The sequence below is a fragment of the Actinoplanes auranticolor genome (assembly GCF_018332655.1).
Taxonomy (GTDB): Bacteria; Actinomycetota; Actinomycetes; order Mycobacteriales; family Micromonosporaceae; genus Actinoplanes; species Actinoplanes auranticolor.
On the sequence record NZ_BOQL01000044.1, the window covers coordinates 56781 to 112527 of the forward strand.

Sequence of the window (55747 nt, forward strand, 5' to 3'; positions counted from 1 at the left end):
TCACCGGAGGCTTCGCGCTCGGACTGCACGTCGCCAACCTGCACAACGGCCTCATCGCGGCGTCGTTCACCGCGGTCGGGCTGTTCGTGGTGCTGCGGCGCCCGGGCAACCGGGAGGGGTGGCTGTTCGTCGCGACCGGCGCCGCCCACGCGGTGATGTTCGCCGGACGGCAGTACGCCCTGCACACCGGGCCGCTGCCGGGAGCGTCGTGGGCCGGCTGGCTCGGGGTCTGGCCGCTGCCGATCGTGCTGGTCATCGCCGGCGTCACCATCATGAGCTTCCCCACCGGACGGCTGCCGTCGCGCGGATGGCGGCCGGTCACCGGTGTCCTGGCCGGCGTCGGCGTCCTTCTCGCCGTGGTGTCGGCGCTGTGGCCGGTCGAGTACACCCGTACCGCGCTGGTCGCCGCCCATCCGCTCAGCCTGCCGGGTTTCGCCGCCGCCGACGCGTTCTACCGGATCGCCCGGCCCGCCGGTTACCTGCTGTTCCAGCTGACCTGGGTGGCCTGCGTGGTGATCCGGCTGCGGCAGGCGCGGGGTGACGAGGCGCGGCAGCTGCGCTGGTTCGTGTACGCCGTCACGGTCTCCGCCGCCGTGATGGTGCTCGGGCTGGCGGTGTGGCGCTCCCCCGTGCCCGGCACCCTGACGATGCCCGTGGTCGCCGTCGCCGCCGGAGCGGCGATCCTCAAGTACCGGCTCTACGACATCGACCCGGTGATCAACAAGTCGCTGGTGTTCGGCGCGATGGCCACGATCGTGACGCTCGGGTACGTGGCCGTGGTCGCCGGCGCCGGCCGCCTCGTCGACGGCAACCGTACGGTCCTCTCCCTGGTGGCCACGGCGGTGGTGGCCGTCGCCTTCGAGCCGTTGCGCCGGCGGGTCCAGCGGCTGGCCGACCGGCTCGTGCACGGTCACCGGGTCGGGCCGTACGAGTCGCTCGCCCGGCTGTCCGCCCACCTGGCCGCACCGGCCGGCGGTCTGCTCGACGGCATCTGCCGGACCGTAGCCGACGGCGTCGGCGCGCAGGAGGTGCTGCTCTTCACCGGTCCGCCCGGCGAGCTGCGGGCGGTGTCCGTCTGGCCGGACACCGGGCCGCTGCCGCCGGGGGTACGGACATGGCCCGATCAGCACAGCGGCGCGGCCCTCGGCGCGACGGTGACAGTGCCGGTGATGCACGACGGGCGCTTCCGGGGTGTGATCGCCGTCCGCAAGGGTGACCCCCTGTCGGCTGCCGAGAAGCAGCTGGTCGGCGACCTGGCCGCGCAGGCCGGGCTGGTGCTGGAGCTGCGGGCGACAGCCCAGCGTCTGGTCACGGCCGGGGACGCCGCCCGTCGCCGGCTCGAACGCGACCTGCACGACGGGGTGCAGCAGCGGCTGGTCACCGTGGCGATGGAGCTGGGCACCGTCGTCCGGCTCGCCTCGGCCGCCGGGTCGGCCGAGGTCGCCGAGCGGGCCGCGGCGGTCCGGGCCCGGCTGCTGGAAGCCACCGCGGAGCTGCGCGAGATGGCCCGGGGCCTGCACCCGGCCGTGCTCACCCAGGACGGGCTCGAGGCGGCGCTGGGGTTCCTGGCCGACCGGTCCGCGGTGCCGGTCCGGCTCGGCGTGGCGGTCGACCGCCGGCTGCGCCCGGAGGTCGAGGCGACGGCGTACTTCATGGTCAGCGAGGGCCTGACCAACACCGCCAAGCACGCCGGCGCCGCCCTCGCCTCGGTGCGCGCCGAGCTCACCGGGGCCGGACTCATCGTCGAAGTGGCTGACGACGGGTCCGGTGGCGCCACCATGGTTGCCGGCAGCGGTCTGGAAGGGCTGGCGGACCGGCTGGCGACCCTCGGCGCCCGGCTGACGGTCGACAGCGGTCCGGTCGGCACCCGGCTGGCGACGGTGATCCCGTGCGGGTGATGCTGGCCGACGACGCGGTCCTGTTCCGCGAGGGCCTGGCCCGGATCCTGACCGACGTCGGGTTCACCGTCACCGGCCGGGCCGGCGACGGCGCGGAACTGCTCGATCTGGTCCGCGCCGATCCGCCCGACGTCGCGGTGATCGACCTGCGGATGCCACCGGGGTACGCCGCCGAGGGCATCGACACAGCGGCGGCGGTCCGCGCCGCGGCGCCCGGGGTCGGCCTGATGCTCCTGTCGCAGTACGTCGAGGTGCACCACGCGCTCAGGCTGATGACCGACTTCGACGGCGGCGTCGGTTACCTGCTCAAGGACCGGGTCTCCGACCTCGGTGCGTTCGGCGCCGACGTGCGCAAGGTGGCCCGGGGCGAGACGGTCATCGACCCGGAGCTGGTGACCCGCCTGGTGGCCCGCCGCCGGGAACGGGACCCGCTGCGGGCCCTGACCGCCCGTGAACGCGCCGTGCTGGCGCTGATGGCCCAGGGGCTGTCCAACGCCGCGGTGGCCGGTGACCTGCACCTGGCCGTCAAGACGGTCGAGGCCCACGTGACCGCCATCTTCACCAAGCTGGGCCTGATCCCCGACGATCGCGAGCACCGGCGCGTCCTGGCCGTGCTGACCTTCCTGCGGGCCTGAACCCCGCCGGCCCGCAAGGTCATTGACTTGTGCCGGTCCCGGTCAGATGCTGGGACTCCGCCGCCGCATGGGAGGGACCGATGCGACTGCCGCCGGCCCGCACGGAGGGCACCGCGCTCGTCGTCGCGGCGCGCGCGGGTGACCGCGGCGCCCTGGACGAGCTGGTCCGGACGCACCTGCCGCTGGTCTACAACCTCACCCGGCGGGCGCTGGGCGGGCATCCCGACGTCGACGACGTCGTACAGGAGGTCATGCTGCGCATGGTGCGGCAGCTACCGGCCCTGCGGTCCCCCGGGAGCTTCCGGCCCTGGCTGACGGCCATCGCGGTCCACCAGATCGGCACCCACCAGACCCGCGGCCGGGTCGCCGCGGCCCGCACCACCGACCTCGACGAGCTGGCCGGGCTGCCGGACGCCGGCGCGGAGGTGGAGGGAGCCACCCTGCTGCGGGTGGAGCTGTCGGCCCAGCGGCGGCAGGTGCTGCGGGCCGGGCGGTGGTTGTCCGCCGAGGAGCGGACGGTGCTCGCCCTGTGGTGGCTGGAGACGGTGGGTGAGCTGACCCGCGCCGACGTGGCCGCGGCCCTGGACGTCAAGATCGCGCATGCCGGCGTACGGGTGCAGCGCATGCGCGACCACCTCGAAACCGGCCGGTTGATCACCGCCGCCCTCGACGCCGTGCCCGGCTGCGGCCGGCTCAGCGCCGTCGTGGCCGGCTGGGACGGGGTGCCGGCCCCGTTCTGGCGCAAGCGCATCATCCGGCACATCCGCTCGTGCCCGGCCTGCCCGGGCGCCGGCGAGGGCATGGTGCCCACCGAGCGGCTGCTCGGGGGCCTGGCTCTGCTGCCCGTCCCCGCGACGCTCACCGGCGATCATGTGCCGGTCGAGGCGTTCGCCCGGTCCTCGCTGATCGGCCGCTGCGCTGCGGCGCTGCGGGCTCATCCGGTCGGCGCCGCCGTGACGGCCGGCGCGCTGGCCGCCGGGCTGGTCGTCGCCCTGGCGGGGTGGTCGACCCTGCCCCCGGCGGCCCGCGCTGTGCTGGCCGATTCCCCGCCCCCCGCGGCCTCCCCCGGCCCGGTCCTGCGGCCCGGCAAGGTGTCGCTGGAGGCGGCGAACGCCGGCGGCCGGTACGTCTCCCTCTCGGTCGACCGCGGAATTCTCACGCCCGCCGGCACCACGTTGGAGATCGTCCCCGGGCTGGGCGACCGGGAGTGCTTCTCGCTGCGTACCTCTGACGGACGGCACCTGCGCCATTCGTCGTGGCGGCTGGTGGCGAGCCGGGACGACGGCACCGCGCTGTTCCGCAAGGACGCCACGTTCTGCGCGCGGGCCGGTCAGACCGCCGGTTCGGTGACGCTGGAGTCGGCCAACTACCCCCGCTGGTTCGTGCGCCACGTGGGCGACGAGCTGTGGGTCGACCAGTCCGACGACAGCGCGGGGTTCCGCGCCGACAGCTCCTTCCTGGTCCGTGCGCCGCGGAACTGACCGGCGGGCTCACCCGAGCCAGGCGACCACCGCGACGAGCGTCACCGCCGCGGCCGCCGTGGACAGCACGATGGTGTCCCGGGCGAAACCCTCGCCGCGGCCGTAACGGCTGGCGAAGACGAAGACGTTCTGCGCGGTCGGCAGGGCCGCGGTCACGACGGCCGCGAGCAGCGCGGGACCGGTCAGCCCGAGAGCGAAATGACCGATGAGGTACGCCAGCAGCGGATGGACCAGCGCCTTGAGCACGACTGCCACCAGCCGGTCCGGCGCGTCCGGCCCCGGGCGCAACGGCCGGCTGCCCCGCAGTGACAGGCCGAGCGCCAGTAGCGTCATCGGCACGGCCGCCCCGCCCAGCAGCACGAACGGCTGCAGCACCGGTTCCGGCATGTCCCACCCGGACAGCGCCACCGCGATGCCGGCCCCGGACGCGATCATCAGCGGGTTGCGCGCGGGCATCGCCGCAAGCTGCCGCAGCGACGGCCGCTGCTCCCCGGTCGCCACCTCCAGCACCGCCAGCGCCGCCGGGCTGGCCAGCAGCACCTGGAACATCAGCACCGGGGCGATGAAGGCCACGTCGCCCAGCACGTACGCGGCGATCGGGATGCCCAGGTTGCCGGCGTTCACGTAGCCGGCGGCGAGCGCGCCGACGGTCAGCTCGGCGACGCTGCGCCGCCACAGCAGCCGGGCCAGCGTGACGTAGAGGGCGGCGACGATGAGCGTGCTGAGCACGAACGCGGCCAGGGCCCCGGTGAAGATCCGCCCGATGGTGGACGTGGCGAGGGTGACGAACAGCAGAGCCGGCGCGGTGACGAAGAAGGCGAGCCGGGTCAGGGTGTCCAGCCCGGCCGCACCGAGCAGCCCGGACCGGCCGATCAGATAGCCGACGAGGACGAGCGCCCAGACGACCGCGAAGCCGGTGACGACCTCACGCACCCGTACCGCCCGGCCGCCGCCGCTTGATCAGAACCACAACTGCAGGAGTGTGTCACGCCGGCCGCTCCTCGCCGTCGCGCTGGTAGACGTCGGGGATGTCGTCGCGGTCGGCGTCGAGGTTCTCCTCCTCGTGGATGCGCCGGTAGGTGCGGTTGCGCAGGCGCAGGATCACCGTGGCGAGCAGGGCGGCGATCAGTGAGCCGGTCAGCACGGCGACCTTCACGTGCTCGTCGCGGTCACTGCCGAGGCCGAACGCCAGTTCCCCGATGAGCAGCGACACGGTGAAGCCGATACCGGCCAGCACGGCCAGTCCCAGCACGTCCACCCAGGCGAAACTGGTGTCCAGCCGGGCCCGGGTGAAGCGCGTCACCAGCCAGGTGGCCCCGGTGATGCCGATCGGCTTGCCCAGCACCAGCCCGACCACGATGCCGAGGGCGACGGGATCGCTGAGGGCACTGCCGAAGCCGCTGAGCCCGCCGACCGCGACCCCGGCTGACATCAGCGCGAAGACCGGGACGGCGACACCCGCGGACAACGGCCGGAACCGGTGCTCGAAGTGCTCGGCCAGCCCGGGCCCGGCCTCCGGACCGCCGGCCGCGCGGCTCCGCAGCACCGGTACGGCGAACCCGAGCAGCACTCCCGCGACGGTGGCGTGCACCCCGGAGGCGTGCATCAGCGTCCACGTGGCGAAGGCCAGGGGCAGCAGGAGCCACCACGATTGCACCCGCCGCTGCACCAGCACGGTGAACGCGCCCAGCGGCACCAGCATGGCGAGCAACGGCAGCACGGACAGGCTCGCGGTGTAGAAGACAGCAATGATGACGATGGCGAGCAGGTCGTCGACCACCGCCAGGGTGAGCAGGAACGTCCGCATCGCGTGCGGCAGACAGCGACCGATCACCGCCAGGACCGCAAGCGCGAAGGCGATGTCGGTCGCGGTCGGGATGGCCCAGCCCTTCCCCTGGCCCGAGGAGAGGTTGAACAGGACGTAGATCACAGCGGGCACGACCACCCCGCCGACGGCGGCGGCGATCGGCACCGCCGCGCGCCGGGGGTCGCGCAGGTCCCCGGCGACGAACTCGCGTTTGAGTTCCAGACCGGCGACGAAGAAGAAGATCGCCAGCAGGCCGTCGGCGGCCCACGTCGCCAGTGACAGGTCCAGATGCAGCGCCGCGGGGCCGACGGTGAAGCCGCGCAGCGCTTCGTAGCTGTCGTTCCACGGCGAGTTCGCCCAGATCAGCGCGACCACGGCCCCGACCAGCAGCAGCATCCCGCCGATGGTCTCCTTGCGCAGGATGTCGGCGATGCGGCGGGCCTCGGGCCAGGACCCCCGGCTGAAAAGATGCGGGCCGCGGTGAGGTGCCTGCGTCATGAGCGCTCCTGTTTCCGGGGTCGGGTCGGACGTTGCCGACCAGACTTCCCGGCGCACCCACCGGGCAGTCTAGCCACACGTCATTCTCTCGTCCGGCGAGACGGCCGCGCGGTCATCTCGCCCGGGGGCCCGGCGTGGCGCGGGCCGGCCGGGCCGAAAGTCCCGGGCCGGCCGGGACCTCACGCCCTGCCGGCCCGGTGCCCACCGCGCGCACGATCAGGGCGGGTGAAGGGAGACCCGCCATGACGACATCGACGATCGCCGTCGGCACCGACGGCACCTCGACGAGCGAGGCCGCCGTGCGGTGGGCCGCGGCGGAGGCATCGCGCCGGGGCGTGCCGCTGCGCATCGTGTACGCGTGCGGCCGCACCGAGGACGCCGCCGAGCAGTTGCTGGCCGGCGCTGTGCTCGACGCCGCCGTCCGGCAGGCTCAGTCAGCCGCGGCCGATGTCGTCGTCGGTGCCGAGGTGCTGGGTGGCGAACCGGCGCAGATGCTGCTCGGCCTCGACGTGGACCTCGTGGTGCTCGGGCACCGGGGACGCGGCGGCTTCACCAGCCTGCTGCTCGGCTCGGTCGGGCAGCAGGTCGCCACGCACGCGCGGGTGCCCGTGGCGGTCGTCCGGGGCCGGGCTGACGCGGCCCGCGGGCCGATCGTGGCCGGCGTCTGCGGCTCGGCCACTGACGAGACGGTCCTGGACGCGGCCTTCGCCGCCGCGGCCCGGCACGCCTGCCCGCTCGCCGTGCTGCGCACCTACGCCCCGCCGACCCCGCTGTGGGTGGGTGACATCCCGGCGCCCGACGACGGCGTCGCCACCCTCAACGGCGCCGCCCGCGAGCGCCTGCACCAGCAGCTGGCCCCCTGGCGGGCGGCCTACCCGCAGGTGGACGCCGAAGCGGTGGTGTCACCGGACGACGCGGGCGCCGTCCTGGTCGCGGTGTCGCACACCGCCCGCCTGCTGGTGGTCGGACGCCCGAGCCACAGCGCGGTGGTCAACACCCTGATCGGATCGACCGGCCTGCACCTGCTGCACCACGCCGGTTGCCCGGTCCTGGTCGCACCGCGGGCGGCGGTCGCCTCGGTAGCATCAGCGAATGGTCGCGCCCAGAGGTAACGAGCAGCCGTCGCTGGGGCTGAGCCCGCTGTCCCGGGTCCGCCTCGACGAGCTGCTCCAGGAGATGCTGGTCCGGGTCGCCGAGGTGGTCACCAGCCGGGAACGGCTGCGCGCCCTGCTGGACGCGGTCGTCGGGATCGGCACCGACCTGGATCTGCGCAGCACCCTGCAGCGCATCGTCCAGTCGGCCTGCGCCCTGGCCGGCGCCCGCTACGGCGCCCTGGGCGTCATCGGCACCGACCGGCAGCTCTCCGACTTCATCACGCACGGCATCGACCCCGAGGCACACGCCAAGATCGGTGACCTCCCGCACGGCCGGGGCGTCCTCGGCCTGCTGATCACCGACCCCCAGCCGGTACGCCTGCCGGACATCACCAAGCACCCCCGCTCGTACGGCTTCCCGCCGAACCACCCGCCGATGCACAGCTTCCTCGGCGTCCCCGTGCGCACCCGTGGCCAGATCTTCGGCAACCTGTATCTCGCCGAGAAGCAGGGTGCCGACGAGTTCACCGACGACGACGAGGAGATCATGGTCGCGCTGGCCGCCGCGGCCGGGGTCGCCATCGACAACGCCCGGCTGTTCACCCTGGCCCAGCGGCGTGAGCGCTGGCTGTCGGCCGCCGCCGAGATCACCGGCGTGCTGCTCGGCACGGTCCGCCGTACCGAGGCGCTGCGGCTCATCGCCCGCCGGGCCCGGGAGATCACCGGGGCCGGGCTGGTGCTGGTGCTGCTGGGCGGCGACGACGAGTCGCGCTACACCATCGAGGTCGCCGACGGCGCGGACGAGATGGTCGGCAAGGTGCTGTCGGTGGACGTGGCCGCGCTGCGCGCCGACGGGGCCGAGCTGGGCGGCGTCGCGGACTGGCCGGCGCCCGTACCGCCGGGAGCGGTGCTGGCCGCGCCGCTGGCCGGCGCCGACATGCCGCAGGGTGTGCTGATCGTCGCCGGGGCCGAAGGCGGCGGCGAGGACGACGCCGCGCTGCTGGCCAGCTTCGCGGGCCAGGCCGCGCTGGCCCTGGAACGGGCCCGGGCGCAGGAGGAACGCGAGCTGCTGGTGGTGCTGGAGGACCGCGAGCGCATCGCCCGCGACCTGCACGACGTCGTCATCCAGCGGCTGTTCGCCACCGGCATGCAGCTGCAGGGCGTCGCCCCGCACGCGCTGCGCCCGGAGGCGGCCAAGCGGATCAACGCGGCCGTCGACGACCTGGACGCCACGATCCGCGACATCCGCCGGTCGATCTTCGAACTGCGCGCCCCGGTGGGCAGCTCGCTGCGCGCGGAACTGCGCGACGCGGTCGAGGCCGCCACCGCGTCGCTGGGCTTCCGGCCGACGCTGGACGTGTCGGGACCGGTGGACAGCGCGGTGCCCGACGACGTGGTGCCCGAACTGCTCGCCGTGCTGCGCGAGGCCCTGTCGAACGTGGCCCGGCACGCCCAGGCCAGCACGGCCCGGGTCTCGGTACGCGCGGCCGACGGCGAGGTGATCATCCAGATCGAGGACAACGGCGTCGGCGCCGACCCGGCCCTGGCCCGCGGCGGCCTGGTCAACATGGGCGAACGCGCCGGCGACCTGGGCGGCACCTGCACGGTGACCCCGGCCGACGAGGGCGGCACGGTGGTCACCTGGCGGGTCCCGCTCGGCGCCTGACCGCGCGGGGCCAGCCCGGCCCGCCGCCGGGCACAGACCGTGCCGGTCACATCCGGCCCGCCGCCCGGCGACAACCGCGCGGACCACACCGCGGCCCGCCGCCGGGCACAAAGCGCACGGACGCACCCGGCCCGGCGCCCAGCACAGACCCTGCCGGCCACACCCGGACTGCGCCGGGCGGTGACCGCGGACGTAGCCGGCGCGAGAGCACTGACGGCTGCGCGCCGGCGGTGGCCACCGCGGTGTGCAGGCCCAGGGCCACCGCGCCCGGCGCAGAAAACCCACGGCCGGCGCCCCGGGCGGCGCGGTCAGTCGAGGTAGGTCTGGAGGACCGGCTCCTCACCCCCGTTGTGAGCGGCCAGCAGCTCCGCGAAGCGTTCCGCCGGCATGATCGGAACCCCCAGCTCCTCCGCCTTGGCCGCCTTCGAGCCGGCGCCCGCCCCCACCACGACCAGGTCGGTCCGGGCCGAGACCGAGCCGGAGGACTTTCCGCCCAGGTGTTCCACCGCTTCGTTGCCCTCGTTGCGGCTCAGGCCGGGGACCGAGCCGGTGACCACCACGGTCATCGGCTTGCCGTCCGGCTTGCGCAGCGGCAGCGGGACCGGGAGGGCGGCGTCGGCCTGGGCCGCCTCGCGGCCCGGGACGCCCGGCTCGGTCATCGTCACGCCGCGGGCCGTGAGTTTGTCGATGACCGGGCCCAGCTCGACCAGCTCCGCCGCGATCGTGGCCGCGCGTTCCGGGCCGACCGCCTCCACCTCCTGCAACTGCTCGACCGTGGCCGCGCGCAGGGCCTCCATGGTGCCGAAGTGGCGCGCCAGGCGACGGGACATCGAGCGGCCCGTCATGCGGACACCGAGGCCGGTCAGCACGCGGGACAGCGGCTGGGCCTTGGACGCCTGGATCGCCGCCACCAGCTTGGTCGCCGACGTGCGGCCGAGGCGGTCCAGTTCCGACAGGGCCTCCGGGGTCAGGTCGTACAGGTCGGCGGGGTCGGTCACCAGGCCCGCCGCCACCACGCCCGCGATGACCTTGTCGCCCAGTCCTTCGATGTCCATCGAGTCGCGGGCGGCGAAGTACGACAGGGACTCCCCCGCGCCGCAGGCCCGGCCCTGGGTGCAGCGCCAGCGCTTCTGGGTGCGGTCGATCTCGCCGCCGCAGCGGGGGCAGACCTCCGGCGGGGTGAACGGCTGCGCGTCCGCCGGGCGTTCGTCGAGCTTGGCCCCGGTGATCTCGGGGATCACCTCGCCCGCCCGGCGCACGAACACGGTGTCGCCGACGCGGACGTCCCGGCGGACCAGGTCACCGAAGTTGTGCAGGGTCGCCGAGGTGACCACGACACCGCCGACCTGGACCGGCTCCAGGACGGCGACCGGGGTGATCACGCCGGTCCGGCCGACCTGCACCTCGATCGCGGCCAGCTTGCTGGTGCGGGTGTCGGCCGGGAACTTGTGCGCGATCGCCCAGCGGGGGGCGCGGCTCGACGAGCCGGCCAGGTCGCGGTCGCCGGGGTCGTCGGCCTTGACCACGGCGCCGTCGATGTCGAAGCCGAGCGTGCCGCGGGCCGCGCCCATCGCGGCGATGGCCTCGGACAGCTCGTCGATGGTGGCGCAGCGGGGCATGCCGGCGGGCGAACCCGCCGTGGTGGCCACGCCGAGGTCGGCGATGGCGGCCATCGCGGCGCTGTGCGTCAGGCCCTCGCCGCCGGGCAGGTCGTGCACCGCGTACGCCAGGAACGACAGCGGCGCGTCGTAGGCCCGGTCCTGGGCGCGCAGGGTGCCGGCGGCCGCACTGCGCGGATTTGCGAACGCCTGCCCGCCGTGGGCGGTCCGCAGCTCGTTGGCCCGGGCGAAGTCGGCGTCGGTCATGAACACCTCGCCGCGGACCTCGACCGTCACCGGCCGGCGCAGCTCGGCGGGCAGTCCGGCCACGAGCCGGGCCTGGGTGGTGACGTCCTCGCCGGCCCGGCCGTCGCCGCGGGTGGCGACCTGGCGCAGCCGGCCGTCGACGTAGCGGGCGGCGATGGCCATGCCGTCGATCTTGGGCTCGACCGTGTAGCCGAGGGCGGGCCGGCCCAGGATCCTTTCCAGCCGGGCCGCCCAGGCGCGCAGCTCGTCGGCGTCGAACACGTTATCGAGGCTGAGCATCGGGGTGCTGTGCTCGACGTCACCGGCCGCCACGCCCGCGCCCACCGTCACGGTCGGCGAGTCGCTCTCGGCCCAGTCCGGCCGGGCCTGCTCGGTCGCCGCGGTGCGGGCCAGCAGCGCGTCGTAGGTGGCGTCGTCGATGACGAGGTCGCCGCCGGCGTAGTAGGCGGTGGCTGCCGCGCGCATCCGCTCGATCGCGGCCCGGTATTCCTCCCGGGTGCCGAACGCGGCGGCCCAGGCCGCGTCGACCACCGGGGCCACCTCGTGGTCGGCTGTGGTCAGGCCGGCGGACGGTCCCGTGCTCGACATGCGGTGCTCGCTTCCTGTGTGCGGGAGACGGTGTCTTGATACCGCACCGGTGCGACAGAAACGCCGAAGCTCACTGCGTGTCATCACCCCGTACACGGAAAGCAGTTGGCTGGGGTCGATGTGAGCCGCATTTTGCAGTTGATGTGAGAATTCCGTCCGAACGTCCATGGCATTCCGATCTTTGCTTGCGGAGCATGGACCGCGTGCCCGGACGCCATCGAAGAACCTTCAGTCTCACCGGCATCGTCGTCAGCGCGGCCACGGCCTCGCTCGTCGTCATCGGTGCCGGATCCTGGCTGGGTTACCAGCGCCTCTCCGCCGGAGACTGTGCCGGGGAGGTGAAGCTCGCGGTCGCCGCCGCCGCCGAGATCGCCGGCGCGATCCAGACCACCGCGGACAAGTGGATGCAGGGCGAGAAGGCCCAGGTCGGCGGCGTCTGCATCAAGGTCGCCGTCGCCGCCACCGATCCCGCGACCGCGGCCGCCACCATCGCGGCCAAGCACGGCGTCGCGCTTCCCGGCCTGAAGCCGGCGGCGGGCAGGCCCGTCGTGCCGGACGTGTGGGTCCCGGACTCCTCGAGCTGGCTGCTGCGGGTCGGCGGCGAGGCCCCCGGCTTCGTGCCGACCGACAACATCCCGGTGGCCGAGAGCCCCGTGGTGCTGGCCATGCCGGCCCCGATGGCCCAGAAGCTCGGCTGGCCGGAGCGCAAGCTCAAGTGGCAGGAGCTGCTCGGCCAGCTGACCACCGGCAAGACCCTGCTGCCGGGCATCGTCGACCCGACCCGCGACGCGGCCGGGCTGACCGGGCTGCTCGCCCTGGGCGCGGCCGCCGGCAACGACATCTCGGGTGCGCAACGCCGGGTGGCCGCGCTGCGCAAGCTGGCCGCGAACACCTCGAGCATCCGCCAGGACCTGCTGGAGAAGTTCCCGCGTACGGCCGCCGAGGTCACCACCGGGCTGAGCGCCGCACCGCTGTCCGAGGAGGACGTGGTGTCGTTCAACGCGGGCAAGCCGCCCATCCAGCTGGCCGCGCTCTACCTCGATCCGGCGCCGACCGCGCTGAACTACCCGTTCGCGGTCATGCCGGAGGTCGACCCGCAGAAGGCGTCCGCCGCCGCGGCACTGCACGAGGAGCTGCGCGGCACGACCTTCCGGGACGCGCTGGCGGCAGCCGGCCTGCGGGGTCCCGACGGCAAGGCGGGCGCGGGCTTCGTCGCTCCCACCGGCGCACCCCCGGTGGCCACTCCGGTCATCGCCCCCGGCGCCGGCAGCAGCCAGGGTGCCGCCGCCTCGGCCCAGGCCTCCACGGCCATCAGCCAGGTGCTGGGCAGCTGGGCCGCGATCACGCAGCCGGGCCGGGTGCTGGCCGTCTTCGACATCTCGGGTTCGATGCTGACCGAGGTGCCCACGGCGGGCGGCCTGACCCGCGCCGAGGTCACCAAGCGGGCCGCGGCGCAGGGCCTGCAGCTGTTCGACGACCGGTGGGCCGTCGGTACGTGGTTCTTCTCCACGGAACTGGTGGGCAAGCAGGCGTGGCAGCCCAAGGTGCCGATCAGCCCGCTGTCCACCGCCCGCAACAAGCTCAACGACGCCCTCAACGACCTGAAGCCGAAGAAGACCGGCGACACCGGGCTGTACGACACCGCGCTGGCGGCGTACAAGAACGTGCAGAAGGGGTGGCAGCAGGGCCGGGTCAACTCGGTCATCCTGTTCACCGACGGGGTGAACGAGAATCCCGACGGCCTGACCCGCGACAAGCTGGTCGCCGACCTGAAGAGGGCGCGGGACCCGAACAAGCCCGTGCGCATGGTGATCATCGGTATCGGGCCCGAGGTCGACCGGGCCGAGCTCAAGGCGATCTCGGACGCCAGCGGCCCGTCCAGCGGCGTCTTCATCGCGGAGGACCCGGCGAAGATCAACGAGATCTTCCTGCAGGCGATCGCGACCCGCACCGGCGCTTAGGCCGGCTGCACGAACAGCAGAGGTGCACCTGCTGCCCCGGCTCACCCTTCCGGGGCAGCAGGCGGTCTTTGTCAGGCGACCGTGCAGGCGACGCCGTTGAGCGTGAAGGCCGCCGGCCGGCTGCTGTCGCCGGTGTGGGTGGCCTGCAGCCCGATGCCGGTCGAGGCGCCGGTCGCCAGGGTGCCGTTGTAGGAGACGTTGCGGGCGGTGATCGCTCCGCTGGAGCCCGTCCAGGTGGCGTTCCAGCCGGAGGTGACGCTCTGGCCCGCCGGCAGGGTGAAACCGAGCGTCCAGCCGGTTACGGCCGGTCCGGAGTTGGTGATCGTGATGGAGGCGGTCAGTCCGCTGTTCCAGGCGTTGACCACGTAACCCACCCGGCAGCCACTACCCGGCTCGGGAGGCGTGCTGGTCGGCGGCGTACTGGTCGGGGGGACGCTCGTCGGCGGGCTGCTGGAGGGCGGGACCGTGGTGCTGTCCAGCCCGAGGAACGTCACGGCCCGCTCCGCCATCCCGGCCTGCGGCAGGTTGTGCCCGGTGTTGGCCACGCTGATCGCCTCGACCGGCGGCTGCGCGGAGGCCGAGCCGTACCGGGTACGGGTCCAGTTGGCCTGCGGCGAGTCCGTCAGCACCGGGGTCTGCGAGACGCCGTGCACGTTGGTCCACTGCTTGATCTGTTCGGCGAAGTTCGGGTAGCGCAACGTGTCGTCGTTGACCCCGTGCCAGATCTGCATCCGTGGCCGCGGCCCGGTGTATCCGGGGTACGCGCCACGCACCAGGTCCCCCCACGCCTGCGGGGTCCGGGTGACCTGGCCGTTGGCACAGGCGCTGTTCCAGCTCGAGCCGTCGGTGGTGGCGAAGCAGCCGAACGGCACACCCGCGAACGCCGCACCGGCGCGGAACACGTCCGGGTAGGTGCCGAGCAGCACGTTGGTCATCATGGCGCCGGAGGAGGCACCGGTGACGACCGTACGGGCCGGGTCGGTGCTGTACCGCTGCTGGACGTAGCGGACCATCGAGACGATGCCGGCCGGGTCGCTGTTGCCGTCGTGACGCAGCGCGCCCGGTGACGAGACGTCGAAGCAGTTACCGGAGCGGGTCGCCGACGGGTAGATCACGATGTAGCCGTGCCGGTCGGCCAGTGCGGCGAACGAGGTGCCGGAGTGGAACGCCGGTCCGGAGCCGGTGCAGTAGTGCACGGCCACGAGCAGCGCCGGGTTCGGCGGGAGCCGGTCCGGGACGTACAGGTGCATGCGCAGGTTGGTCGGGTTGGCGCCGAAGCCGGTGACCTCCTGCAGGGTCGCGGCGGCCGCGGGTGCGGCCGGCAGCAGGACGGACGCGCCGGCGGCGCTCACCGCGGCGGTGAGGGCCAGCAGGGCCCGGGTCAGTCGTCTCATGGATGCTCGCTCCGGGGATGGGTCCGGCGCGGCGCGGAAGGGTGGTCCACGCCGCGCCGGACGTCGCGATCGATCAGGACGCGGCGCAGGCCGGGGTCCCGGTGGGCGGGGTACCGGTGCCCTGGAAGCCGAACTCGGTGCTGGCGCCGGCCGCGATCCGGCCGTTGTACGACACGTTGGCGAACCGGACCGCGCCGGTGCTACCGGTCGCCTGCGCGTTCCAGGCGTTCGTGACCGAGGAACCCGACGGCAGGGTCAGCGTGGCCGCCCAGCCGTTGACCCCGGCGGCGCCCGCGGCGACCTTGACCGTCGCGGTGAAGCCGCCGGTCCACGCGTTCACGGTGAAGCTGGCCGTGCAGCCCGCCCCGGACGGCGGCGGTGTGGTGCTGGTCGGCGGCGTCGGCGAGACGGTCGGGGAGACCGGCGGGGGCGTCGTCGGGTTGGTGGTACCGCCGGCGTTGAGCGCGTCCAGAGTGGCGGTGTACGCGGCCTTCTTGTTGCCGCTGCCGTCGAACAGCAGCGGGGTGCCGCTGGCCCGCCAGGAGTCGGTGTCCCGGATGCCCCACACGGTGATGCCGTTGCACCGGGCCACGGCCAGGCAGTCGCGGACGACGTTGGCGTACGTGGTGGCCTGGCTCTGTCCGGAGCCCTCGATGTCGAGCTCGGTGATCTGCACGTCCACGCCGAGCGCGGCGAAGCTCTCCAGCGTGGTGCGGTAGTTGCTCGGGTACGGCGACCCGCTGTTGAAGTGCGACTGCAGGCCGACGCAGTCGATCGGCACGCCGCGGGCCTTGAAGTCGCGGACCATGGTGTAGACGCCCTGGGTCTTGGCCCAGGTCCAGTTGTCGATGTTGTAGTCGTTGTAGCAGAGCTTGGCGCCCGGGTCGGCGGCGCGCGCGGCGCGGAACGCGGCCTCGATCCAGTCGTTGCCGGTGCGCTGCAGGTTGGAGTCGCGCCGGCCGCCGCCGCTGTCCGCGTACGCCTCGTTCACCACGTCCCAGGAGTCGATCTTGCCGCGGTAGTACGTGGCGACCCGGGTGACGTGGTTGAGCATGGCGGAGCGCAGCGCGGTGCCCTCCATGCTCTGCATCCAGCCGGGCTGCTGCGAGTGCCAGGCCAGGGTGTGCCCGCGGACCTTCATGCCCTGGGCGATGGCGTGGTTGACGATGCGGTCCGCGTTGGCGAAGGAGAACTGGTTCTGCTGCGGCTCGGTCGCGTCGATCTTCATCTCGTTCTCGGCGGTGACCGAGTTGAACTCGCGGTTGAGGATCCCGACGTAGGTGCTGTCGCTCAGTTTGTTGGCCGCGACGGCGGTGCCGAAGTAGCGGCCGGTGGCGGCGGCCGAGGCGCCGAGGGTGGTCGCGGCGTCGGCCGAGGGCGCCACCACCAGGGCGACGCCGCCCGCGGTGATGCTCGCGGCCAGCAGGGTCAGGGCGGCGCGGAGTCGGGGTCTGCGGGGGACAGGTCGGTCGGACACAGTGGATGCCTTCCGGTTCGGGGAGGGGGATGACACTTTGGGAGCGCTCCCATCTTGAGCCGGTCTTACTCCCGAGGGAAGAGACCGGAGCATTTTTCAGGTCGCGCGGCGCCGCGGCAGCGAACGGGCGATGCCGGCAGCGGTGGCCGCGCCGTGGTACTTGCGGACCAGATGCAGGCACAGCTCCACGCCGGGGGCCCCGGCGGCGGCTGTGAAGATCGGGTCGTCGTCGACGTACCGCACGCCCGGCGCCAGCCGGACCCGCGGATATCGCCGCCGCAGTTCCTCGGCGTGGGCCGGGCAGGTGGACACCGCCCGGCCGTCGAGCAGCCCGGCAGCCGCCACGGTGAAGACCGCCTCGCCGATCGCCAGGATCCGGCAGTTGCGCCGCACCGCCTCGCGCAGGGCGGCGGCCTCCGCGGCGGTGATCGTGTCCGGCCCCCGCCGCACCGGCGGCGCGATGGCCAGGATGTCCGCCCCGGCCAGCAGGTCGAAGGTGCCGGCCGCGGCGAAGGCCAGGTCGAAGACCGGACCGGCGAAGACCTCCCGGTACGTGGACAGCCGGGCCGGCAACGCCTCCGGTGGCGGCAGCAGCACCGCCACGTTGGTCATGTTGCTCATCGCAGCCACCGCAGCGGGACGGCCTCGGCCAGCGCCCGGTAGCCGACCGGATTGAAGTGCAGGTGGTCACCGGTGTCGTAGGCGGGCAGGAGCCGGCGCGGGGCGGCCGGGTCCCGGGCCACCGCGTCGAAGTCGAGCAGAGCGTCGAAGCGCCCGCTGCGCCGGATCCACTCGTTGACCCGGGTACGGGTCTGCTCGCGCAACCCGCCCGGGTCGTCGTAGCCCTCGTTGCCGCCGAACGGCGTGATGGTGGCCCCGTACACCCGGATGTCGCGGGCGTGGGCCCGGGTGACGATCTGGTCGTACGCGGCCAGCAGGTCGTCGCCCACCAGTTGTTGCGCCTCGGGCATGGCTCCCGCCGTACCGATGTCGTTGACGCCCTCGAAGACGATCAGCGAGGCGACCCCGCCCAGCGCGAGCACGTCGCGGTCCAGGCGGGCGAGGGCGCTCGGCCCGAGGCCGTCCTGCAGCACCCGGTTGCCCCCGGCGGCCTGGTTGAGCACCGCGTGGGAGCCGCGCAGCCGGGCCGAGAGCTGGTCCGGCCACCGGTCGTTGCCGTCGGTGGTGGAACCCCGCCCGTCGGTCAGCGAGTCGCCGAGCACGACGGTGGCCGTGCTGTCCCCGGGTGCGAGCACCTCGACCCCGCTGAGGAAGTACCAGTGCACCACGGGTGTGGCGCCGGGCAGGTCCACGGCGTCATGGTGGTCGCCGCGCAGCAGGTGCGAGGTGGTGCGGGAGCCGGGGTGCGAGGTCACCGCGGTGCTCGCCTGGCCGGTGGCCAGGTAGAGCGTGACGGTGAGCTCGCTGCGGGCGGGCACGTCGAGATCGATGGGATCGGAGACGACCTGGGCGCCCACCGGGACGGACGTGTGCGTCCGCCCGGAGAAGGTGACCGGTCGCAGGGTGCCCGGCTCGATCGCGGCCGAGCCCGCCCGGCCCCCGGCGGGCCGGGCGATCGAGACGGCCGTGATCGGCAGGACCGCGCCGCCGAAGGCGTTGGAGAACCGCAGCCGTACGGAGCTCCCGGCGATCGACGTGTGCACGGTCTGGCGCAGGGTGGTGTCCACGAGCACCGAGTCGGTGCCGGTGAACGGGGCCGGTGGCAAATTGTGCGGCTCGGTGAGCTGCGGCATCGACACCCAGGTGTGCAGCCAGTCCCGCCGCGGCCGGGGCCGGCGACCCTGGACGGCCGTGGCCACGGAGACCGCCGCGGCCCCACCGAGGCCCAGCAGTGACCGGCGGTTCATCGGCTCACCCGCTTACTCTCGGGCGGGCCCAGGTAGCTGTACTTGACGCCACCGGTGTCGATCTCGAGGCGCTGCACGATCACGGTCGGATCCACCATCCAGAACTTGAGGGTGTGCACGCCCGCCTTGGCCACCGTGTGCGTCGTGGTGGTGCGGTTGACGTTGTCGGAAGTGTTGCGTTCCCACTGCTTGTTCATGGTGGTGTCGTCGGCACCGGTGGCCGTGGTGATGTTCACCGTCTGCGGCGGCTGGTCGTCCAGCGAGATCGCGTACTTGAGGCCGTCGGTCGGGAGGACGTTGTTGCGCGGCGACAGCACGGCGGTCACCTTGACCGGACCGGTCGTCTTCAGGGTCGTCGTGTACTCCAGGCGGGCGCCGGTGCCGCCGAGCGGGGTCAGGCCGTTACCGGTCTTGCCGATCTCCGGCAGCAGCCGCCAGTCGCCCACCTTGCGGGAGTAGTGGTCGGCCTCCATCGCGACGTAGCCGTTGGCCTCCACGAAGCCGCGCGGGCGCAGCACCGGGTTGTCGATCGGCGCCTGCACGACGGTGGTGACGCCGGCCCCGGTCACGGTGATCGGCACGGTCGTGGTGCCCTTGGGCGCGCGCCGCCAGTCGACCCGGACGGTGGCCCGGACCTGCTGGTCGACCCGGCCGGCGCTCGGCGTGACGTGCACCCACGGCACGGACGGGCGGATCCGGTACGTGAACGGCGTCGTGCCCTTGTTGTAGACCTCGATGAACTGCTGCGGCTGCGCCTGGTACGGGCTGAACGCGGGCAGCGTCACCGGGTCGGCGCCGTCGAGGTCGACCCCCATCTCGGCCTTCGCCGGCACCTCGATGCGCTTGAGGTACGGGTAGATCTCGTCGGGCAGCGCCACATGGTCCTTCTCCGGCTGCTGCCAGGGGGCGTTGGGGCCGTACCGGGCCACGTTGCCGTAACCGATCTTGGGCTGGAGCTGCCAGTCCTTCCACTTCCCGCCGGCCAGCTCGTTGTTGTAGTACGCGTTCAGCGCCTGGTCGTCGGCGAACCGGGCCTCGGCCAGGTCGGCCAGGGCGTTGGTGGCGGCGCGGCCCTGCCCGGCGTACCGGATGTTGGTGAATTCGGCGTGCCGCAGCGCGTACAGGTTCGCGGTCGCCTTGACCTGGTAGTAGACCAGCTGGAAGTAGGCGTCCTGCCAGGCCGCCGGCACCCTGGCCTTGATCCGGTCGGCCCGGGCCCCCAGCGCCTGCCACTCGGCGGTGACCCGGTCCATCTCGCGGTAGTCGGTGAGGCTGAACGGGCTCGCCTCGTCGTCGTACGTGACGACCTTGGTCTCGGGGTCGAACGTGATGCGCCGGTTGAGCAGCTCGGGCTTGCGGCGCGACTGCAGATGGCCGTAGTCGCCGAGCACACCGGCGATCTCGCCGGCCAGGGCCGGGCCGAAGTTCTGCGCGGCGTAGCCCCGCTCCCACTCCGCCAGCCCGCTCAGCGGGAAGGGCTTCCAGGCGTAGTCGAGGAACATCTGCGTCGGCTGCTCCTCGTTCTTCAGGTCACCGACGTTGACCATCCACAGGCGGTCGACCCCCTTGCGGTACGAGAGATCCAGCTGCTCCCAGGTGTTGGTCAGGTTGACCGTGTCGACCCACTTGTAGTTGCGGCCGCCGCCGACGTAGTCGAAGTGGTAGTACATGCCGTAGCCGCCGCTGCGGGCCGGCAGCGAGGCGTCCGGCAGCTTGCGCATGTTGCCCCAGTTGTCGTCGCAGAAGACCACGGTGACGTCGTCCGGGGGCCGGTAGCCGCGGTCCCAGTAGCGCTGGACCTCCTTGTAGAGGGTCTGCACCTGGGGAGCGCCGATCAGCCCGTTCTCCCGCAGGATCTCCCGCTGGGTGTCGATGATGGAGCTCATCAGCTCGATGCCGTCACCGTCGGGCAGGCTGACGTCGCCGTTGCCCCGCATGCCGAGGGTGACGACGCCCTCGATCTTGTCGCGGGCCATCCGCTCGGCCCCGTCGCGCCAGTACGCCTTGATCGCGTCCGCGTTGCGCCGGAAGCTCCACTCGCCGTTGCCGCCGTACGGGTCCGTGCCGTTCACCGCGTGCCGGTTCCACTCCTCGATGCCGCGCATCATCGGCGCCTCGTGCGAGGTGCCCATCACCACGCCGTAGAACGAGGCGGTGGCGTGGTTCTGCGGGTCGTCCTCGGCGAACGCGCGACCCCAGACGGCCGGCCACAGGTAGTTGGCCTTCAGCCGCAGCATCGTCTCGAAGACCTTGGCGTAGTAGGCCGCGTTGAGCCCGTTCGGGAAGCCGGGCGCCTTGCCGGGCCCGAAGTAGCGCGGGGCCCAGGTGCCGGTGGCCGGGTTCTCGTCGTTGATGAAGAAGCCGCGGTACTTCACCGCGGGCGTGCCCTGGGTGTGGCGCCCGGGCAGCAGGTACACCGCGTCCTGGTGGCGCACCGGGACGTCGTCGAAGAAGCGCCAGGGCGAGACGCCGATGCGCTTGGACAGGTCGTAGGCGCCGTAGATGCTGCCGCGCTGGTCGCTGCCCGCGATCACGAACGCGCGCCGGACGCCCGGCAGCGGGTTCTCCACGATCTGCTCGACGGTGGTCTCCCACTTGCCGGCGATGCCGCGCACGTCGAGCTTGCCCGCGGCGACCAGCCGGTCGATCAGCGGGCTCTTGCCGATGGTGCCGACCAGCACCGGGTCGCGCCCACCGGGCACCCGGTCGTGGGCGACGACCGGCTTCACCCCGGTGACCGCGGCGATGTCGGCGCTCAGGTCGTCGACCACCCGGATCACACCGGCGTGGTCACCGGCGCTGACCACCAGCGGCGCGGCGCGGCCGGCGGCCACGAGCGGGAACCGGCCGCGGCCGGGCAGCGCCGAGACGTACGAGTCGCGCTGCCCCGTGGCCAGCGCGTCACGTGGTACGGCCGCGGCGGTTGCCGGCGCGGCGACGAAGAAGGGCGCGGCCAGAGCCGCGAGTGCGAGCAGGATCCTCATGGGTACGCCTTCCCTACCGGAAGAGTCGCAGGGGTACGGCCGCCGCGAGCGCGGCCATCCCGGCGTCGTTGGGGTGCAGGTGGTCGCCGCTGTCGTAGGCCGGGGCCAGCCGGAGCGGATCGGTACGGTCCCGGACGGCGGCGTCGAAGTCGATGACCGCGTCGTAGTCCCCGCCGGTGCGGATCCAACGGTTCAACGCGGCGCGCTTGCGCTCGTTCTCCGCCGAGTAGAAGCCGAGGGTGTCGTCCTTGAACGGCAGCACGGTGGCGCCGTAGGCCCGCAGCCCGGCCTGGTGGGCCCGGGCGATGAGCTGGCGGTGCCCGGCGATGAGGTCGTCGGCCGAGACCACCTCGGACGCCGGGGCGGTGGTGCCGGGGTGGCCGAGGTCGTTCACCCCGAGCAGCACGATCAGGAACTCCGCACCGGGCTGGGCGACCACGTCGCGGTCGAAGCGGCGCAGCGCGCTCTGCGCGAAGTACGCGGCGTACGCCACCGCGTCGCTGCCGGCCGGTGGGTTCGGGTCGTGCAGCAGCCGGTTGCCGGAGACCCCGACGTTGACCACGCCGCGGTCGATGCGCGCGGCCCGCAGCCGGGCGGCGAGCAGGTCGGGCCAGCGGTGGTTGAGGTTCGCCGCCGCGTTGGCGCCGTTGGTGATGGAGTCACCCAGGGTGACGATCGCGCCGGCGTCGGAGGCGACGCTGACTCCCGAGAGGAAGAGGTTCTGCCCGACCACCGCGGTCGGCGTGACGGTCCGGGCCGCGGTGACGTTACCGGCGGCGATCACGTTGTCCTGGTACGCGAAGGCGGCCAGCGTGGTGACCGGGGTACGCCGCGGCAGGTACACGCTGACGGTCAGCTCGGTGCCGGCCGGGACGCGCAGGTGCACCGGGTCACTGACCAGCGGCGCGCCCGCCGGGATCGTCGCCGTCGTACGCCCGCCGAAGGTGACCGGGCGGTCGGTGCCGGGCCGGTTGGCGGTGCTGGTGCCGGTGCCGGCCCGGCGGGCGACCCGCACCTCGCCGACGACCAGCGGCTGCTCGCCGAACTCGTTGGTCAGCCGGATCCGCAGCCGGTCGCCGCCGGTGCTGACGTGCACCACGTGGCGCACGGTCTGGTTCTCCAGCACCGTCGGCGGGGTGGGCGGGACGGTGGTGGGTGCTGCGGCCCACGTTCCGGTCCAGCGTGGACCGTCGCCGCCGCGGCCGGCCGCCTGCGCGGGCGTGCCGGGCAGCGTGGCCGCCACGGCGGCGCCCGAGGCGAGCGCCAGCAGTTCGCGTCTGGTGGACACCGGTGCCCCCCGCTCAGCCACGACGCCGCGGCAGGGTGAACCGCCAGCCGTCGGCGCGCAGTTCGGGGATGATGCGGGCGACGGCCTCGACGGTCTGGCTGCGGTCGCCGCCGCCGTCGTGCATGAGCACCACAGCACCCGGGGTGATGCGGTCGCGCAGGCGCTGCACCAGGACGTCGGTGCCCGGCGGCTCCCAGTCGGCGATGTCGACGCGCCAGCCCAGCGGCTGCATGCCCAGCTCCGCGGCGACCTGCGGGCTCTGCCCCCAGCTGCCGTAGGGCGCCCGGAAGTACGGGATGCGGGCGTGCGGGACCGCGCGGCGGATCGCCGCGCTGGTCTCGACCAGATCCGCCCTGATCTGCTCCGTGGTCCAGGGACCGAAGTCGTCGTGGTGCATCGAGTGGTTGCAGAGCACGTGCCCGGCGGCGGCGATCCGGCGGGCCACCTCGGGATGCTCGGCGACGTGGTCGCCCCACAGGCAGAACACGGCCCGCACGTGCTGCCGGCGCAGCACGTCGAGCAGGCGCAGGGTGTCGCTCGGGTTGGGGCCGTCGTCGAACGTGAAGCTGACGACGTCGCCGTGCCCGCGCGCAGTGTCGACCACCACGGCGGTCGGGCCACCCGCGTGCGCGGGACCGGCGAGACCGCCGGTCAGCAGCAGGGCGGACATCGGCACCGCCAGCCGGCGCCACCACTTCGGACGATGAGACATGACTTCCTCACGATCGATTCCGGGACTCGGTGCTCCGAAACTTTCGGAAACCGCGCGGCCGAACGTCCGTAACATAGAACCCGGTCGAAGTCGCGTCAAGGAGGTGCTGCGCCCCAGATCACGCGCTCAGCTCATTGATCTTCACCGCTTTCTGCCCAGGTTGTTACCTGTTGACCGGTGACCAGGATCGGCATATGTTCCGGACACATAACGGAAGTTCTCGGAACCTCTCGGCCGGTACCGGAGGCCGGAACAGAATGGACAGACGATGAGAGTTCGCGCGCTCGCCGGCGTCGTTCTACTGACGACCCTGACTCTGACCGGCAATCCCGCCACCGCGTCCCCGGCCCGGCCCGCTCCCCCGGCCCCCACCGGGCTGCGAGCCCTGGCCGACCGCGCCGACCTGCGGATCGGCACCGCCGTCGACATGGCCGCCCTGGCCGACGACGACGCCTACCGCGCCGCTGTGGCCCGCGAGTTCAACACGGTGACGGCCGAGAACGTCATGAAGTGGGAAGCTACCGAGCCGCAACAGGGCGTGCACGACTGGGCCGCGGCCGACCGGCTGGTCGACTTCGCCCGGGCCAACCGGCAGAAGGTCCGCGGGCACACCCTGGTCTGGCACAACCAGAACCCGGCCTGGGTCACCGAGGAGGCCTTCACCCCGGCGCAGCTGCGCGCGGTGCTGCGCCGGCACATCATCGACGAGGTGACGCACTTCCGCGGCAAGATCTGGCACTGGGACGTGGTCAACGAGATCTTCAACGACGACGGCACCTGGCGGGACAGCATCTGGCTGCGCAACCTCGGACCCGGCTACGTCGCCGACGCGTTCCGCTGGGCGCACCAGGCCGACCCCAAGGTCAAGCTGTTCCTCAACGACTACAACAACGAGGGCGTCAACGCCAAGAGCGACGCGTACTACGAGCTGGTCAAGCAGCTCAAGGCCCAGGGCGTGCCGGTGCACGGGTACGGCGTCCAGGGCCACCTCGCGGTGCAGTACGGCGTACCCGCCGACACACTGACCAACCTGCGCCGCTTCGAGAAGCTCGGCCTGCAGACCGCGTTCACCGAGGTCGACGTGCGGATGCCGCTGCCGGCCGATCCGATCAAGATCCAGGCCCAGGCGCAGGGCTTCACCGCCCTGCTGCAGGCGTGCCTGCTGGCCGACCGGTGCGTCTCGTACACGCTGTGGGGCTTCACCGACCGCTACTCGTGGGTGCCCGGCGTCTTCGACGGCGAGGGGTCCGCCACCCCGTACGACGAGAACCTCAGCCCCAAGCCGGCGTACGCCGCCCTGCGCGACACCTTGGCGCTCGCCGGGCGCTGACCCGGCGTGGATCGGGGCCCGCCCCACCCGGGGCGGGCCTGCCGGGGCTCGGAGAACGAGGAGGACCGCGATGACCGCGGACGGCCGCCGGGTGACCATCTCCGCCATCGCGGACGCGGCCGGGGTTTCCGTGCCGACCGTCTCGCGTGTGCTCAACGGCCGCGCGGACGTCTCCGCGGCCACCCGGGAACGGGTCGAGCAGTTGCTGCGCGACCGCGGCTACCGGCGGCGCAACTCGCGCCAGCCGGGCCGCGCGCAGGTGCTCGACGTGGTCTTCGACGAGCTCGACAGCCCCTGGGCTGTCGAGCTCATTCGCGGTGTCGCCGACGTGGCGCACGCGGCCGGCGCCGGCACGGTGGTCTCGGCCGTGCACCAGGACGAGACTGCGACCCGGCAGTGGCTGCGCAACCTGCGCAGCCGCACCTGCGACGGGGTCGTCTTCGTGCTCTCCCAGGTGGCCGCGCCGGTCCAGATCCAGCTGCGCCGCCTGCACATCCCGGTGGTCGTCGTCGACCCCGCCGGCGGCTCGGCCTCGGAGGTGGCCACGGTGGGCGCGACCAACTGGGCCGGTGGGCTCAGCGCCACCGAGCACCTGCTCGCCCTGGGCCACCGGCGGATCGGGCTGATCGCGGGCCCGCGCGGGCTGTCGTGCAGCCGCGCCCGGCTCGACGGCTACCGGGCCGCCCTGGCCGCCGCGGGGATCGGCACGGACCCGGCCCTGGTCGTGCAGGGCGACTTCCGGCACGAGTCCGGATACGCCGCCGGCGGCCGGCTGCTCGATCTCGCCGAGCCGCCGACCGCCGTGTTCGCCACCAGTGACCAGATGGCGCTGGGTGTCTACGAAGCCGCCCGCCGCCGCGGCCTGCGGGTGCCCGCGGACCTCAGCGTGACCGGCTTCGACGACCTGCCCGAGGCGCGCTGGTCCTCACCGCCGCTGACCACCGTGCGCCAGCCGCTGGCCGAGATGGGCGGGCTCGCCGCGCACACAGTCCTGCGACTGGCGCGCGGCGAGACCCTTCAGGCTCCCCGGGTCGAGCTCGCGACCGAGCTCGTGGTGCGGGACAGCTCTGCGCCACCGCGGGGAAGAATCCGGTAACACCGAACGGACGATCCCCGGTTGCTACTACTTCCCGAAGCCCGCGGTCAGTCCGCTGAGCAGCTGCCGCCGGCCGATCGCGTACAGGATCAGGATCGGCAGCGTGGTCAGCACGACCGAGGCGAGCACGGCCGGCACGTTGACGCCGTACTGGCCCTGGAAGCTCCACAGCCCCAGCGGCAGGGTCCGCTGATCGGGGCTCTGGGTGAGGATCAGCGGCAGGATGAAGCCGTTCCAGACGCCGAGCCCCTGGTAGATCACCACGGTCACCAGGGCCGGACGGACCAGCGGGAACGCCAGCCGCCACAACGTGCCCCATTCGGTCGCGCCGTCCAGGCGCATCGACTCGAACAACTCCTTGGGCACGTCCCGGATGAAGTTGGCCAGCACCAGCACCGACAACGGGATGGCGAAGGCGATCGACGGCAGGATGATCGCCAGCAGCGTGTCGTACATCTGCAGCCGGATGATGATCAGGTAGATCGGGATGATCACCGCCTGCAGCGGGATCGCCAGGCCCATCAGGAACAGGCCGTTGACCGAGCGCAGGAAGCGGCTGCCCGCACTGCCGCGGACGATCCCGTAGGCCGCCATGAACGAGATCAAGGTCGCCGGCAGCACCGCCCCGGCCGTCACGATGACGCTGTTGACGAAGTACCGCGTGAACTCGGCCTCGATCACCAGACGGTAGTTGTCCAGTGTCGGCGCCGACGGCGGGACGAGCGGGTTCTGGGCGTAGTAGTTGGCCCGGGTCTTGAAGCTGGTGATGACGATCCAGTAGATCGGCAGCATCACCACGATCAGCCAGAGCCAGCTGAAACTGCCGCCGAACCAGTTCAATCGCAGCGAGGAACGGCGCCGTCCGCCGCCGCCGGACGAAGTCACCGACACGCCGTGTCGCGGCGGTGCCGGCCGGGTCGAGATAGCCATCAGGCACCTTCCAGTTGGCTGTCGGACGCGCCGCCGCCACCGAGCTTGCGCAGCAGCAGCGCCAAGCCGAGACCGAACAGCACCAAGATGACCGCGATCACGCTGGCCGGGCCCATGAGGTTGGCCATGAAGCCGGTCTTGTACATCTCGAGCGCGAGCACGTTGGTGGCGTCACCGGGCCCGCCGGCGGTGAGGACGAAGATCAGATCGAAGAACGTCAGCGATCCCACCACCATCAGCGTCGACGAGGTGATGATCGTGTACTTGAGCTGGGGCAGGGTGATGCTGAAGAACTTGCGCACCCGGCCGGCGCCGTCGATCTCGGCCGCCTCGTACATGGCGGTCGGGATCTGCCGCACGGCGCCCTGGTAGATCAGCGAGTGGAACGGGATGAACTGCCAGGACACGACGAAGACCAGCACGCCCAGGGCGAGGTTGCCCTGACCCAGCCAGTCCTGGTTGAGCCACTCGAAGCCCAGGCCCGTGCCGAGGCCGAAGTTCGGGTTCAGCAGTGCGCTGAAGGTGATCGCGATGGCCGCCGAGCTGAGCAGCAACGGGATGAAGTACAGCACGGCGAGGAACCCGCGGTAGCGCTTGCGGGCGGCCAGGAAGACGCCGAGCAGCAAGCTCATCGGCGTCTGGAAGGCCCAGGACAGCGCCATCACGAGGAACGTCACCCAGATCGAGTGCAGCAGGCCGGGACCAGTGAGCACCGACTGCCAGTTGTCCAGGCCGGCCGGGTTGATCGCACCGATGCCGTCCCACTGGGTGAAGCTGAGGATGAGCACACCGAGCAGCGGCACCACACCGAACGCCGTGAACATCAGCAGCGCCGGCCACACCATCCAGGAGACGGACCTGCTCCGCCCGCCGGTCTTGGAGGAAGGTACCGCCACCGGGGGCGGAGCAAGAGCGGTCATTTACCGATGACCCCGTTCATGTTGGCGACCCACTGCGCGGGGGTGACCTGCTGCTGGAACAGCTTGGCGATGTTGTCCAGCAGTGCCTCGGCCGCGGTCGGGCTCAGCGCCTGGTCCCAGGACTGGGCGAAGACCTTGGCGTTGACCGAGGTGTCGTAGACGAACTTGAGGAACTCGGCGTCGGGGGACGCGGCCAGGGTGGCCTCCGTGCCCTTGACCACCGGCACCGAGCCGCCGTCGTTGATCCACGCCTTGGTCTCGGCCTCGTCGAGCACGCCGCTGGTGAAGTACTTCTTGGCGATGTCCTTCTGCTCGGCGGTGGCCTTGCTGGAGATCGAGAGGTACTGGCCCGGGTTGCCGACCGTGTCGCTCGGGTCGCCCTTGCCGCCCGCGAAGGTCGGGAACGGGATCCAGCCCAGGTTGCCCTTGGAGACGAAGTCGCCGCCGTCGTTCTTCATGCTGCCGTAGGTCCACGCACCGTGCAGCATCATCGCGGCCTTGCCGGTGTAGAGCAGGGCCTGGTCGGCGTTGGCGCCGGCGTCGACCGAGGAGAAGCCCTTGTTGAAGCCGTTGGCCTTCACCAGGTCCAGCAGCTTGGTCAGCATCTCCGTCACCGCCGGGTCGGACCAGGCGTCCTTCTTGCCGTCGAAGACATTCTGGAAGACCTGCGAGCCGCCGATGCGGTCGAGCATGAACTCCAGCCACATCATGTTGGTCCAGCGGGACTTGCCGGCCAGCGAGAAGGGCGCGATCTTCTTCTCGTTGAACTTCGGCACCAGGGCCATGACGTCGTCCCAGGTCTTCGGCGGCTGCACGCCGACGTCGTTGAAGACCTTCTTGTTGTAGAACAGGATGATCGGCGCGACGGTCTCGCACGGCATGGCGTAGATCTTGCCGTTGACCGTGGCCGGGCCGAACGAGGACGGGAACAGCTTGTCCTTGATCGCGGCGTTCTGCTCGAACCAGGGGGTCAGGTCCTCGACCTGGCCGGCGTCCACGTAGCTCTTCAGGCCGCCACCGCCCCAGCCCCAGATCAGCGTGGGCGCCTGGCCGGCGCCGATGGCCGTCTTGATCTTCTGCTTGTAGGCGTCGTTCTCGAACGCGGTGAACTGGATCTGGGTGTCCGGGTTGGCCTTGTTGAACCGCTCAGCAGCAGCCTGCCGGATCCCTTCGCCGGGCTGACCGGTGAGGAACCAGTAGCTGGCCGAACCGGCCTTGGTCCCGGAGCTGGTGCCCGGTCCCGAACTGCCGCAGGCGGCCAGGGCGGCACCGGCACCGGCGGCGGCCGTCAAGCTGAGGAAAGTACGACGGGATATCGGACTGCGTTCCACGCTGGTCTCCGTACTCGTGAGCCGCAGGCTCGCGGCGGGGTCGAACTTCTGATGGAAAGGTCACCGATCCCGGCTCCAGGTTCTGGAACTTTCGATCGACAACCGCAAGTTACCGAGAGATTTCGTTAACGTAGGATTTCATGATTGGCGTGTCAAGGCCCTTGAAAGACTCGTGCTTAAGGCGCGAGAGTGGACCCACTGCAGCGCTGTCAGGCGCGATCTGCCCCCGTCAAAGGTCACGGTAAGGTCGCGGCAAGGTCTCGTCGACAGTCCGAAAGTTTCGGAGCCTCTGCACCCCGTCCGGCTCGTAAGGAGAACCATCGTGACGACACCTGACTGGCACGACCCGACCCGCAGCGTGGCTGAGCGGGTCAGTTCGCTGCTGGCCGAGATGACCCTGGAGGAGAAGGTCGCGCAACTGGGCAGCCGGTGGGTCAGCAACGACATGGAGCACGAGGAGCCGGACAACGACCCCGATACCACCCATAACGTCGCGCCCATGCAGGACGTCTTCGCCGCGTCCGGCACCGTGTCGCTGCAGGAGGCCAGCAAGCACGGCCTCGGCCACCTGACCCGCGTCTACGGCGGTATCCCGCTGACGGTGACCGAGGGCGCCGCCGAGGTGGTCCGTCAACAGCGTATCGTGCTCGAGGGCAACCGCCTGGGCATCCCCGCGATCGTGCACGAGGAATGCCTGACCGGCTTCACCACCTACGGCGCGACGGTCTACCCCGCCGCGATCGCCTGGGGCGCGACCTTCGACCCGGACCTGGTGGAGCGGATGGCCGCGGCGATCGGCCGGGACATGGCCGCCGTCGGCGTGCACCAGGGACTGTCCCCCGTGCTCGACGTCGTCCGCGACTACCGCTGGGGGCGCGTCGAGGAGACCATGGGCGAGGACCCGTACCTGGTCTCGATGCTCGGCGCCGGATATGTCCGCGGGCTGCAGAGCGCCGGGATCATCGCCACCCTCAAGCACTTCGCCGGCTACTCGGCCGCCCGCGCCGCGCGCAACCACGGGCCGGTGCCGATGGGCCGGCGCGAGCTGATGGACGTGATCCTGCCCAGCTTCGAGACCGCGATCCGGGTGGGCCGGGCCGGCTCGGTGATGAACTCGTACTGCGACCTGGACGGCGTACCGGCGGCCGCGGACTCCTGGCTGCTCACCGACCTGCTGCGGGACCAGTGGGGCTTCACCGGCACGGTGGTGTCCGACTACTGGGCCGTACCCTTCCTCGCCACCATGCACAAGGTCGCCGCGGACACCGGCGACGCCGGCGCGCAGGCCATCGCCGCGGGCATCGACGTCGAACTGCCCGACACCCTCGGCTTCGGCGCCGGCCTGGTCGAGCGGGTCCGCAACGGCGAGGTGCCCGAGGAACTGGTGGACCGGGCCGCCCGGCGCCTGCTGACCCACAAGGTCGAGCTCGGTCTGCTCGACCCGGACTGGACGCCCGAGGGCTCGGTGGCCCGGGCGGCCGGCACCGACCTGGACTCGGCGGAGAACCGCGCCCTGGCCCGCGAGCTGGCCGAGCGCTCGATCGTGCTGCTGGACGCGGGCACCGCCCTGCCGCTGCTGGACGGCAGCCGCCCGGCCCCGGACCGGATCGCCGTGATCGGTCCCTGCGCCGACGACCCGCGCACGTTCATGGGCTGCTACGCGTTCCCCAACCACGTGCTCCCCCGCCACCCCGACCTGGGCCTGGGCATCGACGTCCCGTCGGTGGTGGACGCGCTGCGCGCCGAACTGCCCGGCACCGAGATCGTCCACGAGCGCGGCAGCGAGGTCCAGGGCACGGACCGTTCCGGCTTCGCCGCCGCCGTCGCCGCGGCCCGCGACTCGGACCTGTGCGTGGCCGTCGTCGGCGACCTGGCCGGCCTGTTCGGCCACGGCTCGTCGGGCGAGGGCTGCGACGCCGAGGACCTGAGCCTGCCGGGCGTGCAGGCGGACCTGCTGGCCGAGCTGCTGGAGACCGGTACGCCGGTGGTCGTGGTCGTGGTCTCGGGACGCCCGTACGCGCTGGGTGGCGTGCACGGTCGCGCGGCCGGGCTGGTGCAGGCGTTCATGCCCGGCCAGGAGGGCGGCGGGGCGATCGCCGGGATCCTCAGTGGCCGGTTGCAGCCCGGCGGCAAGCTGCCGGTGCAGATCCCGCGGCTCCCGGGCAGCCAGCCCAGCACCTACCTGCAGCCGCCGCTGGGCGCGGAGGTGACCAACATCAGCAACCTCGACCCGACGCCGCTGTTCCCGTTCGGCTACGGCTCGTCCTACACCACCTTCGAGCTGGACGACCTGCAGATCAGCGCAGCCGAGGTGCCGACCGACGGCGAGTTCACCGTGACGGTCCGGGTCTGCAACACCGGCGAGCGCACCGGCGAGGAGGTCGTGCAGCTCTACCTGCACGACACGGTGGCCCAGGTGACCCGGCCGGTCAAGCAGCTCACCGGCTTCGCCCGGGTGTCGCTGGAACCGCACACCGACGCCCTGGTCCGCTTCCAGGTGCACGCCGACCGGACCGCGTTCACGGGCCGCGACCTGCGGCGCATCGTGGAGCCGGGCGACATCGAGGTCATGGTCGGCACGTCCGCGAACGACCTGCCGTGCCGCGGCACCGTCCGGCTGACCGGCCCGCTGCGCGTGGTCGGCGCCGACCGTGAGCTGGTCACCCCGGTGGACGTGATGCCGACCAAGGACGCCGACCTGGCGGTCGCGGGCTGACCGGTCCGTGGTGCCCGCCGCTCCCCCGCCGGGGACGGCGGGCCCGGACGTGCGCCCCGGGGTCAGAACGCCGTGGCGTAGACGCGGACCGGGTCGCCGTCGCGGGACAGTGTGTCCCGCTCGAAGGCGAGGCCGATCTTCTCGGCGACGCGCTGCGACGGCACGTTGTCGGGGTGGATGATCGCGATCAGCCGCTCGACGCCGAGCACGTCGCGGGCGTACGCGTGGCAGGCGGCCGCCGCCTCGGTCGCGTACCCGTGCCCCTGCAGCTCCGCCCGCACGTGGTAGCCGACCTCGACGTCCGTCACCCCGTCGATCTCCTGCGGGGTCAGGCCGCAGTCGCCGACGAACTCGCCCGTGGCGCGCAGCCGGACCACCCACATGCCGAAGCCCCCGGACTCGTAGAGACCGTGGGTCCAGGTGATCCAGTCCCGGGCGCCGTCGCGGTCGCGGGTCCGTGGGTAGTACTGCATGACGACCGGGTCGCCGAGCAGAGCGGCCATGTCATCGAGGTCGTCGAGCGTCATCGGGTGGAACTCGAGGCGGTCGGTGGCTTCCGGTGGCTTCATGACGGCTCCGGTGGCAGGTCGAGGGCGGTCAGATCGAGCTTAGCCAGGCGGTCGGCGTCGGCCAGGACGTCGATGGCCACCACCCGGCCGGCCACGACCGTGAAGGCCATGACGGAGAACAGCCGGCCGTTCACCACGACCACCACGCCGGCGGCCCCGTTGACCAGGGCCGGGTGCACGAACGGCGAGAGGCGGCGGGCGGTGAACGCCTGACCGGCCACCGTGGACGCGCCCCGCAGCACCACGTTGAGCCGGGGCCGGCCGGGACCGGCGTCGGAGCGCAGGATGACGTCCGGATCGAGCACCGCCACCAGCGCCTCGAAGTCGCCGGCCCGCGACGCGGCGAAGAACGCGTCCACCACCTGTCGCTGCCGGGCCAGGTCCGGATCCGGGGCCGGGGCCTCGCTGCGCAGCCGGCGCCGGGCGCGGCTGGCGAGCTGCCGGGCGGCCGCCGGCGACCGGTCGATGACGGTGGCGACGTCCTCGAACGGCACGGCGAACATGTCGTGCAGGACGTACGCGAGCCGCTCGGCCGGGGTGAGCGTCTCCAGCACCACCAGCAGCGCCAGCCCGACCGCGTCGGCCAGTAACGCCTGCTGCTCGGGGTCGGTCCCGTCGGCGCGGCTGAGGATCGGGTCGCTCACGTGCACGTCGAGGGCTTCCTCCCGCCGATGTGCCCGCTCGCGCAGCTTGTTCAGGCAGATGCGGGCAACCACCGTGGTCAGCCAGGCGCCGGGGTTCTCCACCCCCTGCGTCCCGGCCCGGTCCAGGCGCAGCCACGCGTCCTGCACCGCGTCGTCGGCCTCGGCGAGGGAGCCGAGCATCCGGTACGCCACCGCGCGCAGCCGGCCCCGATGGGTCTCGAAGAGCTCCGCCGCCGCTGCGTTCTCCGCCACGTGTCACATTCCTTCCGCGCCGGGTGTCATCCCATCAGACCCGCCAGGGCCGACAGATGTGACCGACGATCTCGGGGAGAAACCATGTCCGCACCCATCCTGCTCACCGGCGGCACCGGCACGCTCGGCCGCCTGGTCGTTCCGCTGCTGCACGCCGAGCACACCGTGCGGGTGCTGAGCCGCCACCAACGGGAAGCCGCCGAAGGCACCGAGTACCTCGTCGGCGACCTGGACACCGGCGCGGGCGTCGACGCCGCCGTGGAAGGCGTCTCCACGATCGTGCACTGCGCGGGCAGCGCCAAGGGCGACGAGGAGAAGACCCGCACCCTGGTACGGGCGGCCCGCCGCACCGGCCGGCCGCACCTGGTCTTCATCTCCGTGGTCGGCGCCGAGCGCGTGCCGGTGGTCAGCGCGGCCGACCGGGCGATGTTCGGCTACTTCGCGGCCAAGCGGGCCGCCGAGGAGGTGGTGGCCGGTTCCGGACTGCCGTGGACCACACTGCGGGCGACGCAGTTCCACGACCTGACGCTGCTGGCGGCCCGGCAACTGGCCCGGCTCCCGCTGGTCCCGGTGCCGGCCGGGGTCCGCTTCCAGCCGGTGGACGCCGGCGAGGTGGCGGCCCGGCTGGTCGAACTGGCTCTGGGCGAGCCGGCCGGGCTGGTGCCGGACCTGGCCGGGCCACGGATCCACCCGATGGCCGAGCTCGTCCGCGGCTACCTGCGGGCGACCGGCCGGCGGCGGCCGATCGTGGCGGTGCCGGCCGTGGGCCGGGCGTACCGGGCGATCCGGGCCGGAGCCAATCTGGCACCGGACCGGGCGGTCGGCCTGCGGACGTGGGAGCAGTTCCTGGCCGACACCGTACGGTGACCGGCCGCACCCTCAGCCGGGCACGACGTTGCCCTGCTCGTCGACCACGACCCCGCTCCAGTACTCGTCCCACTTGTCGCCGACGTGCTCGGGCACCTTGCCTTCCGGGTAGCGCACGTAGCCCGCCGGCGGCTCCTGGCCCTCGGGGACGCAGTCCTGGCCGGTGGTCGTGCCCACGGCCTTGACGGGATAGTCGCCGGAGCCGCAGATCGCGTCCGCGAACGTGCAGCCCCCGGCCGACAGGGTGGTGGCGAGCAGCACGACGGTCAGTGTCTTTCGCATGCCCCTCACTCTTTCCGGATGCGGCCGCCCGGGAGATCCGTACGCGTACTCAGCTGAACTGCGGAACGACCTCACTGGCGAACCGCAGCATCGGCTCGTGGTCGTACGCCACCCGGGGCACGTAGACGATCACGTAGTCGGCGCCGGCCTCGGCCATCCGCTCGACCCGGCCGATCGTCTCGGCCATCGACTCGGTCAGGTCGAGCTCCAGGCTCGTGGACTTGATGATCCGGTCGTAGTCGCGGCCCAGGTTGTCGCAGTGCCGGCGCAGCACCCCGAGCTTGTGGCGGATGAGCTCGGGGTCACCGCCGCCCACGTTGCAGGCGTCGGCGTACTGGGCGACCAGCTTGAGGGTGACCTTCTCGCCACCGCCGCCGAGCCAGAACGACGGGTGCGGCTTGCGGACCCCCTTCGGCTCGTTGATCGGCTGGTCGATCGAGTAGTGCCGGCCGGTGAAGACGGGCCGCTCCTCGGTCCACATCTTGTGCACGATCTCGACGGCCTCGCGGAACTCACCCATCCGCTGCGGCACCTCGCGCCACTCGTAGCCGTACGCCTTCCACTCGTGCTCGTACCAGCCCGCGCCGAGGCCGGCGTAGAGGCGGCCGTGGCTGGCCACGTCCACGGTGGAGGCGATCTTGGCGTACAGGGAGGGCTGGCGGTAGCCGTTGCAGCCGACCATCTGGCCGATGTTGACCCGGCTGGTGTCGCGGGCCAGCGTCGAGGTGACGGTCCAGCACTCGAAGGTGGTGTTGATCGTCGGCTCGGGGGTGGTGTGGAAGTGGTCGTAGACCCAGACCGAGTCCCACGGGCCGGCGTCCGCGGCCTTGGCCACCGCGGTCATCGCCTCGTACTGCTCGACCGGGTCGGCGATCTCGACCAGATCCATCTTCCAGCCCTGCGGGACGAACACTCCGAAACGCACGCTCATACCGGCAACGTACCGGATCTTGAGCGGCGGCTCAGCCGCGTCCCCGGCTCAGGTGGGCCACCGTCACGGCGAACTCGCTGCCGGGCGGGCAGTGCCCGGCCACCACCGGCACGTCGGCGCCGTTGGCCAGCTCCCGCAGCGTGGGCAGCATGGCGACGCGCAGGCCGAGGCGCAGGGCCGCGACGGTCAGAGCGCCCGCGCTGCTCAGGGCGCCGGGCATGGTCCGCAGGGCGGCGCCGTGGGCGGGGTCGCGCAGCCCGAACGCCCACCAGCCGGCGCCGGTGGTGGGACCGAGCACGGCGTCGAACTCGCCCAGCAACTCGGCGGCGTCGGCCAGCAGGGCGGCGCTGAGCTGGGGCACCTGGGGCGCCACGAGCAGCGCTCCGGTACCGGGCTGATCGGCCCGGGGCGCGAAGGCGTAGGCGAGCGGTCCGATCTCGATCGGCCAGCCCGGCATCGCGCGCACGGCCCGCATCGTGTCGGCGGTGGCCGCGGCGGCGATCATCGCGGCCTGCACCGCGGTCCAGGGCCGGTCCAGCCGGGACGCGGGCCCGCACAGATCGGAGACCACCTGCACGCTGCACTGCCGCAGCACGGGGAGGCGCCGCGGCCGGCACGGATGGACCCGGCCACCGACGGGCCGCCGCCCGACCACCGACGTGTCCCGGGTCCGCCGGGACGGCCGGCCGGCATACGGCGCACTAGGTCGAGTCATCACCCATCCATTCGACAGCCCCGGACGGCGGCGGTCGCCGCGCCCATCTGCACAGTGGCGGAGCGGGCCCGCAAGGTTGCCGCGTTCGGCCAACTTTCTTCAGCGAACGGATGCATTGACACGTCGCGATCGGTCGGCGACGCTGGGCGCGCACCCCACCGGGCCGGTGGCGGGCGGGAGCCGTGGGCAGCTTTCGCCGTACCCCTGCAAGACCCATGCCCTTTCCCCGGGCCCCTTTTGTCACGGAGTGCTGAGCCCTCATGTCCTCTTCGCTACGAATCCGCATCCTGATCAGCGGTCTCGTCGGGATCGTCGTGGCCACCCTGGCCGCGGTCGTCCTCCCGGCCGGGCCCGCCGCCGCGCACGGCAACGTCACCGGGCCGGCATCGCGCAACTACGGCTGTTACGAACGCTGGGGCAGCAAGTTCCAGGACCCGGCGATGGCCACCGCCGACCCGATGTGCTGGCAGGCCTGGCAGGCCGACCCGAACACCATGTGGAACTGGAACGGCCTCTTCCGCGAGGGCGTCGCCGGCAACCACCAGGCCGCCATCCCCGACGGCCAGCTGTGCAGCGGCGGGCGCACCCAGGGCGGCCGCTACAACTCGCTGGACGCCGTGGGCAACTGGACACCCGCGCCGGTCGGCAACACCTTCAACGTCCGGCTGTTCGACGGGGCCAGCCACGGTGCCGACTACATCCGGGTGTACGTCACCAAGCCCGGCTTCGACCCGGTCACTACGGCACTGAAGTGGTCCGACCTGGAGCTGGTGAGCCAGATCGGCGACACGCCCGCCGCACGGTGGGACGCGGTCACCGGTGGCGTGCAGATCGACCTGCCGGTGGCGCTGTCCGGGCGCACCGGGCGGGCCATGGTCTACACCATCTGGCAGGCCAGTCACGCGGACCAGTCCTACTACTTCTGCAGTGACGTGGCCTTCGGCGGCACGAGCACGCCGCCGGTGACCACCCCGCCGGTCACCCCGCCGGTCAGCACCTCGCCCACGGCGTCGCCCACCACCCCGGCCCCGCCGGCGACCGGCGCCTGCTCGGCCACCTACGCCGTGAGCTCGTCGTGGCAGGGCGGTTACCAGGGTGAGGTCAAGGTGACCGCCGGCTCGGCGGCCGTCAAGGGCTGGACGGTCTCGCTGGCCTATCCCGGTAGCCAGACGATCCAGCAGGGCTGGAATGCCACCGTCGCGGCCAGCGGCAGCACGGTGACGGCGACCAATGCCGGTTACAACGGCGCATTGGCGGCGGGCGCGAGTACGACGTTCGGATTCATCGCCTCGGGGGCGAGCGCCGTCCCTGTGGCGACGTGTAACGCCACAGTCTGAGCAATTCCTTAAGCGTCTTCCACCCGGCCCGAAGGACAGTTACAGTCATGGTTGGGAGCGCTCCCAACCACCATCCTCCCGTCCCCCTGGAGGTGACCCGGCAAGACCATTCACCGGCCCGGCTCCCGCACTGAACATGAACCGTCCGAAAGCGAAATGGACGGGGGATGAGGCGCCCTCCTCATCCCCCGTTTCGCGTTGCCGCACCAGGGATTTCCCTGGTGCCGGGCACGCACGACGAAGGCCCGCACCGGCGTTCCCGCCGTCGTGGGCCTTCGTGCGTGCCGGGGTTCGAATGACGGATCCGCCCGCCCGAGGCCGGCCGTGACCGAATATGGACCGGCCGATATCCGCGCGGCGATACCGTCGTTGTCCGGCCTTATTGTGCGGTGCCGAGAAGATCTGTCGTCGGCCACTGCTGTCGATGAATGCGGCGACTCAGCGGGCAGTGCCCGGCCTCCCGCGATCGGGAGGCCGGGCACTCACCGGATCAGAGCGAGATGCGGCCCGCGCCGGCGTTGCCGGTCACGATGGACTTGACGTTGCCGGCGGCGTCCGCCGTGTAGCCGTACGGGATGGCCTTGACGCTGCCGCCGGTCTGGCCGGCGCCCGACGAGACCAGCAGGTTGCCCCGGGCGACCAGCGTGCCCGGCCCGGAGTCGCCCTCACCCAGGTGGAACGGGTCCGAGACACCCTCGAAGGAGTTGTTCTCGACCAGCACGCCCGCGCCCTCGGTGGAGGCCACGCCGTAGCCGCTGTTGTTGCGGTAGTAGTTGTTGTAGACGTGCACCGGGTTGCCGAAACGCACCCGAGGGTGGCGCTGGGTCGACGCGTCGAACCAGTTGTGGTGGTAGGTCACCCGCAGATGGCCGGTGTCCTGCGAGGCGTTGTCGTCGCTGTGGCCCAGCAGCATCGACTTGTCGTGGTTGTGGACGCGGTTCCAGGACACCGTGACGAAGTCGGAGCCGCGCTTGATGTCCACCGCGCCGTCCTTGCCGTTGGTGAACGTGTTGTGGTCGACCCAGATGTTGGTGGCCGAGGTCTGCACGTTGATCGCGTCGTCGCCCCAGTCGCGGAACGTGATGTTGCGGATGATCACGTTGCGGTCGCCGTTGATGTTGAGGCCGCAGCCGGCGATCGTGGCCCCGGCGTTGCCGATGATGGTCTTGTTGGACCGCACCCGCAGCATGCCGGAGCAGGAGATCGTCCCGGAGACGCGGATGACCGCCGCCGCGCTGGAGCCCAGCGCCGTGGTCAGCGCCGAGGCGCTGGTCACCGTGGTGGTCGCGGCGCTGCCGCCGCCGGTGGTCCCGCCGTTCTGGGTGGCCCAGCCGACCAGGTCGGTGATGGCGGCCAGCGTGCTCGGCGGGGCGGCGGCCGTATTCTCCGCGGCGGAGGCGGCGCCGGTCATGGTGACACCGGCGGTGACGAGGGCGAGAGCGGCTGCGCCGGCGGTGGAGCCCAGCACGACCTGGCGCACGTTTCTGCGCATGGTTTCTCCTTGACGGTCGGTGAGATGCCGCGCGATGGAACGCGGCCGGGGAGGAACGGATGAGGTGCCGTCCGGAACGGCACCAGCGGTCGCCGGCCGGATCGCCGGGGGCGTCACGCTGCTGCGGCTGTTACTGGCTCCCGCGCCCGCTTTGCCCGAAGCAAGCGCTTACCCGTACCAGAACAACACAGACGGCTGTCAATGTGAAGGGATAGGTGTTTGCAGGTTGTTTGCAGACATTGCCAATGACATCCGTCGATGCCGTTGGGCAGTGTGATCGGTAACAAGTGCGGCGTCAAGGTGTCCCGGTGGCTTCCGGAAGATGAGGTCAGTCCGCCGCCGAGCGGGCGCAGCGGCGCAGCTCCTCGAGCACGCACTCGGCCGGCGGGGTCGCCTCGACCGACGTCTGGACCACGGCGTGGATCGAGCGGTGCACCGCCGGCGCGGTGACCGGCACCGCGACCAGACCGGCCGGCAGGTTCGCGGCGCCGAGCCGCGGCAGCACCGTGACGCCGATGCCGGCCTCGACGAAGGCCAGGGCGGTCGGGTAGTCGTGCGCCTCCACCCGGAACGGCGGAGTGAAACCGGCCGACCGGCAGGCGTCGATCAGGTTCTCCCGGCACCAGCCGCGGGCGAAGTCGTTGTCGATCCAGCGCTCCCCCGCCAGGCGGGCCAGCTCCACCGCCCCGGCGCCGGCCAGCGGGTGCCCCGGCGGCACGACGACCACGTACGGGTCGTCCAGCAGGTGGTGCGCGCGGGTGTCCCGGCTGCCCGTGAAGCCCGGCGGCGCCACCAGCAGCTGGATGTCGACCCGTTTGGCGGCACCGGCGGCGAAGTCGTCGCGCAGCTCGAGATCGAGCCGGATGTCCGGGAAGCGGCGCAGCAGCGTACGGGCCACGGCGGGCAGCCAGGCGGCGCCGACCGACGGGAAGTACGCCATGGACAGCGAGCCGGTGCGCCCGTTGCGCAGGTCGGCCACGAACGTCTCGACGTCGCCGAGCCGGCTCAGCGCGCCGTCGATCTGCTCGGCCAGCGCCAGCCCGACCGAGGTGGGCTCGATCCCCCGGCCGCTACGGGCCAGCAGGACCAGGCCGGTCTCCCGCTGCAGCGCGGTGACGTGCTGACTCACCGCGGACGGGGTGTAGCCGAGATTCGCCGCGGCGGCGTTGACCGAGCCGCTGGCCACCACGGCCCGGAAGATGCGCAGTCGATGCGGATCCAGCATGGTGGTCACCGTACAGCAGTGCTTAACGGTGCGGTAGGAACCGTTGCTTGTGCTTAATCGGTCCGGTCGACCAGATTGGGGGTCATGCGCACTCCCGGCCTTCCCCTGCTCGCCACCGCGGTCACGATGATCCTCTGGGCCTCGGCCTTCATCGTGATCCGCTCGGTCGGCGGACATTACACCCCGGGCGCGATGGCGCTGGGCCGGCTGGCCGCCGGCTCCGCGGCCCTGAGCCTGGTCGCCGCTCTGCGGCCCCGGCGCCTGCCGCGTGGGCGCCCGCTGCTGCTGGTCATCGCGTACGGGGTGCTGTGGTTCGGCCTGTACGCGGTGGTGCTGAACGCGGCCGAGCACCACCTCGACGCCGGCACGACGGCCCTGGTGGTCAACGTCGGCCCGATCCTGATCGCCGTCCTGGCCGGGGTCTACCTCAAGGAGGGCTTCCCCCGGGGCCTGGTGGCCGGCCTGGTCATCGCCTTCTCCGGCGTCCTCACGATCGCGATCGCCACCTCGACGGGCCGGCACGACGCGATCGGCGTTCTGCTCGCCCTCGGCGCCGCCGCCCTGTACGCCGTCGGCGTCCTGCTGCAGAAGCAGGCGCTGCACGATGTGGACCCCTTCACCGCGACCTGGCTCGGCTGCCTGACCGGCACCGCCGCCTGCCTGCCGTTCACCGCGGACCTGCTCACCCAGCTCGGCGACGCCCCGCGCAGCGCCACACTCGGGGTGGTCTACCTCGGACTGTTCCCCACCGCCATCGCGTTCGCGACCTGGGCCTACGCGCTCAAGCGGATGAGCGCGGGCGGCCTGAGCTCGTCGTCCTACCTGGTCCCGGGCATCGCGGTGCTGCTGTCCTGGGCGTTCCTGGGCGAGGTGCCCGCCCCGCTGGCGTTCCTGGGCGGCGCCCTGTGCCTGGTCGGCGTCGCGGTGACCCGGCTGCCACCGTCGGCACTGTTGCACATTCTTGGCAACAAGTCTGGACCGCGGGCCCGTCGGTAAGTAGCGTGACGGACATGACTCATTACCTCGCCGAGGTGGCGGACGCGTGGCAGGAGAGCTGGGACCGGCAGCAGGAGGCCTATCTGCCGGACCGGGAACACCGGATCACGGCGATGCTCGACGCGGTCGAGGCGGTGACGCCGCACGGCCGGCCCGAGGTCCTCGACCTGGCCGGCGGCACGGGCACGATCGCCCTGCGCACCCTTGCGCGCTTCCGGCAGGCGCGGGTCACCGTGGTCGATCAGGACCCCGTGCTGCTGGCCCTGGCCGAGGCATCGCTCGGCGACCGGGCCCGGATCATCGCCGCGGATCTCGGTCAGCCGTCCTGGACCCAGGCCCTGCCGCACCGCGACTACGACGCCGTGCTCACCGCGACGGCGCTGCACTGGCTCACGCCGGACCGGCTCGCCGTGCTCTACGGCGAGATCCGCCACGTGCTGCGCACCGGTGGCATCGTCGCCAACGCCGACCACATGCCCGACGAAGGTCTGCCGGAGCTGACGAAGCAGCTGCTCACCAGGGCGGACAGCCGCCGCGAGACCCGCTACGCGACCGGTGCGGCACTGTCGTGGCGGGACTGGTGGGCCCGCGTGGCCGCCGATCCACAGCTGGCTCCGCTGCACGCCGAACGGGAGAAGATCTACCCCGCCGCGCACGGCAGTGCGGAGTGGACCCCGCCGGCCGGCTGGCACCTGACGGCGCTGCGGACGGCGGGGTTCACCGAGGCCGGACTGCTGTGGCGCGGCGGTGCGGACGCCACGGTCACCGCCGTGGCATGACGGGGTGGATCAGCCGCTGCGGCGGTTGCCGTACTGGCGGGGGCTCTGCACCGAGCCGCGGCCGACCGGCTGCTGGCCCTTGCTGAAGACCTCGCCACCGCCGCCGGAGCCCTTCTTGCCCTTGGCCCGGCGCTCGGCCCGGTTGGCGAACACTTCCACCTCGGGCTCCTGCTCGGCGGACTCGCCGGTGGTGGCGTTAGCCCGTCCGACCTCCCCGCCGCCACCCTTGGAAGGACTGGAGGCTGCATCGCCTCTCGACTCGGACATCGTGACTCCCTGAGCTGACGGCTGCCGCGTGGATCGTCACCGATCCGGGCGACGCGGCGGCCGGCCGCCCAAACGGTATCGCAGAACCCCGCGGCACCGGCGCCCGATCCACCCCGCCGCGCGGGACGTCGTCAGGAGGCGCCACCCGAGCGGATGCTCGCGCGGATCCAGCCGGCGATGTTGTCGGTCCGGGCGCTGTTCTCCACCGAGGTGTGCGGGCAGCTCGGGCCGTTGCTGACCACCGAGACCAGGACCGGCCGCGCCGTGCCGCGCTCCAGGAAGAACGGGGCTCCGGAGTCGTACGGGCACGGCGTGGTGTCGGGCTGGGGGGCGTACCCCTGGAGACCGGTCACCGAATCGCTCAGCGAGACCACCGTCATCTGCCCGGTCCGCAGCCGGGTCACCGGCGCCGGGCTCGCGCTCGTGGTGGAACCGTAGCCGGTGACCCGGACCACGGCGCCGACCTGGGGAGCCCGGTGGCCGACGCGCAGCGGCCGCACGTCGCGGACCGGCGTCTCCAGCCGGGCCAGGGAGACGTCCGCGGTGGGCGACTGGATCACCGCGACGACCTTGACCTCGTGGCCCCCGGTGCCGGTCAGATCCGTGCGGCCCACCGTCGCGGTGGTGAGGTCGGCGACCGGGTAGTCGACCCGCACATTGTTCGCGTCGCGGAAGCAGTGCCCGGCGGTGATCACCCACTGCGGCGCGATGAGGGCGCCCGAGCAGGCGCTGTTGCGCCGCCCGCCGCTCGCGGTGGGGATGCCGGTCATGGTCAGCTTCACCGAGAACCGGTACCTGCCGTCCGGCACCGGCTCGCCGTTGGCGATCGCCGTTGCGGCGCCGGCGCTGCTCAGCAGCAGGCTCAGCGCGGCCACGGGAGCGAGCAGGGCACCGACAACGATCGATCTCGTCCGTCGCATCCGGCCAACCTAGCGACCGGCTCGCGCCGCACGGAACCCCTCCGGCGTACGGATCCCCGACAGAGGCCCGTCCGCACCGGGCCCGCCGGTGCGTCCGTGCAAAGCCGGCTCAGCGGGTGGCCGTGGTGCGCAGCGAGAGGGCCTGCAGGAAGACCGCGCCGATCTGGGCGGGGTCCTCGGCGATGAAGACACCGCCGCCGGTCACCTTGGTGATCCGCTCCAGCGGCCCCTCGTCCACCGCGTCGCCGACCCCGACCACGATCACCTGGACCGGCTTGTCGGTGCTCTTGGCCGCCTCGAGCTGGGCGAGCGTCTGGTCCAGCTTGATGTCGCCGGCCTTGTCCCCCGCGTCGGCACCGTCGGTCATCACCAGCACGGAGTTGACCCGGCCGGCCTGCCAGCCGTCCTGCACCTCCCGGTAGCCGTCGAGAATCGTGCGGTAGAGCCCGGCGTCCCCGCCTTCCGGCTTGATCCCGCTGAGCGCCCCGGCGACATCGTCGCGCTTGTCCGTCAGCGGCCCGATCGACACCAGCTCCCGGTGGTTGCCCGGGCCCGCACCGGCGGCGAACAGCCACAGCCCGACCTGCCAGTCGTCGCTGAACAGGCCCAGCCCGCTGCGGGCGGCCGCGAGGGTCACCTGCATCCGGGTGGCGTTGCGGGCGGTCGGCACCGGGGTCCGCATGCTGTTCGAGGCGTCCACGATGGCCAGGATCCGGGCCGGTGCGACCACCGCGGACCAGCCGGCCAGGGCCCGGTCGATGGTCGCGCCGTCCGTGGCCGACGCCGCCGCCTCACCGCTACCGGCAGCCGGGGACGGGCCGATGCGCTTCGGGGCGCCGTCGGGTGCGACGAAACCACCGGGGGTGCCACCGTCCGGCAGCCGCAGGCCCGCCGCGCCCAGGGCGCCACGGAAACCCGATCCCTTGGTCAGGGTCTCGTAGAGCTGGTGCGCCGCCTCGGCCTGGGACCGGTCGAGCTGGGGCATGACCGCGAACGGATAGTCCAGCGGCACCGCCGCGGGCTCGGGATAGAGCGCGGTCAGCGCGACCGTGGGCTTGCCGGCGTTGTACGTGACGACGTCACGCTCCGACATGGCCGCGAGGCTGAGCCCGGCGGCCAGCGATCCGTCGTCGTCACCCTGGGGCAGCTGGGCCATCAGGTCGTCGCGCAGCACCGAGGTGTCGGTCGCCAGCGCGCGCAGCAGGCCGTTGGAGGTGCCCGGCCGGCGCTGATCCAGCGTCGTCGCGGTGCCGCTGAGCACGAGCAGCCCGGAGAGGGCGGCGGCGTCGCGGGCCGGATCAACCGTGCCGGCCCGGAAGTTGGTGCTGGTGGTGATCTGGGCGACCAGATCGGCGTAGCCGAGCTTCTTCTCCGGCCAGCCGAGATCCTCGGCGACCGGATCGGGCAGCGCCATGACGACCGGGCTCATCGCGAGCGAGCCCTCGTCGGTGATGGCGAACTGCGGCGCGGCGGCCCGCAACCGCTGCAGCCAGGTGCGCGAGTCGGAGATCCAGACGTCCGGCGGGGTCAGCCCGGAGCGCGGCGCCCCGGCTCCGGTGAGCGAGACCTTCTGCTGCGCGCCGAGCACGGCGGCGACATCGGCCGGATCCGCGGCGCGGACATCGATCGCCACACAGGTGCCCTCGATGTCGGCCTTGCCGGCGACCCACTCGGCCGCGGACTGCTGGACAGCGGTGGCGATCTCCGGGGCCGCCGCCACGGACAACCGCACCTGGCCGCTGCATTCCGCACCGCCGAGCTGGCCCACGGCGATGCGCGCCCCGGCCACCACCGCCACCACCGCCAGGGTGGCAAGCACGGCAGTACCCGCGCGTAGTCGCAAACGTCGTCGATGGCGGCCTGTCACGTAGCCATCATCGACAAGAACACCTTCTGCCGCTAGGCCCTGGAAGGCACGGATATGGCCGGGACAATCCGTTTAAGGGGTCAAGGCACTCCGGAAAACGAGGGCACCGTGGCATTCGCGGCTTTTGCCCGGTGCACCCGGGCAGCAACCGGACGGACGTACAGGAACAGTACGATCGCGCCATGCTGCGCAGTGATCATCCCCTGGCCCGCATCGTCGACGCGTACCGGACGGCGGAGTTCGCGACGCTGACGTCGGACGGCACCCCGATCGCGTGGCCCACCGCCATCGTGCGCAACGAGGACGGAAAGATCCTGGTCACAACCTCACTGGCCTTCCCGCAGAAGGCACTCAACGTCCGCCGCGACGGCCGGGTGGCGCTGCTGCTCTCCGACCCGACGGCCAGTGGGCTGGCCGACCCGCCGCAGATCCTGATCCGCGGCACGGCGACGTGCCCCGAGCAGATCCACACGGCCCCCGAAGGCGACCTGGGCCGGCTGTGGGTCTCGCTCTTCGAACGACAGCCGATAGTCCGTGCCTATCTGCGCGCCGGGGCCCGCCGGTTCACCGACTGGTACTTCATGCGGCTGCTGATCACGGTGACGCCGACGGAGATCACGACGGCGCCCCGGCCGGCGGACGGCCCGGGCATCACCGGCGGCACGCTGCTCGGCGCTCAAGCGCTGACCGGGTACGGCACCGCGGTGCTCGCCGCCACGGACCGCGACGGGGCGCCGGTGCTGCGCCGGACCACGATCACGAGCACGGCGGACGGGTACGGCATCGAGCTGGACGACGACACGGCAATCACGCCGGGGACGGCCAGCCTGCTGGTGCACCGGCACGACGAGAAGCTCTCGGCGCTGCACAACGCTGTGTTGCGGGGGACGCTGACCCGTACCGGATCCGGGTGGGTGCTGGCCCCGGAGCGGCTGATCCAACCGATGGGGCGCGGTCCCCGGGACATGCTGCGGACGGTGCAGAGTTGCCGGAAGGCGACGCGCCGCTACCTGGACCGGCGGGGGTTGGCGCGGCCGGTCATCCCGTGGGCGGCGTACCGGGAGCTGACCGGTAAGCGTTAGCCGCGGGCTGCCTGCAGGACGCGTACGGCGTCGGCGTAGCGGTGGAACCGGGCGTCGCTCCGCCGGCCCTGCCCGGCCAGGGTGAGAGCGATCCCCCGCACTGAGGGAAGCGCCGCGACGATTTCCCGCACATTGTCCGCGGTGAAATCCAGCCCGACGGCGATCGGACGCTCGCGGCCCAGCTCGTCCAGGTCGGCGATCTGGAACTCCTGGCCGTACTCCGGGGCACGGTCGCGCAGAAACACCCACGAGTCGCGATACTCGGGCAGGACATCAGCGTGGAAAAGGGCAGCGTTCAGGTCCGGTTCGCCGGCGTAGGCGCTGAAGACCCAGCCGGGATCGTCGTCGTGGGCGATCTCGATGCCGCCGTACACGATGCCGACACCGGTGTCGCTCAGCGCGCGGCGGACCTCGGGTGGCGGGATGGCTTCGGTGATCGGCTGCACCATTCCGGCGCCGGTCGCCGCGACGGTACGCAGAACGCGGTCGGGGTCCTTGGCAAGCTCCATCGCCGTGACGAGCGTTGCCCGCCGCAGTGCCTCGCCGATGGCGGCCGCCTGCTCGACGGTCACCGTGCGGTCGTCGTGGAACCGCGGGTCGGCGGTCAGGGACACACCGATGAGGTCGGCGCCGAGCGCTTCGAGATCCGTGGCCTCCGCCACCGACCGCACCCGGTCGACCTTGATCAGCTTATTCGTCATAGCGAATCACGTTCCCGCCCAGTTCGTCAGCGCCCCGGAAGTTGCCGGGGATGACCCAGGTCTTGCCGGCCGTATTCGTCGAGATCTTCCAGTATGGCGAGCCTTCGGGAGTGTGCCGGCCGCCGCCGGGGTGTACCTGGATGTTGGTGATCTCAGGGTGGTCCTGGATGCGTACCTGCACGGCGTTTCCCGAGGTGCCCCTCTTGCGGCTCTGCTCGACCGTCGCCGGGTAACCCGCGGCGGTGAACTGGTCGGCGATGTCCTGCGCGGACCGCCCGGCCACCGACCTCGGGTCCCCGGTGATGTTGTCCACGAACGACTGCGCTGATCCGGTGTCCGGTCCGGCCGATGCCAGCGTGGCCGGTTGATCGCTGCTTCCTGCGCCGCCGGCGCCGCCCGGGCGGCCAAGGTGGGCTTCGGCCGCGACCGTTTCCTGGGCCGCCGCGATGCTCGCACTGCCCCCGCCCTGGTCACGTCCCGCCCGGCCGCCGCGCGGTGAGCCGTCGTCGGCCTCGCCGTTCCTGCCCCGTCGGGCCATGCCCGGCCGCCTACCCCTGCACCAGGCGGGTCAGATTGGTCAGGCTGGTGACCAGCGCCGTCGTGTAGCTCAGGATCCGGCCGGCCCATTTGACCACCGCGGCGGTGATCTGGGCGGCGATCACCGGGATGGTCACCACGAAGACGGCCTCGGCCGCCCACACGATGACCCGGGCGACCAGGTCGGCGATCAGGTCCCGGACGATGTCGCGGGTGAGGCGGACCAGGTTGCCGGCCGCCTGCGTCGCTGCCGCCATCGCCGAGGCGACCGCGCTCAGTCCGCCGACGGCGGCCACGTTGTGGCCCATCATGGCCGTGTAGGCCGTCGCCGCCCGGCCGGTCCAGTCGGACAGGTCGCCGCTGAGGTGCGCGGCCAGATCGTCCGCCGCGCCGCTCAGCTCGACGGCGATGTTGTCCCAGGTGGTGGCGTGCGCGGCGACCACGTCGGGCATGCCGGCGAGCTGGTCGAGCACGTGCTGCAGCGGCTCGAAGTATTCCATCGCCCAGCCGAGCCCATTGGCCAGCAGCGCGCTGAACGGGTCGATCGCGGTGGCCACGACCTCGGTGCCGAAGGCCGCCCCGGCGAGCAGGTCGTCGACCCATCCCTCGCTCTCGATCGCCGCGACCAGACCGTCGAAGTTCTCCGCCAGCGACATCCCCGTCCATGGCTGACGGGTCGAGGAAACGTCAGCGACCAGGGACTGGTCGCTCACCGTCCCGGCCGTTCACCGGCCTTGCGGACCGCCTCGGCGGCACCGGCGTCGGCGTCTTCGTACGCCGTGGCGACCTCGGCGAGCGCGTCGGCGGCCAGCGCCAGATTCTCCTCCACGTACGCGACCAGGCCGTCCTGCCGCTGGTGCCGTCCCTGCAGCACCGGCGGCAGCCAGGCGCAGAGCAGCCCGTACGCCGCGCCGTCCTGGGCGATGGAGGCGCTGGCCGACCTGACCGCACCGAACCGGGCGCGTACCGATTCGAGGTGGGCTATGTGCCGGCGGATCTGCGCCGCGTCGACGCTGAGCTCGTCGGTCACCGCTCCGGTCGCCGCTCGCCGGTGATGTCTGCGCCGGTCAGCCGCTCGCCGACCTGAGTCGCGATCGCCTGGGCGGCCGGGGACTGCGTGCCGATCGTCTCCGCGACGATCTCCCGAGCCCGTCCCGCGGTCCGTCGCCGGGCTTCCTGGATCGTTGTCATGATCGCCTCGGCGACCCGCTCCGGCTCCAGCTGGTGGATCCGGCGTCCCAGCCGTAGATCCATCAGCGCGCCCTGGGCGTCGACGGCGACCTCGACCATCCCGCTCCCGTCGGTGGCGGTGACCCGCAGCTGCCCGAGCTGGTCGCTCATCGCCCTGGTGTCGACGGCCATCCGGTCGATCCGGTCCTTCCAGGCCGCCAGCCTGTCCAGCGCCGCTCCCGGCTCCAGGATGGGATCACCGTCCCACACTCCGGCACTCATATCCACCCCCGCGCTGACCGGTGTCGATGGGTCATCGTAGCGATCCGGTGCTACACCGGTGTCTCGCGGAATTACCACTTTTGTGTGGTTTGGTGGCATAGGCTGCTCATGTTTCGCGTCGGACCGAAGTTGTGCTGCGAGAGGGCCGGTTGATGATGGGGAGACGCGCGTTCGCCGCCGTGCTGCTGGTGCTGGCGGTTTCCGGGTGTGGTGGGGACGGCGAGGATGACATCGCCGCGGCGCCGGATCGGGGCAGTGTCGGGATCGCTATGCCGACCACGAAGTCCGAGCGGTGGATCGCCGACGGGGACAACCTGGCCCGGCAGTTCACGCTGCTCGGCTACCGGCCCGACGTCCAGTACGCCGACGACGACGTCAAGGCGCAGGTCAGCCAGCTCGAGGCGATGGTGGCGCGGGGCGACAAGGCACTCGTGATCGCCGCCATCGACGGGACCGCGCTCAAGGGTGTGCTGGGGCGGGCCGCCGCCGCGAAGATTCCGGTGATCGCCTACGACCGGCTGATCCGGGACAGCGCCGACCTGAGCTACTACGCGACCTTCGACAACTTCAAGGTCGGGGTGCTGCAGGGCACCGCCATCCTCGACGGGCTGAAGGGCAAGGGGCCGTTCAACGTCGAGCTGTTCGCCGGGTCCGCGGACGACAACAACGCCACCTTCTTCTTCAACGGCGCGATGAGTGTGCTGCGTCCGCAGATCGACTCCGGGCGGCTGGTGGTGCGCAGCGGGGAGACCGGCTTCGCCAAGGTTGCCACCCTGCGCTGGGACGGCGCGGTCGCCAAGCAGCGGATGGCCCGCCTGCTCGCCGCCGACTACCGGTCCGCGCGGGTCGACGCGGTGCTCTCGCCGTACGACGGGCTCAGCCGGGGCATTCTCGAGGCGCTCGGGGCCGCGGGGTACGGCGGCGCGAAGAAGCTGCCCGTCATCACCGGCCAGGACGCCGAGCTCGACTCGGTCAAGCTGATCGCCGCGGGCAAGCAGACCGAGACCGTCTACAAGGACACCCGTGAGCTGGCCAAGGTCACGGTGCAGATGACCAACTCGCTGCTGACCGGCGGGCGCCCGGAGGTCAACGACACCGAGCAGTACAACAACGGCGTCAAGGTGATCCCCACGTTCCTGCTGCAGCCGGTCAACGTCGACAAGTCCAACTACCGGCGCGTCCTGGTCGACAGCGGCTACTACACCGCCGCCGAGATCACCGCCTGATGCCGCCGCGCCCGCGAGGAGAGTCGTCGATGACCAGCGTTCCCGCCGCCCGGTGGTTCCTGGACCTTCCCGTACGGGTGAAGCTGACCGTGCTGGTCGCCGCCAGCCTGCTGGCCCTGGCCGGCTGCCTGGCGGTGACCGTGGTCAACGACCGTGTCGCCGAGCGCACCGCCGACCGGCTGGGGACGCTGACCACGGCGAGCGCCCTCGTGCTGCAGCTCGACCGGGCGGCCAGCGAGCTCAAGGTCAACGGCCTGCAGTCGGTCATCCGGGCCGACGCCAAAGCCCAGGCCGCGTTGCTCGCCGAGCAGGTCGACGCCACGAACGCTCTGGTCGCCGAGCTGGAGGCGGTGCCGCTGCCGCGCGGGCTGTCGGCCGCCGTGGGACGGATCAAGACGGTCGCCGCCGACTACACCGCCACGCTGACCCGCTTCGTCGCCGGCGCCGGGGTGGATCAGGCGGCCGCCCGGCTGTCCTGGGAGCAGATCGGTGTCGACAACTATCTGTTCAGTGCCGTGCTGGCCAACGAACGTGCACTGTTCCTCGACACCGTCGAGCGCTCCCAGCAGTCCGCCGCCGCGAGCCGCGTACGGGCCGAGCGCATCCTGTTGATCGCCGTGGCCCTGGCCGCCCTCGTCGTCTGTCTGCTCGCCGCCGTGGTGGTGCGGTCGATCACCCGGCCGCTGGAGCGGGTCCGGACCGCGCTGCGGGCGATGGCCGACGGCGACCTCACCGTCGGGGCCGAGGTGACCGGCCGGGACGAGGTCGGCCAGATGGCGCAGGCCCTGGACCAGGCGCAGGCCAACATGCGCCGGGTGGTCTCGTCGGTCGCCGGTTCCGCGGACTCGGTCGCCGCCGCGGCCGAGGAGATGTCCGCGACCTCGACCACCATCGCCTCGTCGGCCGAGCGGTCCGCCGGCCAGGCGCAGGAGGTGTCCCGGGCCGCCGCCGGGGTCTCGGAGAACGTGTCGAGCGTGGCCAAGGGTACTCAGGAGATGGGCCAGTCGATCCGCGAGATCGCGCAGAACGCCACCGCCGCGGCCGAGGTGGCCGGCAAGGCGGTCTCCGTCGCGGAGGCCACCACGGCCCAGGTCGGCAAGCTCGGCGAGTCCTCGGCCGAGATCGGCAATGTGATCAAGGTGATCACCGCGATCGCCGGGCAGACCAACCTGCTGGCGCTGAACGCCACCATCGAGGCGGCCCGGGCCGGCGAGATGGGTAAGGGCTTCGCGGTGGTGGCGTCCGAGGTCAAGGACCTGGCCCAGGAGACCGCCCGGGCCACCGAGGACATCTCCCGGCGGGTCCAGGCGATCCAGACGGACACCACCGGCGCGGTGACCGCGATCGGGGAGATCAGCTCGGTCATCGCGGAGATCAACGACTACCAGGCCACGATCGCCAGCGCGGTCGAGGAGCAGACCGCGACCACCGAGGAGATGAGCCGCAGTGTCGCGGCCGCGGCCGCCGGGGCGGGTGACATCGCCGCGAACATCACCGGCCTGGCCGATGCCACCCAGGTCAGCACCGAGGGCATCGGCCAGTCCCGGCAGGCGGTCGTCGAGCTCAGCGGCATGGCCCACCACCTGCAGTCCCTGGTCAGCCACTTCAAGTACTGACCCCGGCCGCCTCAGCGGGTCACTCCTCGACCGGGATCGCCTGCGACTTCAGCGTCTGGACGGTCGACGCCTGGGCCGCGGCAAGGGCGTCGTTGAGGGTGCCCTTGCCGGAGACCGCGGACTTGAACCCGTCCGAGGCGTTGGCGTAGGTCGAGGTCATCGTCGGTCCCCAGGTGAAGTCCGGGACGACCTGGGTGGAGGCCTCGGCGAAGACGTCGTAGATGGGCTGGTCGCCGTAGAACGCGACGCCCTTCTTGAGCGCCGGCAGCGAGGCGCCCGCCTTGGTCGCCGGGTACAGCTGCGCCTTCTCGTTGAGCAGCGTCAGCGCCTCCTCGGAGGTGTTCAGCCACAGCGCGAACTGCGCGGCCTCGTACGGGTGCTTCGAGCTCTTGAAGACCGCGGTGGACGACCCGCCCCAGTTGCCGGCCTTCTTCTCCCCGGCGGCCCACTGCGGCATCGGGGCGACCTTCCACTTGCCCGCCGTCTTCGGCGCGCCGGTGGCGATGGAGTTGGCTCCCCAGACCGCGGAGATCCAGGTCCAGGACTTGTCGGTGTTGTAGGCGTTGTCCCACTCCGGGGTCCACGGCGGCACCGCGGAGACGAGCTTCTTGTCGATCAGGCCCTGCCAGTAGTCGACGGGCTCTTCGCCGCCTCGGACGCGCTGGCGGCGGGTGCGCTGGAGGTGCTGCGCGAAGCGGGCCGCAGCGCGCCGGCGGACATCGGGGTGGTCGGCTTCGACGACAGTTCCTGGGCCCTGCGGACGCAGCCGCCGCTGTCGACGGTGCACCAGCCGGCGCGGGAGATCGGGCGCAACGCGGCGGACCTGGTGCTGCGCCAGCTGCGCGGCGAGGAGCCGGCGCCGGGCAACGTGCTGCTCCCGACCCCGATCGTCTGGCGCGACTCGGCCTGACCCGGCTGCGGGCGGCCCGAGGGCCGCGAAAGCCCCCGCAGTCTCCGCGAGCTGGCACGCCCCGGGCGGCCGCACAGCCGAGCGGTCGCACAGCCGAGCGGTCGCGCGGCGCGAACGATCCGAGCGGTCCGGACCGGCTTCGGGCCGCGCGTCTCCCGGCCAGCGGACGCCGGTCGGCGACCGGGACGGCTCAGAGCGGCGGTCGCGTGACGAACGCCTGCGCCGCGCCCGGCGGCACCCGGTTCAGTGACAACACGGCGTCACGTTCGGTCACGTAGCGGTCCGGGGCGCTCCGGCTGCGCAGCACGAACCCGCCGCTCGCCGCGGGGATCGCGCAGAACGTCGCGTCGGCGTCGTACCCGCGGCTGCCGTCCGCCCGTTCGAGGCGCAGCGCGGACTGCCGCGAGCGCAGGAAATAGCCCGGGTAGTTGAACGACTCGAACGACAGGCAGGCGGCGTCGCCGCGGCCCGCCCGGGCGGTGAACCGGGAGTCGGCCCGGTCCAGCTCGCGGCTGCCCGGTCCGACCGGGTCGATCCGGGCCACGAAGTCGCGGTGCCGGACCCGGCGGCCGCGCTCCCCCACCGGCTCCAGCCCGAGCTCCCGGCCCACCACCGGCAGAACGACCGCCGGCGTGGCCGAGGGCGTCCGGACCGAGTTGCCGGCCGGGGTGCGGGACGGCGGCACCACGTCGCGGACCCGGCTGGTCGCCGGCCGGGCGGGGCGTTCCTCCGGTGCGGCGGCCTGCGACGACTCGCTCGGCACGACCGTCACCGGCGGCGCGGTCGGCAGAGCCACGAAGAGTGGTCCTGGACGTTTCTCCTCACCGGAGGTGACGGCCAGTCCGACTGCGGCGAGCAGGGTGATCACGGCGGCGGCGACCACGACCGTACGCAGGCGACCGGGCGCGGTGGCCCGGTGCGGCGCGGGAGCCTGGACGGCGGCCATCGGGACGCTCGCCGTCGTGCGCGGGGATGGGGCGAAGTGCTGGGGCGGTGGTACCCACTCGTCGGCGAGCGGGCCATCCTCTGGCGACATCCGGATCCGTTCACTGGAGCACGCTGCGGGGAGCCGCGCGCTGGCGGGCGCAGCAGCAATATTCGGGGCAAAAGTGGCCGGTGGCAAGAGGCAAGCCCCGGTTCACCGTCCGTGATCGATCCGAACCGCTTTCCCATCCGTAGTCACGAGGGAATCACCACGCGCCGACGGCCACGGCGAACCTGCGGCCGGCGGTGCTTGCCCTCGAGGGAGCAACGCGCAGTGGACAACCCCGCCCCGGCAGACCCGGACGCGCCGTACCGGCGTCCCGCCGACCCCACGCCCCCCACGCTGCCGTCGATCTCGGACTACTGGCCCGACGCGCCGCACCGGATCGGCCCGCCCGCCGACCACTACACCGACGAACCGACGGAGGCGGCGGTTGATGCGCTGCTGCGCTCCGGCACCCGCGAAGGCAACGACGGCGGCCGCAAAGGCATCGGCCGCGACAGCACCGACCACCTGACGTTCCCGCCGCCCCGCAGGCCGAAGCGGTCCTTGCTGGCGGCGGTCGCGCTGGCCGCCGTCCTGGTGGCGGGGGCCGGCTTCGCCGGGTTCGTCCTTCTCGGCCGGGACGCGGCCCCGGTGGCCCAGGCTCCGCAGCCCGGCACCGAGGCGCCACCACCGGCGACCGCACCGCAGCAGCCCATCGAACCCCAGACCATTGCGCCGCAGCCGATCGAGCCGCAGACCGATCCACCGTCCTCGGCGCCCGCGCCGGCCAATGTGATCTCCGCGCCCGCGCGGGGCCGCGCCACGGCGGCGTTCGAGCTGGTCAGCGACACCGCGGTGATCGATCTGCGCACCGGTGACATCGGCGATGACCTGTACCGGATCACCACGCCGCCGGACGGCAGCGTGCTGCCGCGCGCCCAGGTGAGCGGGAAAGGCGTGCGGCTGTTCCTCGACGAGAAGGCCAAGCGGCCCGACGCGGCGGTGACCGTGCTGCTCAACGCCGAGGTCCGATGGAGCATGCGGATCACCGGCGGGATCAAGGCCGGGGTGTTCGACCTCGGTGACGCCGAGGTGGACGCGGTGGACTTCGCCGGCGACGCGGCGCGTATCGATCTGACGCTGCCCAAGCCGGACGGCACGCTGCCGATCCGGTTGTCGGGCGGGGTGAACCGCTTCGAGGTCTCCACGGATCAGGGGGTGCCGGTGCGGGTACGGGCACGCGGCGGGGCGGGCCAGGTCAAGCTGGACGGGCGCACCGATGACGGCGTCGCGCGGGGTGCGTCGTTCCTGTCGCCGGACTGGGCCGGCAGCAAGAACCGGATCGACCTGGACGCGGTCGCCGGGGTCGGCACGTTACGGGTGGGCCGCGGCTGAGGCGGCGCGGCCGAGGTGGTAGGTGCCGTCCGTGGGCGACGGCCGGCACCTACCCGGGTCGGGTCGTCAGTCGTTGACGCAGCCGGCGTTGCTGTTCGCCAGGCCGAGGATCGCGATGCTGTTGCCGCAGACGTTGAGCGGGATGTGCACCGGGAAGTACGCCTGGTTGCCGTTCAGCAGACCGACGTTGTCACTGCTGTGCTGACTGCCGTGGTGACCGTTGTCGTAGTAGTAGTCGTCGTCGTCGTAGCCGTGCGCGCTCGCGGGAGCCGAGAAGGCCAGGGCAGCGGTGGCCACCCCCACGATCAGCGCGAAGCCTCGAACCAGTTTCATGACGAACCCTTCTCTTGTGGACAGGTACTGAGATCAAGCTAGCGGCCTCTTTGTGGCTTTTCGTACCTTTTAGGAAAATCGGCCACGATTCAGTACCCGCCGCCGGAACGGGGTCAGGCCGGCGCGCGGCGCAACGCGTCCGTCCGCAGGGCCCAGGTCCGCCGGGAGAGCGCCGCGTCGGCCGCGAAGGTCTCGGCGGCGTGGTAGCTGCCCGGGTGCACGTGCAGCTCGGTGGGCACCCCGGAGTCGCGGGCCATCAGCGCGGTGGCGATGAGCAGGCCACCGCCCGCGCCGGCCTCGTCGCAGAGGAAAGCGGCGGTCGGGTCCTCCCCGGCGACGGTGCCGAGGATCATCCCGCCGCCGTGGATGAAGTAGATGCCGGGCAGAGTTCCGGTGGCGTTGCGCGGCCGGTAGATCCGTACGGTGAGGTCCGGGTCGCCGACCGGCCCCGGCACCGCGCGGGGACATGGGTGCGCTCCTTCGGGTTTCGTCAGACGGACAGGGCGAAGCCCTCGTAGCCCTTCGCGGCGACCTCGTCGCACCGCTTGCGGTACGCGCCCACCCCACCGGCGTACGGCATGAGCACACGCGGCTTGCCGGGCACGTTGGCGCCCATGTACCAGGAGTTCGCCCGGGGATAGACCGACGGGCTGCCCGGCCCGGTGATCATGAACATGTTCGGGCAGTCAATGACCCCAGGTGACGGCCCTGCTCCGCCAACCGCTTCAGTCGGCCCCGCCGGGGTCGATAGAGGGACCATGAGGCGCAGCGGGAACGGCCGGAGCACCAGCGCGGGCTCGCGCGTGTTCCTCGCCTATGCCGTGGCCAGCCTGGTGCTCGTCG

General features: G+C 72.3%; 53 protein-coding genes (2 of these 53 only partly in view). 20 read left to right on the forward strand and 33 right to left on the reverse strand.

From position 1 onward, the window contains the following. From Aau02nite_RS27565 to Aau02nite_RS27575, 3 genes are all read left to right on the forward strand, one after another. Positions 1-1898 carry the 3' portion of a sensor histidine kinase gene (locus Aau02nite_RS27565; protein ID WP_212991494.1) on the forward strand. 55 nt of this gene lie to the left of the window's left edge, so 1898 of the gene's 1953 nt are visible here — the last part of the coding sequence; the start codon falls outside the window, past its left edge; its stop codon occupies positions 1896-1898. Then, on the forward strand, positions 1889-2533 hold the full coding sequence (locus Aau02nite_RS27570) for a response regulator transcription factor (protein WP_212991495.1): 645 nt from the start codon (positions 1889-1891) through the stop codon (positions 2531-2533). Before Aau02nite_RS27565 ends, Aau02nite_RS27570 begins: the two co-directional genes overlap by 10 nt. An 80-nt stretch (positions 2534-2613) precedes the next feature. After that, positions 2614-4014 carry a sigma-70 family RNA polymerase sigma factor gene (locus tag Aau02nite_RS27575; RefSeq protein ID WP_246595479.1) on the forward strand — a complete coding sequence of 467 codons (1401 nt, stop codon included), beginning with the start codon at positions 2614-2616 and terminating at the stop codon, positions 4012-4014. A 9-nt stretch (positions 4015-4023) separates the two neighbouring features. Here the strand turns inward: Aau02nite_RS27575 and Aau02nite_RS27580 are convergent, their stop codons facing one another. Both Aau02nite_RS27580 and nhaA read right to left on the reverse strand, forming a co-directional pair. Next, positions 4024-4947 (reverse strand): AEC family transporter, encoded by a 924-nt coding sequence (locus Aau02nite_RS27580; RefSeq protein WP_212991496.1) that lies wholly within the window; start codon positions 4945-4947, stop codon positions 4024-4026. Between the two features lie 52 nt (positions 4948-4999). Further along, positions 5000-6319 (reverse strand): Na+/H+ antiporter NhaA, encoded by a 1320-nt coding sequence (gene nhaA, locus Aau02nite_RS27585; RefSeq protein ID WP_212991497.1) that lies wholly within the window; start codon positions 6317-6319, stop codon positions 5000-5002. A 242-nt stretch (positions 6320-6561) separates the two neighbouring features. Between nhaA and Aau02nite_RS27590 the strand changes: the two genes are divergently transcribed. Together Aau02nite_RS27590 and Aau02nite_RS27595 are read left to right on the forward strand one after the other, a co-directional pair. Further along, the gene (locus Aau02nite_RS27590; RefSeq protein WP_212991498.1) at positions 6562-7431 is read left to right on the forward strand and encodes a universal stress protein; all 870 of its coding nucleotides are present in this window, start codon (positions 6562-6564) and stop codon (positions 7429-7431) included. Next, positions 7412-9079, forward strand: coding sequence for a GAF domain-containing sensor histidine kinase (locus tag Aau02nite_RS27595; protein WP_212991499.1), 1668 nt, complete (start codon positions 7412-7414; stop codon positions 9077-9079). The genes Aau02nite_RS27590 and Aau02nite_RS27595 overlap by 20 nt, the downstream gene beginning before the upstream one ends. A gap of 308 nt (positions 9080-9387) precedes the next feature. Here the strand turns inward: Aau02nite_RS27595 and ligA are convergent, their stop codons facing one another. After that, positions 9388-11532, reverse strand: a complete 2145-nt coding sequence (gene ligA / locus Aau02nite_RS27600) for an NAD-dependent DNA ligase LigA (RefSeq protein ID WP_212991500.1) — start codon at positions 11530-11532, stop codon at positions 9388-9390. Between the two features lie 203 nt (positions 11533-11735). Between ligA and Aau02nite_RS27605 the strand changes: the two genes are divergently transcribed. Beyond that, the gene (locus Aau02nite_RS27605) at positions 11736-13493 is read left to right on the forward strand and encodes a VWA domain-containing protein (protein ID WP_246595480.1); all 1758 of its coding nucleotides are present in this window, start codon (positions 11736-11738) and stop codon (positions 13491-13493) included. Between the two features lie 71 nt (positions 13494-13564). Here Aau02nite_RS27605 and Aau02nite_RS27610 read toward each other — a convergent pair whose 3' ends face one another. The 7 genes from Aau02nite_RS27610 to Aau02nite_RS27640 form a co-directional block, all read right to left on the reverse strand. After that, positions 13565-14887, reverse strand: coding sequence for an extracellular catalytic domain type 1 short-chain-length polyhydroxyalkanoate depolymerase (locus Aau02nite_RS27610; RefSeq protein WP_212991502.1), 1323 nt, complete (start codon positions 14885-14887; stop codon positions 13565-13567). 73 nt (positions 14888-14960) lie between these two features. Continuing rightward, positions 14961-16457, reverse strand: a complete 1497-nt coding sequence (locus Aau02nite_RS27615; RefSeq protein ID WP_212991503.1) for an endo-1,4-beta-xylanase — start codon at positions 16455-16457, stop codon at positions 14961-14963. Positions 16458-16460: 3 nt separating this feature from the next. After that, complete coding sequence (locus Aau02nite_RS27620; protein ID WP_212991504.1) at positions 16461-16985, reverse strand: helix-turn-helix domain-containing protein; 525 nt, start codon at positions 16983-16985, stop codon at positions 16461-16463. Then, on the reverse strand, positions 16982-18232 hold the full coding sequence (locus Aau02nite_RS27625; protein WP_212991505.1) for an SGNH/GDSL hydrolase family protein: 1251 nt from the start codon (positions 18230-18232) through the stop codon (positions 16982-16984). The genes Aau02nite_RS27620 and Aau02nite_RS27625 overlap by 4 nt, the downstream gene beginning before the upstream one ends. Continuing rightward, positions 18229-21216, reverse strand: coding sequence for a glycosyl hydrolase 115 family protein (locus tag Aau02nite_RS27630; protein WP_212991506.1), 2988 nt, complete (start codon positions 21214-21216; stop codon positions 18229-18231). Before Aau02nite_RS27630 ends, Aau02nite_RS27625 begins: the two co-directional genes overlap by 4 nt. A 13-nt stretch (positions 21217-21229) precedes the next feature. After that, entirely contained in the window at positions 21230-22504 is a 1275-nt protein-coding gene (locus tag Aau02nite_RS27635) for a GDSL-type esterase/lipase family protein (protein WP_212991507.1), read from the reverse strand. Positions 22505-22517: 13 nt separating this feature from the next. Continuing rightward, complete coding sequence (locus Aau02nite_RS27640) at positions 22518-23216, reverse strand: polysaccharide deacetylase family protein (protein ID WP_246595481.1); 699 nt, start codon at positions 23214-23216, stop codon at positions 22518-22520. 268 nt (positions 23217-23484) lie between these two features. Between Aau02nite_RS27640 and Aau02nite_RS27645 the strand changes: the two genes are divergently transcribed. Together Aau02nite_RS27645 and Aau02nite_RS27650 are read left to right on the forward strand one after the other, a co-directional pair. Further along, positions 23485-24546, forward strand: coding sequence for an endo-1,4-beta-xylanase (locus Aau02nite_RS27645; RefSeq protein ID WP_212991508.1), 1062 nt, complete (start codon positions 23485-23487; stop codon positions 24544-24546). Between the two features lie 70 nt (positions 24547-24616). Beyond that, on the forward strand, positions 24617-25642 hold the full coding sequence (locus Aau02nite_RS27650; RefSeq protein WP_212991509.1) for a LacI family DNA-binding transcriptional regulator: 1026 nt from the start codon (positions 24617-24619) through the stop codon (positions 25640-25642). A 27-nt stretch (positions 25643-25669) separates the two neighbouring features. On the opposite strand, the gene Aau02nite_RS27655 is transcribed toward Aau02nite_RS27650, so the two are convergent. The 3 genes from Aau02nite_RS27655 to Aau02nite_RS27665 are packed head-to-tail and all read right to left on the reverse strand — an operon-like array spanning position 25670 to position 28784. Beyond that, a complete protein-coding gene (locus tag Aau02nite_RS27655; RefSeq protein WP_212991510.1) occupies positions 25670-26572 on the reverse strand; it encodes a carbohydrate ABC transporter permease in 903 nt (300 codons plus the stop codon). Then, entirely contained in the window at positions 26572-27492 is a 921-nt protein-coding gene (locus tag Aau02nite_RS27660; protein WP_212991511.1) for a carbohydrate ABC transporter permease, read from the reverse strand. The genes Aau02nite_RS27655 and Aau02nite_RS27660 overlap by 1 nt, the downstream gene beginning before the upstream one ends. After that, positions 27489-28784 carry an extracellular solute-binding protein gene (locus tag Aau02nite_RS27665; RefSeq protein ID WP_246595482.1) on the reverse strand — a complete coding sequence of 432 codons (1296 nt, stop codon included), beginning with the start codon at positions 28782-28784 and terminating at the stop codon, positions 27489-27491. The genes Aau02nite_RS27660 and Aau02nite_RS27665 overlap by 4 nt, the downstream gene beginning before the upstream one ends. 361 nt (positions 28785-29145) lie before the next feature. Here Aau02nite_RS27665 and Aau02nite_RS27670 point away from each other — a divergent pair, with 361 nt between their 5' ends. After that, the gene (locus tag Aau02nite_RS27670; protein WP_246595483.1) at positions 29146-31539 is read left to right on the forward strand and encodes a glycoside hydrolase family 3 N-terminal domain-containing protein; all 2394 of its coding nucleotides are present in this window, start codon (positions 29146-29148) and stop codon (positions 31537-31539) included. Positions 31540-31601: 62 nt separating this feature from the next. Here the strand turns inward: Aau02nite_RS27670 and Aau02nite_RS27675 are convergent, their stop codons facing one another. Further along, the gene (locus tag Aau02nite_RS27675) at positions 31602-32108 is read right to left on the reverse strand and encodes a GNAT family N-acetyltransferase (RefSeq protein ID WP_212991513.1); all 507 of its coding nucleotides are present in this window, start codon (positions 32106-32108) and stop codon (positions 31602-31604) included. After that, positions 32105-33004 carry a sigma-70 family RNA polymerase sigma factor gene (locus Aau02nite_RS27680; RefSeq protein ID WP_212991514.1) on the reverse strand — a complete coding sequence of 300 codons (900 nt, stop codon included), beginning with the start codon at positions 33002-33004 and terminating at the stop codon, positions 32105-32107. The genes Aau02nite_RS27675 and Aau02nite_RS27680 overlap by 4 nt, the downstream gene beginning before the upstream one ends. A gap of 84 nt (positions 33005-33088) precedes the next feature. Here Aau02nite_RS27680 and Aau02nite_RS27685 point away from each other — a divergent pair, with 84 nt between their 5' ends. After that, positions 33089-33871 (forward strand): SDR family oxidoreductase, encoded by a 783-nt coding sequence (locus Aau02nite_RS27685; RefSeq protein WP_212991515.1) that lies wholly within the window; start codon positions 33089-33091, stop codon positions 33869-33871. Positions 33872-33883: 12 nt separating this feature from the next. Here the strand turns inward: Aau02nite_RS27685 and Aau02nite_RS27690 are convergent, their stop codons facing one another. Genes Aau02nite_RS27690 through Aau02nite_RS27700 form a run of 3 tightly spaced genes read right to left on the reverse strand, consistent with a single transcriptional unit; the run spans position 33884 to position 35799 of the window. Further along, positions 33884-34153, reverse strand: a complete 270-nt coding sequence (locus Aau02nite_RS27690; RefSeq protein WP_212991516.1) for an SCO0607 family lipoprotein — start codon at positions 34151-34153, stop codon at positions 33884-33886. A 49-nt stretch (positions 34154-34202) separates the two neighbouring features. Further along, positions 34203-35084, reverse strand: a complete 882-nt coding sequence (locus Aau02nite_RS27695) for an LLM class F420-dependent oxidoreductase (protein ID WP_212991517.1) — start codon at positions 35082-35084, stop codon at positions 34203-34205. A 31-nt stretch (positions 35085-35115) separates the two neighbouring features. Continuing rightward, a complete protein-coding gene (locus Aau02nite_RS27700; protein WP_212991518.1) occupies positions 35116-35799 on the reverse strand; it encodes a DUF2064 domain-containing protein in 684 nt (227 codons plus the stop codon). Between the two features lie 260 nt (positions 35800-36059). Here Aau02nite_RS27700 and Aau02nite_RS27705 point away from each other — a divergent pair, with 260 nt between their 5' ends. After that, positions 36060-37136 (forward strand): lytic polysaccharide monooxygenase auxiliary activity family 9 protein, encoded by a 1077-nt coding sequence (locus Aau02nite_RS27705; protein ID WP_212991519.1) that lies wholly within the window; start codon positions 36060-36062, stop codon positions 37134-37136. 490 nt (positions 37137-37626) lie between these two features. On the opposite strand, the gene Aau02nite_RS27710 is transcribed toward Aau02nite_RS27705, so the two are convergent. Then, a complete protein-coding gene (locus Aau02nite_RS27710) occupies positions 37627-38628 on the reverse strand; it encodes a pectate lyase family protein (protein ID WP_246595484.1) in 1002 nt (333 codons plus the stop codon). A gap of 328 nt (positions 38629-38956) precedes the next feature. Then, complete coding sequence (locus Aau02nite_RS27715) at positions 38957-39853, reverse strand: LysR family transcriptional regulator (RefSeq protein ID WP_212991520.1); 897 nt, start codon at positions 39851-39853, stop codon at positions 38957-38959. 84 nt (positions 39854-39937) lie between these two features. Here Aau02nite_RS27715 and Aau02nite_RS27720 point away from each other — a divergent pair, with 84 nt between their 5' ends. After that, entirely contained in the window at positions 39938-40849 is a 912-nt protein-coding gene (locus Aau02nite_RS27720; RefSeq protein ID WP_212991521.1) for a DMT family transporter, read from the forward strand. A gap of 14 nt (positions 40850-40863) precedes the next feature. Next, entirely contained in the window at positions 40864-41628 is a 765-nt protein-coding gene (locus Aau02nite_RS27725; RefSeq protein WP_212991522.1) for a class I SAM-dependent methyltransferase, read from the forward strand. A gap of 9 nt (positions 41629-41637) precedes the next feature. Here Aau02nite_RS27725 and Aau02nite_RS27730 read toward each other — a convergent pair whose 3' ends face one another. From Aau02nite_RS27730 to Aau02nite_RS27740, 3 genes are all read right to left on the reverse strand, one after another. Continuing rightward, positions 41638-41895 (reverse strand): hypothetical protein, encoded by a 258-nt coding sequence (locus Aau02nite_RS27730; RefSeq protein ID WP_212991523.1) that lies wholly within the window; start codon positions 41893-41895, stop codon positions 41638-41640. 131 nt (positions 41896-42026) lie between these two features. Continuing rightward, positions 42027-42815, reverse strand: coding sequence for a S1 family peptidase (locus Aau02nite_RS27735; protein WP_212991524.1), 789 nt, complete (start codon positions 42813-42815; stop codon positions 42027-42029). A 109-nt stretch (positions 42816-42924) separates the two neighbouring features. Continuing rightward, on the reverse strand, positions 42925-44634 hold the full coding sequence (locus tag Aau02nite_RS27740; protein ID WP_212991525.1) for a substrate-binding domain-containing protein: 1710 nt from the start codon (positions 44632-44634) through the stop codon (positions 42925-42927). Between the two features lie 230 nt (positions 44635-44864). On the opposite strand from Aau02nite_RS27740, the gene Aau02nite_RS27745 reads away from it, so the two are divergent. Further along, a complete protein-coding gene (locus Aau02nite_RS27745; RefSeq protein ID WP_212991526.1) occupies positions 44865-45764 on the forward strand; it encodes a pyridoxamine 5'-phosphate oxidase family protein in 900 nt (299 codons plus the stop codon). On the opposite strand, the gene Aau02nite_RS27750 is transcribed toward Aau02nite_RS27745, so the two are convergent. Then, on the reverse strand, positions 45761-46465 hold the full coding sequence (locus tag Aau02nite_RS27750; protein ID WP_212991527.1) for a hypothetical protein: 705 nt from the start codon (positions 46463-46465) through the stop codon (positions 45761-45763). The two genes, Aau02nite_RS27745 and Aau02nite_RS27750, sit on opposite strands and share 4 nt — an antisense overlap. Next, the gene (locus Aau02nite_RS27755) at positions 46455-46778 is read right to left on the reverse strand and encodes a hypothetical protein (RefSeq protein WP_212991528.1); all 324 of its coding nucleotides are present in this window, start codon (positions 46776-46778) and stop codon (positions 46455-46457) included. Before Aau02nite_RS27755 ends, Aau02nite_RS27750 begins: the two co-directional genes overlap by 11 nt. A 51-nt stretch (positions 46779-46829) precedes the next feature. Here Aau02nite_RS27755 and Aau02nite_RS47485 point away from each other — a divergent pair, with 51 nt between their 5' ends. Continuing rightward, positions 46830-46964 (forward strand): hypothetical protein, encoded by a 135-nt coding sequence (locus tag Aau02nite_RS47485; RefSeq protein ID WP_281421041.1) that lies wholly within the window; start codon positions 46830-46832, stop codon positions 46962-46964. 49 nt (positions 46965-47013) lie between these two features. On the opposite strand, the gene Aau02nite_RS27760 is transcribed toward Aau02nite_RS47485, so the two are convergent. From Aau02nite_RS27760 to Aau02nite_RS27770, 3 genes are read right to left on the reverse strand one after another with little or no spacing between them, the layout of a single operon-like run. Further along, positions 47014-47658, reverse strand: a complete 645-nt coding sequence (locus Aau02nite_RS27760; RefSeq protein ID WP_212991529.1) for a WXG100 family type VII secretion target — start codon at positions 47656-47658, stop codon at positions 47014-47016. 53 nt (positions 47659-47711) lie between these two features. After that, the gene (locus Aau02nite_RS27765) at positions 47712-48032 is read right to left on the reverse strand and encodes a type VII secretion target (protein ID WP_212991530.1); all 321 of its coding nucleotides are present in this window, start codon (positions 48030-48032) and stop codon (positions 47712-47714) included. Next, complete coding sequence (locus Aau02nite_RS27770; protein ID WP_212991531.1) at positions 48029-48454, reverse strand: YbaB/EbfC family nucleoid-associated protein; 426 nt, start codon at positions 48452-48454, stop codon at positions 48029-48031. Before Aau02nite_RS27770 ends, Aau02nite_RS27765 begins: the two co-directional genes overlap by 4 nt. A 152-nt stretch (positions 48455-48606) precedes the next feature. On the opposite strand from Aau02nite_RS27770, the gene chvE reads away from it, so the two are divergent. Both chvE and Aau02nite_RS27780 read left to right on the forward strand, forming a co-directional pair. Next, positions 48607-49680, forward strand: a complete 1074-nt coding sequence (gene chvE / locus Aau02nite_RS27775; RefSeq protein ID WP_369076756.1) for a multiple monosaccharide ABC transporter substrate-binding protein — start codon at positions 48607-48609, stop codon at positions 49678-49680. Between the two features lie 29 nt (positions 49681-49709). Then, on the forward strand, positions 49710-51296 hold the full coding sequence (locus Aau02nite_RS27780; RefSeq protein WP_212991532.1) for a methyl-accepting chemotaxis protein: 1587 nt from the start codon (positions 49710-49712) through the stop codon (positions 51294-51296). A 19-nt stretch (positions 51297-51315) separates the two neighbouring features. Here Aau02nite_RS27780 and Aau02nite_RS46720 read toward each other — a convergent pair whose 3' ends face one another. Continuing rightward, entirely contained in the window at positions 51316-51888 is a 573-nt protein-coding gene (locus Aau02nite_RS46720; protein ID WP_246595498.1) for a type 2 periplasmic-binding domain-containing protein, read from the reverse strand. Between the two features lie 84 nt (positions 51889-51972). Here Aau02nite_RS46720 and Aau02nite_RS46725 point away from each other — a divergent pair, with 84 nt between their 5' ends. After that, entirely contained in the window at positions 51973-52206 is a 234-nt protein-coding gene (locus Aau02nite_RS46725; RefSeq protein WP_246595496.1) for a substrate-binding domain-containing protein, read from the forward strand. 190 nt (positions 52207-52396) lie between these two features. On the opposite strand, the gene Aau02nite_RS27790 is transcribed toward Aau02nite_RS46725, so the two are convergent. Continuing rightward, positions 52397-53242 (reverse strand): AbfB domain-containing protein, encoded by an 846-nt coding sequence (locus tag Aau02nite_RS27790; protein WP_212991533.1) that lies wholly within the window; start codon positions 53240-53242, stop codon positions 52397-52399. Between the two features lie 222 nt (positions 53243-53464). Between Aau02nite_RS27790 and Aau02nite_RS27795 the strand changes: the two genes are divergently transcribed. After that, positions 53465-54571, forward strand: a complete 1107-nt coding sequence (locus Aau02nite_RS27795) for a hypothetical protein (protein ID WP_212991534.1) — start codon at positions 53465-53467, stop codon at positions 54569-54571. Between the two features lie 66 nt (positions 54572-54637). Here Aau02nite_RS27795 and Aau02nite_RS27800 read toward each other — a convergent pair whose 3' ends face one another. From Aau02nite_RS27800 to Aau02nite_RS27810, 3 genes are all read right to left on the reverse strand, one after another. Further along, positions 54638-54904 carry a chaplin gene (locus Aau02nite_RS27800; RefSeq protein WP_212991535.1) on the reverse strand — a complete coding sequence of 89 codons (267 nt, stop codon included), beginning with the start codon at positions 54902-54904 and terminating at the stop codon, positions 54638-54640. A 113-nt stretch (positions 54905-55017) separates the two neighbouring features. Next, the gene (locus Aau02nite_RS27805) at positions 55018-55359 is read right to left on the reverse strand and encodes an alpha/beta hydrolase family protein (RefSeq protein ID WP_212991536.1); all 342 of its coding nucleotides are present in this window, start codon (positions 55357-55359) and stop codon (positions 55018-55020) included. A 35-nt stretch (positions 55360-55394) separates the two neighbouring features. Next, positions 55395-55580 carry a hypothetical protein gene (locus Aau02nite_RS27810; protein WP_212991537.1) on the reverse strand — a complete coding sequence of 62 codons (186 nt, stop codon included), beginning with the start codon at positions 55578-55580 and terminating at the stop codon, positions 55395-55397. An 82-nt stretch (positions 55581-55662) separates the two neighbouring features. On the opposite strand from Aau02nite_RS27810, the gene Aau02nite_RS27815 reads away from it, so the two are divergent. After that, a protein-coding gene (locus Aau02nite_RS27815) for a putative bifunctional diguanylate cyclase/phosphodiesterase (RefSeq protein ID WP_212991538.1) crosses the window boundary here: on the forward strand, positions 55663-55747 show its start. Its footprint extends 1949 nt past the window's final position; only the first 85 of its 2034 coding nucleotides appear in the window; its start codon is at positions 55663-55665; the stop codon falls past the right edge of the window.

Coding starts and splice junctions, on each gene's coding strand:
- Aau02nite_RS27575 (WP_246595479.1), top strand. CDS start 2,614: ATGCGACTGCCGCCGGCCCGCACGGAGGGCACCGCGCTCGTCGTCGCG.
- nhaA (WP_212991497.1), bottom strand. CDS start 6,319: ATGACGCAGGCACCTCACCGCGGCCCGCATCTTTTCAGCCGGGGGTCC.
- Aau02nite_RS27590 (WP_212991498.1), top strand. CDS start 6,562: ATGACGACATCGACGATCGCCGTCGGCACCGACGGCACCTCGACGAGC.
- Aau02nite_RS27595 (WP_212991499.1), top strand. CDS start 7,412: ATGGTCGCGCCCAGAGGTAACGAGCAGCCGTCGCTGGGGCTGAGCCCG.
- ligA (WP_212991500.1), bottom strand. CDS start 11,532: ATGTCGAGCACGGGACCGTCCGCCGGCCTGACCACAGCCGACCACGAG.
- Aau02nite_RS27610 (WP_212991502.1), bottom strand. CDS start 14,887: ATGAGACGACTGACCCGGGCCCTGCTGGCCCTCACCGCCGCGGTGAGC.
- Aau02nite_RS27615 (WP_212991503.1), bottom strand. CDS start 16,457: ATGCTCCGGTCTCTTCCCTCGGGAGTAAGACCGGCTCAAGATGGGAGC.
- Aau02nite_RS27620 (WP_212991504.1), bottom strand. CDS start 16,985: ATGAGCAACATGACCAACGTGGCGGTGCTGCTGCCGCCACCGGAGGCG.
- Aau02nite_RS27625 (WP_212991505.1), bottom strand. CDS start 18,232: ATGAACCGCCGGTCACTGCTGGGCCTCGGTGGGGCCGCGGCGGTCTCC.
- Aau02nite_RS27630 (WP_212991506.1), bottom strand. CDS start 21,216: ATGAGGATCCTGCTCGCACTCGCGGCTCTGGCCGCGCCCTTCTTCGTC.
- Aau02nite_RS27640 (WP_246595481.1), bottom strand. CDS start 23,216: ATGTCTCATCGTCCGAAGTGGTGGCGCCGGCTGGCGGTGCCGATGTCC.
- Aau02nite_RS27645 (WP_212991508.1), top strand. CDS start 23,485: ATGAGAGTTCGCGCGCTCGCCGGCGTCGTTCTACTGACGACCCTGACT.
- Aau02nite_RS27650 (WP_212991509.1), top strand. CDS start 24,617: ATGACCGCGGACGGCCGCCGGGTGACCATCTCCGCCATCGCGGACGCG.
- Aau02nite_RS27655 (WP_212991510.1), bottom strand. CDS start 26,572: ATGGCTATCTCGACCCGGCCGGCACCGCCGCGACACGGCGTGTCGGTG.
- Aau02nite_RS27660 (WP_212991511.1), bottom strand. CDS start 27,492: ATGACCGCTCTTGCTCCGCCCCCGGTGGCGGTACCTTCCTCCAAGACC.
- Aau02nite_RS27675 (WP_212991513.1), bottom strand. CDS start 32,108: ATGAAGCCACCGGAAGCCACCGACCGCCTCGAGTTCCACCCGATGACG.
- Aau02nite_RS27685 (WP_212991515.1), top strand. CDS start 33,089: ATGTCCGCACCCATCCTGCTCACCGGCGGCACCGGCACGCTCGGCCGC.
- Aau02nite_RS27690 (WP_212991516.1), bottom strand. CDS start 34,153: ATGCGAAAGACACTGACCGTCGTGCTGCTCGCCACCACCCTGTCGGCC.
- Aau02nite_RS27695 (WP_212991517.1), bottom strand. CDS start 35,084: ATGAGCGTGCGTTTCGGAGTGTTCGTCCCGCAGGGCTGGAAGATGGAT.
- Aau02nite_RS27700 (WP_212991518.1), bottom strand. CDS start 35,799: ATGACTCGACCTAGTGCGCCGTATGCCGGCCGGCCGTCCCGGCGGACC.
- Aau02nite_RS27705 (WP_212991519.1), top strand. CDS start 36,060: ATGTCCTCTTCGCTACGAATCCGCATCCTGATCAGCGGTCTCGTCGGG.
- Aau02nite_RS27710 (WP_246595484.1), bottom strand. CDS start 38,628: ATGCGCAGAAACGTGCGCCAGGTCGTGCTGGGCTCCACCGCCGGCGCA.
- Aau02nite_RS27715 (WP_212991520.1), bottom strand. CDS start 39,853: ATGCTGGATCCGCATCGACTGCGCATCTTCCGGGCCGTGGTGGCCAGC.
- Aau02nite_RS27720 (WP_212991521.1), top strand. CDS start 39,938: ATGCGCACTCCCGGCCTTCCCCTGCTCGCCACCGCGGTCACGATGATC.
- Aau02nite_RS27725 (WP_212991522.1), top strand. CDS start 40,864: ATGACTCATTACCTCGCCGAGGTGGCGGACGCGTGGCAGGAGAGCTGG.
- Aau02nite_RS27730 (WP_212991523.1), bottom strand. CDS start 41,895: ATGTCCGAGTCGAGAGGCGATGCAGCCTCCAGTCCTTCCAAGGGTGGC.
- Aau02nite_RS27735 (WP_212991524.1), bottom strand. CDS start 42,815: ATGCGACGGACGAGATCGATCGTTGTCGGTGCCCTGCTCGCTCCCGTG.
- Aau02nite_RS27745 (WP_212991526.1), top strand. CDS start 44,865: ATGCTGCGCAGTGATCATCCCCTGGCCCGCATCGTCGACGCGTACCGG.
- Aau02nite_RS27750 (WP_212991527.1), bottom strand. CDS start 46,465: ATGACGAATAAGCTGATCAAGGTCGACCGGGTGCGGTCGGTGGCGGAG.
- Aau02nite_RS27760 (WP_212991529.1), bottom strand. CDS start 47,658: ATGTCGCTGGCGGAGAACTTCGACGGTCTGGTCGCGGCGATCGAGAGC.
- Aau02nite_RS27770 (WP_212991531.1), bottom strand. CDS start 48,454: ATGAGTGCCGGAGTGTGGGACGGTGATCCCATCCTGGAGCCGGGAGCG.
- chvE (WP_369076756.1), top strand. CDS start 48,607: ATGATGGGGAGACGCGCGTTCGCCGCCGTGCTGCTGGTGCTGGCGGTT.
- Aau02nite_RS27780 (WP_212991532.1), top strand. CDS start 49,710: ATGACCAGCGTTCCCGCCGCCCGGTGGTTCCTGGACCTTCCCGTACGG.
- Aau02nite_RS27790 (WP_212991533.1), bottom strand. CDS start 53,242: ATGTCGCCAGAGGATGGCCCGCTCGCCGACGAGTGGGTACCACCGCCC.
- Aau02nite_RS27800 (WP_212991535.1), bottom strand. CDS start 54,904: ATGAAACTGGTTCGAGGCTTCGCGCTGATCGTGGGGGTGGCCACCGCT.
- Aau02nite_RS27810 (WP_212991537.1), bottom strand. CDS start 55,580: ATGTTCATGATCACCGGGCCGGGCAGCCCGTCGGTCTATCCCCGGGCG.